42 protein-coding genes are annotated in these 57,671 nt (G+C 33.5%); 23 read left to right on the top strand and 19 right to left on the bottom strand.

Features of this window, described 5'->3' with window-relative positions; translation table 11 throughout:
- Positions 1–373: 373 nt before the first annotated feature.
- Positions 374–4,492, top strand: a complete 4,119-nt coding sequence (locus tag H8R22_RS06560) for a PAS domain S-box protein (RefSeq protein WP_187009657.1) — start codon at positions 374–376, stop codon at positions 4,490–4,492.
- A gap of 227 nt (positions 4,493–4,719) precedes the next feature.
- On the opposite strand, the gene H8R22_RS06555 is transcribed toward H8R22_RS06560, so the two are convergent.
- From H8R22_RS06555 to H8R22_RS06540, 4 genes are all read right to left on the bottom strand, one after another.
- Entirely contained in the window at positions 4,720–5,250 is a 531-nt protein-coding gene (locus H8R22_RS06555) for a hypothetical protein (RefSeq protein ID WP_187009656.1), read from the bottom strand.
- A gap of 106 nt (positions 5,251–5,356) precedes the next feature.
- Positions 5,357–6,127, bottom strand: coding sequence for a carboxypeptidase-like regulatory domain-containing protein (locus tag H8R22_RS06550; RefSeq protein ID WP_187009655.1), 771 nt, complete (start codon positions 6,125–6,127; stop codon positions 5,357–5,359).
- An 86-nt stretch (positions 6,128–6,213) separates the two neighbouring features.
- Entirely contained in the window at positions 6,214–8,133 is a 1,920-nt protein-coding gene (locus H8R22_RS06545; protein WP_187009654.1) for a DEAD/DEAH box helicase, read from the bottom strand.
- Between the two features lie 206 nt (positions 8,134–8,339).
- Positions 8,340–8,915, bottom strand: a complete 576-nt coding sequence (locus H8R22_RS06540) for a non-canonical purine NTP diphosphatase (RefSeq protein WP_187009653.1) — start codon at positions 8,913–8,915, stop codon at positions 8,340–8,342.
- 429 nt (positions 8,916–9,344) lie between these two features.
- On the opposite strand from H8R22_RS06540, the gene H8R22_RS06535 reads away from it, so the two are divergent.
- Complete coding sequence (locus H8R22_RS06535) at positions 9,345–11,723, top strand: hybrid sensor histidine kinase/response regulator (RefSeq protein ID WP_187009652.1); 2,379 nt, start codon at positions 9,345–9,347, stop codon at positions 11,721–11,723.
- Here H8R22_RS06535 and H8R22_RS06530 read toward each other — a convergent pair.
- Entirely contained in the window at positions 11,720–12,517 is a 798-nt protein-coding gene (locus H8R22_RS06530) for an NYN domain-containing protein (RefSeq protein ID WP_187009651.1), read from the bottom strand. The two genes, H8R22_RS06535 and H8R22_RS06530, sit on opposite strands and share 4 nt — an antisense overlap.
- Before the next feature lie 281 nt (positions 12,518–12,798).
- Between H8R22_RS06530 and H8R22_RS06525 the strand changes: the two genes are divergently transcribed.
- A complete protein-coding gene (locus H8R22_RS06525) occupies positions 12,799–14,061 on the top strand; it encodes an aminotransferase class I/II-fold pyridoxal phosphate-dependent enzyme (protein WP_187009650.1) in 1,263 nt (420 codons plus the stop codon).
- A gap of 234 nt (positions 14,062–14,295) precedes the next feature.
- Here H8R22_RS06525 and H8R22_RS06520 read toward each other — a convergent pair whose 3' ends face one another.
- Positions 14,296–15,414: a GTP cyclohydrolase gene (locus tag H8R22_RS06520; RefSeq protein WP_187009649.1), complete on the bottom strand. Its 1,119-nt coding sequence runs from the start codon at positions 15,412–15,414 to the stop codon at positions 14,296–14,298.
- 24 nt (positions 15,415–15,438) lie between these two features.
- Positions 15,439–16,395, bottom strand: coding sequence for a transporter (locus H8R22_RS06515; RefSeq protein WP_225875998.1), 957 nt, complete (start codon positions 16,393–16,395; stop codon positions 15,439–15,441).
- A 134-nt stretch (positions 16,396–16,529) separates the two neighbouring features.
- Between H8R22_RS06515 and H8R22_RS06510 the strand changes: the two genes are divergently transcribed.
- From H8R22_RS06510 to H8R22_RS06490, 5 genes are all read left to right on the top strand, one after another.
- The gene (locus H8R22_RS06510; protein WP_187009648.1) at positions 16,530–16,808 is read left to right on the top strand and encodes a DUF4834 family protein; all 279 of its coding nucleotides are present in this window, start codon (positions 16,530–16,532) and stop codon (positions 16,806–16,808) included.
- A 45-nt stretch (positions 16,809–16,853) separates the two neighbouring features.
- Positions 16,854–19,277: a YfhO family protein gene (locus H8R22_RS06505; RefSeq protein ID WP_187009647.1), complete on the top strand. Its 2,424-nt coding sequence runs from the start codon at positions 16,854–16,856 to the stop codon at positions 19,275–19,277.
- 72 nt (positions 19,278–19,349) lie between these two features.
- Complete coding sequence (locus H8R22_RS06500; RefSeq protein WP_187009646.1) at positions 19,350–20,642, top strand: glycosyltransferase family 4 protein; 1,293 nt, start codon at positions 19,350–19,352, stop codon at positions 20,640–20,642.
- Between the two features lie 24 nt (positions 20,643–20,666).
- A complete protein-coding gene (locus H8R22_RS06495; protein ID WP_187009645.1) occupies positions 20,667–22,133 on the top strand; it encodes a lipopolysaccharide biosynthesis protein in 1,467 nt (488 codons plus the stop codon).
- 118 nt (positions 22,134–22,251) lie between these two features.
- Complete coding sequence (locus tag H8R22_RS06490) at positions 22,252–22,545, top strand: hypothetical protein (RefSeq protein WP_187009644.1); 294 nt, start codon at positions 22,252–22,254, stop codon at positions 22,543–22,545.
- Between the two features lie 121 nt (positions 22,546–22,666).
- Here H8R22_RS06490 and uvrA read toward each other — a convergent pair whose 3' ends face one another.
- Positions 22,667–25,453 carry an excinuclease ABC subunit UvrA gene (gene uvrA, locus H8R22_RS06485; protein WP_187009643.1) on the bottom strand — a complete coding sequence of 929 codons (2,787 nt, stop codon included), beginning with the start codon at positions 25,451–25,453 and terminating at the stop codon, positions 22,667–22,669.
- Between the two features lie 198 nt (positions 25,454–25,651).
- Between uvrA and H8R22_RS06480 the strand changes: the two genes are divergently transcribed.
- From H8R22_RS06480 to H8R22_RS06440, 9 genes are all read left to right on the top strand, one after another.
- Positions 25,652–28,453 carry a triple tyrosine motif-containing protein gene (locus H8R22_RS06480; protein WP_317171736.1) on the top strand — a complete coding sequence of 934 codons (2,802 nt, stop codon included), beginning with the start codon at positions 25,652–25,654 and terminating at the stop codon, positions 28,451–28,453.
- Between the two features lie 236 nt (positions 28,454–28,689).
- Positions 28,690–31,737 carry a SusC/RagA family TonB-linked outer membrane protein gene (locus tag H8R22_RS06475; protein WP_187009642.1) on the top strand — a complete coding sequence of 1,016 codons (3,048 nt, stop codon included), beginning with the start codon at positions 28,690–28,692 and terminating at the stop codon, positions 31,735–31,737.
- A gap of 11 nt (positions 31,738–31,748) precedes the next feature.
- Positions 31,749–33,275: a RagB/SusD family nutrient uptake outer membrane protein gene (locus H8R22_RS06470; RefSeq protein ID WP_187009641.1), complete on the top strand. Its 1,527-nt coding sequence runs from the start codon at positions 31,749–31,751 to the stop codon at positions 33,273–33,275.
- Between the two features lie 15 nt (positions 33,276–33,290).
- Complete coding sequence (locus tag H8R22_RS06465; RefSeq protein ID WP_187009640.1) at positions 33,291–34,886, top strand: hypothetical protein; 1,596 nt, start codon at positions 33,291–33,293, stop codon at positions 34,884–34,886.
- Between the two features lie 75 nt (positions 34,887–34,961).
- Positions 34,962–36,611 carry a family 16 glycosylhydrolase gene (locus tag H8R22_RS06460; protein WP_187009639.1) on the top strand — a complete coding sequence of 550 codons (1,650 nt, stop codon included), beginning with the start codon at positions 34,962–34,964 and terminating at the stop codon, positions 36,609–36,611.
- Between the two features lie 76 nt (positions 36,612–36,687).
- Positions 36,688–38,988, top strand: coding sequence for a beta-glucosidase BglX (gene bglX / locus H8R22_RS06455; protein WP_394368134.1), 2,301 nt, complete (start codon positions 36,688–36,690; stop codon positions 38,986–38,988).
- 3 nt (positions 38,989–38,991) lie between these two features.
- On the top strand, positions 38,992–39,747 hold the full coding sequence (locus H8R22_RS06450; protein ID WP_187009637.1) for a glycoside hydrolase family 16 protein: 756 nt from the start codon (positions 38,992–38,994) through the stop codon (positions 39,745–39,747).
- Positions 39,748–40,019: 272 nt separating this feature from the next.
- The gene (locus H8R22_RS06445; protein WP_222616902.1) at positions 40,020–40,607 is read left to right on the top strand and encodes an RNA polymerase sigma factor; all 588 of its coding nucleotides are present in this window, start codon (positions 40,020–40,022) and stop codon (positions 40,605–40,607) included.
- Between the two features lie 50 nt (positions 40,608–40,657).
- A complete protein-coding gene (locus H8R22_RS06440) occupies positions 40,658–40,801 on the top strand; it encodes a hypothetical protein (RefSeq protein WP_187009636.1) in 144 nt (47 codons plus the stop codon).
- A 38-nt stretch (positions 40,802–40,839) separates the two neighbouring features.
- On the opposite strand, the gene H8R22_RS06435 is transcribed toward H8R22_RS06440, so the two are convergent.
- Positions 40,840–41,490 (bottom strand): endonuclease III domain-containing protein, encoded by a 651-nt coding sequence (locus H8R22_RS06435; RefSeq protein ID WP_187009635.1) that lies wholly within the window; start codon positions 41,488–41,490, stop codon positions 40,840–40,842.
- Between the two features lie 245 nt (positions 41,491–41,735).
- Between H8R22_RS06435 and bcp the strand changes: the two genes are divergently transcribed.
- Positions 41,736–42,188 (top strand): thioredoxin-dependent thiol peroxidase, encoded by a 453-nt coding sequence (bcp, locus tag H8R22_RS06430; RefSeq protein WP_187009634.1) that lies wholly within the window; start codon positions 41,736–41,738, stop codon positions 42,186–42,188.
- A 78-nt stretch (positions 42,189–42,266) separates the two neighbouring features.
- Here bcp and H8R22_RS06425 read toward each other — a convergent pair whose 3' ends face one another.
- The 3 genes from H8R22_RS06425 to H8R22_RS06415 are packed head-to-tail and all read right to left on the bottom strand — an operon-like array spanning position 42,267 to position 45,365.
- Entirely contained in the window at positions 42,267–42,887 is a 621-nt protein-coding gene (locus H8R22_RS06425) for a hypothetical protein (RefSeq protein WP_187009633.1), read from the bottom strand.
- Positions 42,884–43,858: a hypothetical protein gene (locus tag H8R22_RS06420; protein ID WP_187009632.1), complete on the bottom strand. Its 975-nt coding sequence runs from the start codon at positions 43,856–43,858 to the stop codon at positions 42,884–42,886. Before H8R22_RS06420 ends, H8R22_RS06425 begins: the two co-directional genes overlap by 4 nt.
- 46 nt (positions 43,859–43,904) lie before the next feature.
- Positions 43,905–45,365: a TonB-dependent receptor gene (locus H8R22_RS06415; protein WP_187009631.1), complete on the bottom strand. Its 1,461-nt coding sequence runs from the start codon at positions 45,363–45,365 to the stop codon at positions 43,905–43,907.
- 95 nt (positions 45,366–45,460) lie between these two features.
- Between H8R22_RS06415 and H8R22_RS06410 the strand changes: the two genes are divergently transcribed.
- Both H8R22_RS06410 and H8R22_RS06405 read left to right on the top strand, forming a co-directional pair.
- A complete protein-coding gene (locus H8R22_RS06410; protein WP_187009630.1) occupies positions 45,461–46,225 on the top strand; it encodes an MBL fold metallo-hydrolase in 765 nt (254 codons plus the stop codon).
- Positions 46,226–46,235: 10 nt separating this feature from the next.
- The gene (locus H8R22_RS06405) at positions 46,236–46,736 is read left to right on the top strand and encodes a hypothetical protein (protein WP_187009629.1); all 501 of its coding nucleotides are present in this window, start codon (positions 46,236–46,238) and stop codon (positions 46,734–46,736) included.
- 35 nt (positions 46,737–46,771) lie between these two features.
- Here H8R22_RS06405 and H8R22_RS06400 read toward each other — a convergent pair whose 3' ends face one another.
- From H8R22_RS06400 to H8R22_RS06385, 4 genes are read right to left on the bottom strand one after another with little or no spacing between them, the layout of a single operon-like run.
- Positions 46,772–47,422: an alpha/beta hydrolase gene (locus tag H8R22_RS06400; protein WP_187009628.1), complete on the bottom strand. Its 651-nt coding sequence runs from the start codon at positions 47,420–47,422 to the stop codon at positions 46,772–46,774.
- A gap of 33 nt (positions 47,423–47,455) precedes the next feature.
- Positions 47,456–47,785 carry a hypothetical protein gene (locus tag H8R22_RS06395; RefSeq protein ID WP_187009627.1) on the bottom strand — a complete coding sequence of 110 codons (330 nt, stop codon included), beginning with the start codon at positions 47,783–47,785 and terminating at the stop codon, positions 47,456–47,458.
- Between the two features lie 2 nt (positions 47,786–47,787).
- The gene (locus H8R22_RS06390) at positions 47,788–49,041 is read right to left on the bottom strand and encodes a dihydroorotase (protein WP_187009626.1); all 1,254 of its coding nucleotides are present in this window, start codon (positions 49,039–49,041) and stop codon (positions 47,788–47,790) included.
- A gap of 14 nt (positions 49,042–49,055) precedes the next feature.
- Positions 49,056–50,984 carry a vWA domain-containing protein gene (locus H8R22_RS06385; RefSeq protein ID WP_187009625.1) on the bottom strand — a complete coding sequence of 643 codons (1,929 nt, stop codon included), beginning with the start codon at positions 50,982–50,984 and terminating at the stop codon, positions 49,056–49,058.
- Between the two features lie 220 nt (positions 50,985–51,204).
- On the opposite strand from H8R22_RS06385, the gene H8R22_RS06380 reads away from it, so the two are divergent.
- Positions 51,205–52,320, top strand: a complete 1,116-nt coding sequence (locus tag H8R22_RS06380; RefSeq protein WP_187009624.1) for a lactonase family protein — start codon at positions 51,205–51,207, stop codon at positions 52,318–52,320.
- Between the two features lie 54 nt (positions 52,321–52,374).
- Here the strand turns inward: H8R22_RS06380 and H8R22_RS06375 are convergent, their stop codons facing one another.
- The 3 genes from H8R22_RS06375 to H8R22_RS06365 form a co-directional block, all read right to left on the bottom strand.
- The gene (locus H8R22_RS06375) at positions 52,375–53,727 is read right to left on the bottom strand and encodes a DEAD/DEAH box helicase (protein ID WP_187009623.1); all 1,353 of its coding nucleotides are present in this window, start codon (positions 53,725–53,727) and stop codon (positions 52,375–52,377) included.
- A 90-nt stretch (positions 53,728–53,817) separates the two neighbouring features.
- Entirely contained in the window at positions 53,818–54,582 is a 765-nt protein-coding gene (locus H8R22_RS06370) for a TIGR02757 family protein (protein ID WP_187009622.1), read from the bottom strand.
- A 154-nt stretch (positions 54,583–54,736) separates the two neighbouring features.
- Positions 54,737–55,399 carry an ABC transporter ATP-binding protein gene (locus H8R22_RS06365; RefSeq protein ID WP_187009621.1) on the bottom strand — a complete coding sequence of 221 codons (663 nt, stop codon included), beginning with the start codon at positions 55,397–55,399 and terminating at the stop codon, positions 54,737–54,739.
- Positions 55,400–55,584: 185 nt separating this feature from the next.
- Between H8R22_RS06365 and msrA the strand changes: the two genes are divergently transcribed.
- On the top strand, positions 55,585–56,130 hold the full coding sequence (gene msrA / locus H8R22_RS06360; RefSeq protein WP_187009620.1) for a peptide-methionine (S)-S-oxide reductase MsrA: 546 nt from the start codon (positions 55,585–55,587) through the stop codon (positions 56,128–56,130).
- A gap of 47 nt (positions 56,131–56,177) precedes the next feature.
- On the top strand, positions 56,178–56,474 hold the full coding sequence (locus H8R22_RS06355) for a hypothetical protein (RefSeq protein ID WP_187009619.1): 297 nt from the start codon (positions 56,178–56,180) through the stop codon (positions 56,472–56,474).
- The last annotated feature ends 1,197 nt before the right edge of the window (positions 56,475–57,671 follow it).

Raw genomic sequence — 57,671 nt, 5'->3', positions numbered from 1 at the left:
GGATTAGATGCTATTAAGTAGATGTCGTGCATTATGGTTTTTGTTAGTTAGTATGAAAACAAAATTATCGGTTGTTTTAAAAATTTCTTTTTGTAATTTGTTCTATCATGTTGTAATCAGTTGATTTACATAATTTTGTAAATATATTTTTTTTATTTTTTGATGTGGGGATATTATTCTGCTAATTTTTATTGTGTTTTTTTGTATTTTACATGGTGAATTTTTAATCTTCAGACTTTATTTTGTCCTCTTTTTATAAAGATTTGTACTTAAATTACATAACTTTAATCTTTGTAAGTTTAAGTACAGAAATTATAAAAAATTATCGAGTACTACCTGAATTATACAAACTAAATAGTCTTACCTTTTATTTATGAATACTATTGAAGGAATGTCGTCTAGTGATGATTTGCTCAAAAAACCGCAGGATTCGGTGTTATCATCGAACCATCAATCTAGCTTAAAAAGACTGGTGTCTAATTTTGAGCTAAGTTTAAGATATTCAAAAGATTTTGCTTGCATTCTATCTTTTGATGGTTTATTTGAAGATGCAAATACTACTTTTATGTCGATTTTAGGATTTACGAAAGAGGAACTTTTAGGTACTACTTTTTTTGATTTGTTCGATCCACTTGAAAAAAGTACTTCTAAAGTTCTTTTTAATAAAATTGTTAGTGGAGAAACAAGTGATAGTATTAACAGTAAATGTGTAACAGCAAGAGCAGAAGTTCTAGAAATTGATTGGGTCGTTACAATTGTTGATGTCGAGGCCAATCTTGTTTATATCGTCGGTTATAATCGTTCAGTTTCTAAAGATTTAAATGTAATGAGTTCTCAAAATGAAGCTCGTTATCGTGCTTTACTTGAAAATGGAGATGGTATATTTACTCTTTTTAATGCAGAGACTAAGGTTTTGTTTAGAAGTCCTTCTTCCTTTCACACTAATGGTTATACTGATGAGGAATACTCTCAATTATCCGATGAAGAATATTATCATCCTGATTTTCTGCTTACGGTTAATGATAAAATTAAAGAAGCATTAGATAAACCGGGAATAGCGATTCCCATACTTTTTAGAGCTAAGCATAAAAAAGGAAATTATATTTGGTTAGAAGGTTATATAACTAATTATCTGTCAGATACCAATATTAACGGAATCGTTGCAGACTTTAGAGATGTCACAGAAAGCAAAATCGCAATTGAAACTTTGCGAAAGGAGCGGGATAAGTTTGCAAAAATAGCTGCTACATCAACTGGTATGGTTTATTCGATGCGTTTTACTGAGGAAGGCAATTTGTTTTTCTCCTATGCTAGCGATGCAATTAAAGATGTTTTCGGTTTTACTTTAAGTGAAATGAATAACAATACCGATGAGATATTTAATTTGATTCATAAAGATGATATCGATTTATTATTGACTAAGGTAAAAAAGACAAAGGAGGAATTAGTTCCTTTGAAAATGCAATATCGATACATGCACCCAATAAAAGGTATGGTTTGGCATGAGGTACATTCGTTACCGATTGTAGAGCAGGATGGAACGGTAATATGTCACGGTGTTGTAAATGATATTAGTAAATCAATTTTAGCCAGAGAAAAGATTAATAAAGCTAATCGACTTTATCTTTTTATAAGTCAGATCAATCAAATGATTGTTCGTACTAAGAATAAAGAGGAATTGTTTGAAGAGGCGTGTAGTATCGCCGTAGAATGTGGTCATTTTAAAATGGCATGGATAGGATTAGTAGATGAAGTCAAACAGCAAGTCTTGCCTGTTATGATTTCGGGTGAAGATAATAATTACCATTCAAGTATTAAAGTAATATCTACTGATCAAAGTAAGCCAGAAGGATGTGGTCCAGTTGGCAGAGCAATACGTTCTAGAGATGCTATTATTTGCAATGATATCGAAACTGATTCTAGCATGATTCCATGGAGGAAAAATGCTTTGGATAGAGGATACCTATCACTAATGACGTTGCCTATTTTTAGTTTTGGTAAGGTAATAGGTGTTTTTACTTTTTATGCAGATGAAAAAAACTTTTTTGATGCTGAGGAAATTGCATTGCTAACGGAAGCTACTGATGATGTTTCATTTGCTTTAGAATTGTTCGAAAAAGAAGAGAGAAGGAGAGCGGCAGAAGCTGCAATTTATGAGAGTGAAAAGCGATATCATACACTGACGGAGGTGTCTCCTGTAGGTATTTTTCGAACAGATGCAACAGGGTATACAACATACGTTAATTCAAGATGGTGTGAAATATCAGGCTTCACATTTCAAAAAGCGATTGGTGATGGTTGGCTAGATGCTGTACATCCTGATGACAAAATAGTGATCTTTGAAGATTGGAAAAGAGCGGCTTCAGAGCAAGAAATTTCAATTTCTGAATACCGCTTTTTACGAGAGGATGGAACAATTATCTGGGTAATGGGTCAAGCCATTATGGAAAGGAATTCAGAGAATGAGATCGTAGGTTATGTGGGTACGATAACTGATATTACCGCTCGTAAATTAGCAGAAGAGGAGTTCAAAAAAATAAATAAAAAGATGGAGGCTATAATTGAAGCTATTCCTGATCTTATGTTCGAAGTTAGTTTAGATGGCACTTTTCATAATTATTATTCTAATCGTAACGATTTACTCTTATTACCGCCTGAAAAGTTTTTAAACAAAAATATTTTAGATGTATTTCCTAAAGAGGCGGCACAAGCTTCTATGCTTGCTCTAAAAGAGGCTTCAGAAAATGGGGTCTCTACAGGAATTCAATATAAATTGAAATTGCCTACAGGTGAATTTTGGTTTGAGTTGTCTATTGCGCCTATGGAAAGTAGCGATGATGAGATAGCTCATTTTATTTGTTTAGCTAGAGATATAACCACCGCAAAAAAAGGAGATGAAGCTTTATTAAACAGCGAGAAGCGATACAAGGGTCTTCTCAATAATTTAGAGGCTGGAATAGTTGTTCATGCAAGTGATGGTAAAATCTTAAAGTACAATAAAAAAGCAACTCAACTTTTAGGTATGACTTCACAAAACCTTGTAGGTAAAGATATCCATTATGAAGAATGGCAATTTATTAATGAGGATGAATCAGTGATGGTGTCTAAGGATTACCCAATCTCAAAAATTTTAAAATATAAAAAAGCGATTAATAAATTCACCATGGGTAGGTGGCATTCAGCAACGGGAAAAATTGTATGGGTTTTAGTGAGTGGTTACCCAATGTTAAATGAATTTAATGAAATAACAGAAGTGGTAATTAGTTTCATTGATATCAGTGAACAAAAAATCATGGAAAATGAAATTATAACGGCAAAGGAGTTGGCAGAAGCAGCTAATAAAGCAAAAACAGATTTTCTAGCAAATATGAGCCACGAAATCAGGACGCCTCTAAATGGAATAATTGGTTTTACTGATTTATTGATGAAAACAGACCTTAGTGCAAATCAATTTGAGTATTTATCGACAGTGAATGAATCCGCTAATTCACTAATGCATATTGTGAACGATGTGCTAGATTTTTCCAAGATTGAATCAGGTAAATTAGAACTTAATCCAGAAAAAATAGATTTGTTTGAGCTACTTAATCAGACAAAGGATATGTTTAAGTATTTAGCTATTCAAAAAAATATTGGTTTAATCTTGGTTATAGATGATAGTACTCCACAGTATGTCGAAGCTGATTCTTTTAGACTAAAGCAAGTTTTAGTGAATTTACTGAGTAATGCTCTTAAATTCACTCTTAAAGGGGAGGTTAAATTAAGCGTTAGTGCAACTGTAAGTACAGAAGGAGATTGCTTCGATATTCTGTTTTCAGTAAAAGATACTGGAATTGGAGTAAAAGACGATAGTAGCAAGAAAATATTTAGTTCTTTTGTACAAGAGGATAACTCAACAAGCAGAAAATTTGGTGGTACAGGTTTAGGATTAGCAATTTCAAACCAGCTATTGCAACTGATGAATAGCAAGCTTCAGTTAGCAAGTGTACATGGTGAGGGCAGTGATTTTTTCTTCACTATTAAATTAAAAAAAGTAAAAGAAAGTATAGGTTTAATGAACGATAATAACAGTAAAAATACAATTGTGAATGATGTTAAGCAGCTTCAAGATTTGGAAAGCAAGAAAATTTTAATTGTAGAAGATAATAAAATAAACATGTTTTTGGCTAGGACTTTGGTGAAACGTGTTTTTCCAAATTGTATTTTGATAGAAGCCATAGATGGTGCGGTTGCGGTAGAAGCATTTAAAAATGAATCTCCGGATCTTATCTTAATGGATGTTCAGATGCCAAATATGAATGGTTACGAAGCTGCGACCGAAATAAGAGCAATAGAGAAAAACTCTAGAACTCCTATTATCGCAGTAACAGCAGGTATTTTAATTGGTGAGAAAGAAAAATGTTTTGAATCAGGAATGGATGATTACATGCCTAAACCTATCACTATTGCTGATTTAGAGAGATTATTTTGTAAATGGTTAAAAAGAGATTAGTCTCTTTTAGGGCTATTTTTTTTATCTCTTTTCTCTTCTTTTTTTTCCTTTGCAGTTTTAAGGGGTTCTTTTTTTTGTGTTTTTTTAGCGTCTTGACTTTTTGCCATGGTTTTTTAATTTATAGTTAGTTAATCGTATGTTATGCATAACATATTTGTTCTGTTAGAATAAAAGAGCAAATTGGTGTTTTATTTTTATAAAAGGTGAATTGCACTTTGGTTTTAAATTTACTGTTTTAGACTATAGAGTATTTTTTGAAAATCAGTTTTAAATTTCTCTTTATTTTCTAAATTAGTCCATGATAATATTTTGTAAAAATGTGATTTTGTTTCTGCAATTCCTACTAAGTAATATACATCAATTTTCAGTTCTTTGTCATAGTATGACACATCATACTCGGCAAAATTGATATTGTTTTTTGTTGTAAATATTGGTTTGCTACTAGTTCTCTTTTCTTCGTCTTTTATAAAGTCTGCTTCAAATTCTTCTTGGAACTCTTGAAGTGATGTATAAAAAATATCAGCGATAGTTAATTCTTCTTTACTATCTTCAATCACTATAGTATAAATATCCTTTACACTATTTTTATATTGTACTGTCGCTACATCATTTAGTCCAATGGTACGCGTCATATAGTCAGGTATGCTAATGTCAAAAATGTTTCCTGCTTTTTGTACATTAAACTTGGTTTGACTTTTAGCAGCGACTGAGAATAATGTGATGCTTATAACAGTTAAAACTGCAAATAGATTTTTCATTTTATAAATAATTAATTTTAACGAAGATATAAATAATTTTTTAAGATATTCTTTACTAATCCATACTGATTTTATAGATAGTTTTTGACTTGCAAGTAGATAAGAATTACCTTTTTTTAAGGATTTTATATTCTTCATAACAACCACTTATGGCATCCATTATTTGGAGGTCGTTAGCTGTTTTTATAAAAGACTCAGAGTAGTTACATCGTTGTAATATTTCAGGTATATCTTTTTTATCTATTCCTAATAATACTGCTAATGTTTCTCTATCAAATTTGGATTCCAATAGATTACGAACGGTGTCGTCTTTCTTCATCTCCTTCAATTTTTTTAATTCCTTAGGGTTTTTTCCAAAGAAATTATAAAGCATATCGGCGGGGTTAAAAATAGAACCTAGCACTTTGCCAAAAGCACCAGCTGAATTTTGGCCTGCTTCATATCCAGAGGTTAATCCTGAAATACTGTATCGATAATTTTCTTTAGTCGGAATTGTTTTGGAGTCTACTTCTAAGTAACCAGTTAAGTTAAAGGGACGAATGACTACTTCTTCAAGAGCTATTGCTTTTTCGGTTAGAAAAATTTTAGCAACTTTATTCTTAATCCAGTCATTTGTTACTTTCACGCGTAAGGATTGAAAACCTAGTAAGGAAAGGTGAAGAGTATCTGAAGGATGTACATCAATTTCAAAATAACCTTCAGAGTTTGTTCTTGCGCCTCTTACTTTATTTATATTAATGACATTTACATTTGCTAAAGCAGTCTTAGTATTATCGTTATATAGATAACCAGTAACTTTTTGTGAATGTAAGGCTTCCTGTGCAGTAGCGACAGAGAAGGTAAGTGTTAAAAAAAAGAAAACTACAAAATATTTCATATACTGATTTAAAACTTTAAAAGTAGTAAAACAAGATTAAATATTTTGTAGTTTCTTAGTATTATTATAAGAAAATTAACTAAATGTTAGTCTCTTCTTGGTCTTCTTGGTCTAGGTGAGTCACCATGGCTTTCTGAGCGTCTAGGTGCTCTGTCTGATGATCCTTCACTTCTAGGTGCAGAACTTCTTCCTCCAAAACCACCTTCACGTGGAGCAGAACTTCTTCCTCCAAAACCGCCCTCTCTTGGTGCGTTTCTGTCAGATCTAAATCCACCGCCAGATCCTTCTCTTCTTGGTGCGAAGTTTCCTTCTCTTCTTGGAGCTGAACTTCTTCCACCACCAAAACTTCCGCCAGAACTTCTACCATTGTGATCACGTCTTCCGCCACCATCATTTTTAGAAATTTCAACATTGATACGACGACCTTCTAATTGTACGTTGTTCAATACTTCCATTACTTTGTCAGTATGTTCTGGGTCAGTATTAAAGAAAGAGAATCCTTCTTTTACATCTACTTTAAATACGTCATCACGACCTAAGTCTAATGTTTCTTTTAAGTAATCTTTTAATGACATCCAGTCGAAATTATCTCTAGAACCAATGTTCACGAAATATCTTGTTGCGCCACCATTATTGTTTTCTCTAGGTTCTCTATCATCGCTTCTTTCACGTCTTTCACCTGATTGAGAAGATAGGTCTCTAGTTTTTTTATAGTAATTGATAAAACGATTAAATTCTACTGAAACCATTTTCTTAATCAATTCTTCTTTTGATAAATCTTCAAGAACATTGTTGATAGCTGGTAAGTAGTTGTCAATTTCATGATCAACTTCAGTATCTTTAATTTTAGTTGCTAAATGCAATAATTGAATCTCACAAATTTCAATACCTGAAGGAATTGTTTTTTCTTCAAATTTTTGCTTGATAATTCTCTCGATAGAAGAGATTTTACGCAATTCACTTTTAGTTACGATTACAATAGAGGTACCTAATCTACCAGCACGACCTGTTCGTCCTGAACGGTGATTGTAAGTTTCTATTTCGTCAGGAAGTTGGTAGTTTACTACGTGAGTAATATTATCAACATCAATTCCACGTGCAGCAACGTCAGTAGCAACAAGCATTTGAATTTGACGACCTCTAAATGACTTCATTACGCCATCACGTTGTGCTTGAGATAAATCTCCATGCAATGCAGCAGCGCTGTATCCATCTTCAACCAATTTCTCAGCAACAGCTTGTGTATCACGTTTTGTTCTACAAAAAACTACTGAGAAGATGTCTGGATTAGCATCAGCTAAACGTTTCAAAGCTTCGTAACGATCACGAGCGTTTACTAAGTAAAATTCGTGAGATACTGTTGCTGAACCTGAGTTCTTAGCTCCTACTGTAACTTCAACAGGGTCAGTCATAAATTGCTTTCCTATACGTGCTACTTCAGCAGGCATTGTTGCAGAAAACAACCATGTGTTTTTATCGTCTGGTGTTGTAGATAAAATATTAACAATGTCTTCATAGAATCCCATGTTTAACATTTCATCTGCTTCGTCAAGAATACAATAGTTGATTCCAGTAATATTTACCAGACCTCTATTAATCATGTCTTGCATTCTTCCAGGAGTTGCTACAATAATTTGTGCTCCTCTTTTAATGTCTCTTGCTTGTTCTGTAATGCTAGCCCCGCCGTAAACTGCTACCACATTAATACCTTTTTCGTATTTAGAGTAGTTTTTAAGTTCGTTAGTAATCTGCAAACATAACTCACGCGTTGGAGATAAAATCAATGCCTGAGTATTTCTGTTGTTGGCATCAATTTTTTGGATAACTGGAAAACCAAAAGCTGCCGTTTTCCCTGTCCCTGTCTGAGCCAACGCAACCATATCTGTATCTTTTTCCAATAATAGGGGAATCGCTTTCTCCTGTACTTCGCTCGGATTCTCAAATCCTAGATCTAAAATCGCTTTCAGTAACGATTCACTCAATCCTAATTGTTCAAATTTATTCATATGTATTTTTAAAATAGGGTGCAAAATTACTCTAAATTATTCATATAAACTAATGGAATGTTAAGATTTAATGTTTTGTTAGTGTTTGATTATCAAAAAGTTGTATTTTATTTTTTTGATTCTATTTTGATGATAGGTAAATTTAATTGCCAAAAGAAGTTAGGTAATTGTTTTTTTATGCAAAAAATAATGATTTTCATTACTTTTTACAATGTGTTCAAATAATTAAGTAATTGGTGTGTCGCTTTTCCTCTATGGCTTATTGTGTTTTTAACAATTGCAGATAGTTGCGCAAAAGTTTCTGTGTATTCATTTGGTTGGAAAATAGGGTCGTACCCAAAGCCTCCTGTTCCTGTTTTTTCTAATTTAATATGTCCTTTTGCTATTCCTGTAAATAGTTGTTGTGTTCCTTTATAATTAAGCGCAATTACTGTTTTAAATTGTGCGCTTCTGTCATTTTTATCAGATAGATCGCTAAGTAATTTATTCATGTTGTCGTCGGAATTTTTTTGTTCTCCTGCATATCTCGCGGAGTAAACTCCCGGTTCACCATTTAATGCTGTTACTTCCAGGCCAGTGTCATCAGCAAAACAATCGTAACCAAATTTTTCTGTAACATAATTTGCTTTCAGTATAGCATTTCCTTCTATCGTATCTGCGGTTTCTGGAATATCTTCGAAGCAACCTATACTTTCTAAGCTTAATATAGTGATATTGCTAGGTAGCATGCTTTGAAGTTCAGCTATTTTGTTTTTGTTATTGGAAGCAAAGACAAGTTTCATATTTTTTTTTTGAGTTTAATTACAAATATAGGTTTTATTACTATTTAATATCTCGATGGATATTTAGGTATTTGATAAAGCATATTTTTTTTGATTATTTAATGTAGCGTTTTTTACCATGTTACTTTATCTTATTTTAATTTTGTTTCATTTTTATTTTTTTATTCTTATTTCGACAAACTTTATAATCTTATATAACGTAGGTGCTTTATGAGTATTAAAGTTGAATATAGGGTTATAGGATTTTTTTGATTAAATAATTATATTGTCTTCAGTGTGCGTTTTATTTCAATTACTGAATGGCAAAATTTGATTATTTTTTGTTTTAAATTTTGATACCTTAACAAAAATAATTCTATCTTTCGACTCCTTGAATTCTGAGTATAGTTTTTAATGATTCTTAATGCGCCCCATTTTTAACCTATAGATATGCATAACAATACCCATATTGCCAAGATTATTCTTGGAGTTTTGTTTTTTTTATCCTTTTCAAAAACTTATTGTCAGTTTGTATTTAAGGCAGACGCTTTACCAAATAAGGTTTCTTTGCATAATCATACGTTCTTAGCAGATGTAGGAGACAAGGAGTTAGATGTTGAATATGTTGCAAATAATTTTGAAACCTTAAATCCTATAAATTTTAAATACACTACTGATTATCTTGGGTTCACTGAAAGTCATTTTTGGTCACTGACAAAGATTGTTAATAATACTAATGCTGAATTGCATTATTATCTGGAAACGGCAAGACCTATTACTAATCTAGTCGAATTATACATTGTCGATCTTGAGAGTGGAGAAATAACCAAGGAAATTAGTGGAGATGGCATCGCTTACAAAGATCGTAGTCATCCCAATCGTAGAAGTATTTTTGATTTGAGGATAAAGCCTAATGCTAATTTAAATTTATTTTTACATGTTAAAAGCGATGGCGAAGTACTAAAACTGCCACTTACTCTATATTCAGCTGATGGTTTTGTTGAGATGAATTCCATGGAGCAGTTCCTTTTTGGTATCTTCTACGGTATCTTGTCTATCGTTGCGATTATTTATTTATTTTTCTTTTTCGCTTTAAATGAATCCACATTTTTATATTACTCTTTGTATGTAATCTCTGTAGGACTTTTGCAATTTGCTTTGGATGGTTTTTTCTTTCAGTACGTTACACCTTCTGGAGGTTGGTTTTCGAATCATGCGGTATTGTTTTTTGCTATAATTGGTGCTTTTTTATCAGGGAAATACAGTGAAGTTTTTTTGAATATCAAAACACACAGTAAAGCGCTTTACCGTTTGTTTAATGTGAGTTATATTTTGTTAGCTGTTTTGCTGTTTTTCTCTGCACTTGTCCCGGCCGCTTTGCCCTATTGTTACAAGATTGTTAATTTGCTCGTTCTCGTTTTTTTACTTCTGATTATTTTTTCAATTGTATATTTGTATGTTAAAAAGAAGCCAATTGATACTTTTTTTACAATAGGAATCTTTTTTTTAATATTTGGCTTTGGCGTTTTTATTCTCAATAATCTTGGATTAATAGAGAACACCTTTACCACTCAAAATAGTTCAAAAATTGGAACCGGTTTAGAACTTATTTTCCTGTCTCTTTCCATGTCCAACTTAATTCGGAATTTAAAAAACGAAAAAAACGAGTTGTATAGATTAGCTTTAGTTCGATCTCAAGAGATGAATGATTTAAAATCTTATTTTTTATCAAATATTAGTCATGAGCTAAGAACTCCTCTTAACGCGATTATGAATCTAATTGATTCCATTTCGACAGAGGTCAAAGATGATAACATTAAGAATAATTGCAGGGTTATTAAATATTCGTCGCAAACTTTGCTTAGTTCGGTTAATGATATTCTAGATTTTTCTAAAATTGAGAAAAATGAATTACAGCTTGATAGAATTCCCTTTAATGTAGCTTCGCTTTTAGATGACATTGTAATTAGTGCACAAAATAGAGCTTCAGAAAAAGGTTTGGATTTTGTATTTTCTAAACCTGATCTGCTTCCGGAACTTCTTGTAGGTGACGAGATGAGATTGTCTCAAATTATTAATAATTTAATTAACAATGCGATAAAATTCACATCTGAAGGTTTTGTTTTATTTAAAGTCGAAAATAAAAAGCTTTTAGGTACTAAAGTTAGCCTTATGCTTACCGTTGAGGATTCAGGTGTGGGTATTGCAGAAGATAAGATTGCTAGAATTTACGATTCTTTCTCCCAGAACTCAATAGATAATTCACGGAAATTTGGGGGTTTAGGTTTGGGACTATACATAGTAAAAACTTTGGTTGATAAGCAGTCAGGTAGTATCGAGGTAAAAAGTAATCTTGAGAAGGGTACTACTTTTTCTGTTTGCCTTGAATTTGATACCGCTAAGAAAAAGCAAGAACCCATAATCGCAGTAGAGGTCGCAGAGGTATGTGATTTGGGTGGTAAAACTATTTTAGTGGTCGAGGATAATTCCGTTAATCAAATGGTTATTAAAATGATCACCAAAAAATGGTTAAATACAACTATGATATACGTAATGAATGGTCAAGAAGGCCTTGATGCATTTAAAGATCACGAAATTGACTTAGTTCTAATGGATTTGCAAATGCCAGTAATGGATGGATACGAAGCAACAATAGCTATAAGAAATGGTGCTGTAGGTGCTAATAACGCCTCTATTCCAATCATTGCAGTTACAGCTGATGTAATGGAAGGGACCAAATTGCGAACTAAGGAAATAGGGATGAACAATTATATCTCTAAACCTCTTAAAAAAGAGCTTTTGTATAAAATTGTAAAGGAGTTGATTTAACTGTAGCGCAAGCGTACAAAAACGTGTTTGATACCTTTTTTGTCTGATTCTCTTTCATCAATTTCAAGAATATCAGTTAGCGTTTTTAACATTGGCGTAAGTTTTACGAAACCATAATTTCGAGGGTCAAACTCTGGTTTTTTCTTTACAATATAATTTCCTACATCGCCAAGAAATGCCCAGCCATCGTCATCACCAATATCTTCAATAGTTGATTCTATCAATTCAATAGTCGGCTCGTCTATTTTGTTTAACGGCTTTTGAGTAGGCTTCTCTGTTGTTTTAACAGTTGTTTTTTCGACTGTCTTCTTCGGATCGGTATTTTGCTTAGGGGTTTTTTTCTTGATGGCACCGTCTAAGACCTCTATAAATATGAAACGATCACAGGCGCTTATAAAAGGTTTTGGTGTTTTTTGTTCACCTATTCCTATTACTTTCATACCCGCTTCTCTTAAACGAATAGCTAAACGCGTGAAATCACTGTCGCTTGAAACAATACAAAACCCATCTAATTTTCCGGTATATAATAAATCCATCGCATCAATAATCAATGCTGAATCTGATGAGTTTTTACCAGATGTATAACTGTACTGTTGTATTGGAGTAATAGCATGCTCTAATAAAACGCCTTTCCAACCACTGGCATTCGGACGGGTCCAATCAGCATAAATACGCTTTGTTGTGGGTGTTCCAAATTTAGTTATTTCTTCCATCATCCCTTTCACGTTACTGTAAGGAACATTATCGGCATCAATCAGTACGGCAAGTTTAAGTTCTTTAGTTATTTGAGGCATAAAGTACAGTGTATATTTTTTTCAAAGATACAAAGTTTAATCGAAAATATTTTGACTGCCATAAAGTAGATTTGTCTAAGGGTAAATAAGAGGATGTATGGCAACACTTTTTTTCATCGACTATAATTCCTTTATATTTTAGGAAATGATTTAATGATATATTGCTTTAATCTAAAAGCTAACGGCCGTTAATGAAAAATAATTAAACTTTAGGTACTTTTATAAAATTTAAATAATTATTTTTGCGACTTCTTAAAATTAAAATTATTACATAATATATTATGGTAAAGGATTTATTCGAAAGAATTCAAAACAATAAAGGGCCATTAGGAAAATGGGCTTCACAAGCTGAAGGTTATTTTGTGTTTCCTAAATTAGAAGGAGAACTAGGGCCAAGAATGAAGTTTCATGGAAAGGATATTTTGAATTGGAGTATAAATGATTATTTAGGTCTTGCTAATCACCCAGAAGTTCGTAAAGCTGATGCTGATGCCGCTTTAGAGTATGGAGCAGCTTATCCTATGGGTGCTCGTATGATGAGTGGTCACACATCTTATCACGAGCAATTAGAAAATGAATTAGCAGCATTCGTCAAAAAAGAGTCAGCTTATTTATTGAATTTTGGATACCAAGGAATCATGTCTTGTATTGATGCTTTAGTAACTAAAAACGACATCATTGTATATGATGTTGATGCTCATGCCTGTATCATTGATGGTGTTCGTTTGCACATGGGAAAACGTTTTACATATAAGCATAACGATCTTGAAAGTATGGAAAAAAACCTGCAACGTGCTACAAAAATGGCTACGGAAACAGGAGGAGGGATACTCTTTATTACAGAAGGTGTTTTTGGAATGCGTGGACAACAAGGTAAGTTAACTGAAATCGTTGCTTTGAAAGAAAAGTATAATTTCCGTTTATTAGTTGATGATGCTCACGGATTTGGAACTCTTGGTAAAACAGGAGCTGGGGCAGGAGAAGAGCAAGGATGTCAGGACGGAATAGATGTTTACTTTTCTACATTTGCAAAATCGATGGCTAGTATTGGTGCTTTTTTAGCCGCTGATAAAGATATAATTGATTACCTAAAATACAACTTGCGTTCACAAATGTTTGCAAAAGCTTTACCAATGATTCAAACTATTGGAGCATTGAAGAGATTGCAATTGTTAAGAGATAATCCAGGTTTAAAAGATAAACTTTGGGAAAATGTAGATGCATTACAAAGTGGATTAAGAGAAAAAGGGTTTAATATTGGTGATACAAACACTTGCGTAACGCCTGTTTATCTTGAAGGATCTATACCAGAGGCAATGATTATGGTAAATGATCTAAGAGAGAATTATAATATTTTCCTATCGATTGTTGTTTACCCAGTTATTCCTAAAGGAATTATTTTGCTTAGAATGATCCCTACTGCTTCTCATACATTATCTGATATTGATGAAACACTTACTGCTTTTGAAGCAATACGTGAAAAATTAATTGGAGGAACTTATAAAGAGATAGCCGCTAGAACTAAGGTAGACTTAGACGCATAGCTAAATTTTACTCTAAATATAAAAAACCATTTACATCCGTAAATGGTTTTTTTTTGTTTTTTATTAATTTGAAGCTCACGAATTAAAACTTAAAAATAGTATAATAATATAATATTTTCTACACATTCAAATTTAATTTCGCAATTCTATTTTAATTTTTTTTAAGAATAAGCCTTAAAAAGCAATTCGCTTTTTAAGGTATGATCCCTAGTTTAGGGTTTTGTAGTTCTTTAATTACAACTTTAATTTAAAAGTTTTCCTTCTACAAATGATTTTTGGATCAAAATTTTTCCAGATCGCATGTATGGCATGATTGTCTGCAAGTTCAGGTGTTCTAATGCAATTTTCAATTCCTTTCTCTGTAAAAGTAGTGTGGTATTCCTTAAAGATAATAGCATGCGCTCCTTTACTTTGATAATCAGGATGAACACCAATTAAGTAAAAACATACATCTTTACTGTTACTGCGAGCGTTTAATAGGTGATAAAACCCAAAAGGGAATAATTTACCATTTGCCTTTTGTAATGCTTTAGAAAAGCTTGGCATTACAATGGCAAAAGCTACTAAGTTATGCTCTTTGTCTTCAACAAATTTAATGTACTCAGGATTGATGAAACTAATATATTTTTTCTTGAAATACTCTTTTTGGATATCTGTAATAGGTACAAAAGAAGATAAACTCGCATAAGAGGCGTTAAATAGATCAAACATTTTATCTACATAAGGCAAAACATCTTTAGTTTTTTTAAAGTTCAACTCTTTTAAACTATACCGTCTTTTTATTAACTCTTGCGCTTTGTCAAAATGCTCTAATTTTACATTTTCGAAAGGAAATTTACTTTCGATATATTCTTTCTCGGTTACATAGCCTAATTTTTCAAAATGAGTAGCGTAATATGGATGATTGTACCAAGTAATCATTGTACCAAGTTGGTCGAAGCCTTCGGTTAATACTCCAACCTTATCAAGGTTAGAGAAGCCCATAGGACCTTCTACATATTCTAAATTATTTTTTCGTCCTAATTCATATACTTTCTCTAAAAGAGCTTTAGTCACTTCAATGTCATTGATCACATCAAACCAACCAAAACGGACTTTCCTTTTTTGTTGGTCATTAACTTCGCTCCAATTTACTATAGCTGTTATTCTACCAGCTATTTCATTGTTTTTATAGGCAATATAAAAGTAAGCTTCGGCATTTTCAAAGGCTGGATTTTTGGTTTTATCAAATGACTCTAATTCATCAGCAATAATAGGTGGTACCCAAAATTCATTGTTTTTATACAACGAAAATGGAAATTTAATATATTCTGTTAGTTCCTTTTTAGTTTTTGCTTCTTTTATCGTAATCATTATATATTTTTAAGATGTATTTTGTTATTCGATTGCGTCTTTGCGTTTTTTGTCTCTCTTTTCAACTTTTTTTTCAGATTTAGATTTTTTTCTCCCGCCTTTATCTAAGCTCATTCTTACCTCCTTGTAGTTGGCATCATAGCGCCATGAAAAACCAATTCCTCCATAAAGCACAGTAGGAGTGTCTTTAAAGTTTCGGCTGATTGAAGCATCTATTTGCATGTCTTTACTCAATAAGAATGCGGCTCCACCACGAACTATAGCATCGCTATAAAAATCACTTTTGTAGCCTTGGTTTTCAATAAATCCAGACCATTTTTCATTTATTCCTTTTGTTAGCGTTATAGCGTATCCATAACTAGGAAAGTCTGTAGTTATGTAATCAGCGATAATGTTAGTTACGAATACCCATGATCCATCGCCTAAATGGTTTTGAGTAATCAACATTACTTTTGGTGAAATATTTGCGTCCGTAGAAAAGGAATAAGGATTGTTTTTCATGGTAAAATTTGCTCCAGCATAAATTGAAACAGCAGGCACTAATTGTCGCCAATTAAATTTTTGGTTGGCCTTCCAACTGTATATGTTAATCTTCTTTTCATAATTTTTAAAGGGATCGTAAATCAAATATTTTGCACCTAAAACGGTTTGCTTTAGTCCAGCTTTTGTGGTAGTGCTAAAGTCGGTGATGTAGTCCGCATTTTGATATTGTATATTACCTACAAGCTCCAAGCGTTCCATAAAAGCACCATATCGCAAAGTTAAATCGGCACCAAAGCCTTTTGCATCATAGCCCAGTAATGAATGATTTTCATGTATTGCAAATAATCCCGTTTCTACTTGAATTACTGATTTTCCCACAGCAAACGCTGACATTGTTACTCCTGGTCTATTGGAATTTATTTGATCTGTATGTTGTGCGTTGCTTAAACTAGTAAACATAACAAGTACACAAATGGATATAAAATTTAATTTTGACATATATTTTATTTCAGTTTAAAAGGTTTTGCACATATCAAATGTACTATAATTTATCATTTATTTAAGAATCATATTTTAATTTTGTCCTTAAGATTCGAGTTTGATTTCTTAATTTTGTTCAAAATTATTTGATTATGGAAACAGCTTCATTTACTGGTATTGTTAAAACTATCTTTTACATTCTGATGTTTTACTACGTTTTTAAATTTTTAGCAAAATTGTTTTTGCCATTACTTGTAAAGAAAGTGGTTCAAAAAGCGGGAGAAAATTTTCAGCAGCAGCAATATGCACAAAATAATTCTTGGGAAAAGACAAATACAAAAGACGAGATAATTTATACTACGGCTAACACTAAGAATCCAAAAGAAACGAAAAAAGTGGGAGATTACGTTGATTACGAAGAAATAGATTAATTTTGGCACTAGAAGTAACACGTTTTATAAATTAAAAGTTAGCAATTGAAAATAATAAATAAGTTTTATCCGCATATTTTAGCCGTTCTAGGTTTTGTTGTTGTTTCATTAATTTATTTTTATCCTGTACTACAAGGGAAACAAATTTTTCAGTCCGATATCGCCCAATATACAGGGATGGCTAAGGAACAAAATGATTTTAGAGCTACTGATCATGTTGAGCCTTACTGGACTAACAGTGCTTTTGGAGGGATGCCAACGTATCAGCTTGGGGCTAAATATCCGTATGATTTTATTGGTGGCTTAGATGATGTTTTACGTTTTTTACCACGTCCTGCGGATTATTTATTTTTATATTTTTTAGGCTTTTATGGATTATTACTAGTATTAAAAGTTGATCCTTTAAAGGCTTTCTTTGGAGCAGTAGCTTTTGGTTTTTCAACTTATCTTATTATAATTTTAGGCGTTGGACACAATGCTAAAGCACATGCGATAGCTTATATGCCCATGGTCATTGCTGGTTTTGTTTTGGTTTATAGAAATAAATATGTACTTGGAGGTTTGCTAACGATGTTTGCGACCGCATTAGAAATCAATGCGAATCACTTTCAGATGACCTATTATTTGTTGATCTTCTTGTTGATTCTATCCGTATACTTTACAATTATAGCGATCAAGTCTAAAGTATATAAATCTTTATTAACCTCTTTTGGCGTTTTAGCTATTGCAGGTGTTTTTGCAATTGGCGCAAATGCAACTAACCTTTTAGCAACAGCAGAATATGCAAATTTTAGCACTAGAGGTAAAAGCGAGTTAACCTTTAATCCTGATGGTTCTAAAAGTACCACTAGTACTGCAATGACTAGAGACTACATTACTGAATATAGCTATGGAATTGCAGAAAGTCTCAATTTAATTGCTCCACGACTTTTTGGAGGATCTAATCGAGAGGCAGTAGGAACTGATAGTAGTATGTATAAATTTATGGTAGGACAAGGCGTGCCTGAGGGTCAGGCAGCAGATTTTGCGTCAGGTTTACCTACTTATTGGGGTGACCAACCTATAGTGGCAGCTCCTGCTTATATTGGAGCCGTAGTATTCTTTTTAGCGGTATTGGGATTGTTTGTCGATGATCGAAAAATCAAGTACGTATTCTTATCTGGAGCCTTCGTTTCCTTAGTGCTATCTTGGGGTAAAAACTTCCCTGTCTTAACAGATTTTTTTATTGACTATGTTCCGATGTATAATAAATTTAGAGCGGTTTCTTCTATTCAAGTTATTCTCGAACTTTGTTTCCCTGTATTAGCAATTATGGGTTTGCAATCTTTTTTTAAGACAGAAAAAGAATTACAATGGAAATCGTTATGGCAGCCCGCTGCAGCTTCATTAGGGCTTATAGTATTGTTGTTCTTGAGTAAAAGCATGTTTGATTTTGATGGTCCTAATGATAATTATTACACGGAGAGTTATGGCCCTGGATTTGTAGATGCTCTTAAAGCAGATAGAAAAAGTTTATATAGTGCTGACTTGTTACGATCTGGTTTTTTTATCTTAATTGTTGCTGGAGTATTATGGCTTTTTATTAAAAATAAATTAGCTCAAAAAACGGCGATAATTTTGGTAGGTTTATTAATGATCTCCGATCTGTTTTTTGTAGATAAAAATTATGTTTCATCAAAAGACTTTGTGAGTAGTAGAGAGGTAGAAGTACCTTTTGTAGAAACAGAAGCTGATGGTTTAATATTGCAAGACACAACGCAATATCGAGTGTTTGAAGTGAACGGTAACTTTTCTAGTGCACGTGCATCTTATTTTCATAAATCGATAGGAGGTTATCATGCCGCTAAACCACGACGTGTTCAGCAATTATTTGATTATCAAATTGCAAAGAATAACCTAGAGGTACTAAACATGTTAAATGTAAAATATGTTATTCAGACCGATAAGGAAGGTAAAGAGTTTCCAACTATTAATCCTGATGCAAATGGTAATGCTTGGTTCGTAAACGATGTCAAAATTGTTAATAAGGCCAATGACGAAATGAAATTATTGGATCGCATCGACACTAAAAAAGCAGCTATTTTCAATATTCACCTATACGGCGACAAATTCAAAAATGCGCGTTTAAAAAGAAATTTAGATACATCAGGGACCATTTTCATAACAGTATATAAACCTAATTATATCGAATACAGTTCCGATAGTAAGAAAGAAGGTTTGGCAGTTTTTTCTGAAATTTATTATGAGAACGGATGGAACGCTTATGTTGATGGAGAGAAAACCTCACATTTTCCGGTAGACTATGTTTTGAGAGCTATGATGGTGCCGGCAGGTAAGCATACTATTGAGTTTAAGTTTGAACCCGAGGTGATTCAAACAGGAAGTATCATCACGATTATTAGCGGTCTAGGAATGTTGTTGCTTTTAGCGGGAGGTATTTATTTTGAAAGAAAAAATAAAGTGAATTAATTTTGATTTGGACTAATACCAAGTTCTTTAGAGAAATGTTTACATATTTCTCAACCCTAAAAATTATCCTGATTGAAAGCTGAAAACAAAAAAGTCTTAATTATTACCTATTATTGGCCACCAGCTGGAGGTCCGGGTGTGCAACGTTGGCTCAAATTCGCAAAATACTTACCTGAATACGGCATTCAACCCATTGTTTATATTCCTGAGAACCCAACATATCCTATCGTGGATGTAAACTTGGTAAAAGAAGTATCTGATAAAGTAATAGTATTAAAACGTCCAATTTTTGAGCCCTATCAATTAGCGTCTTTTTTGTCTAAAAACAAAACAAAAAAGATGAATTCCGGGATTATTCCAAATAAGAAAAAGCAACAATTTTTAGATAAGGTACTACTTTGGATTCGTGGAAATTTGTTTATTCCTGATGCCCGCTGTTTTTGGGTAAAGCCCTCGATATCATATTTAGAAAAATATATAGTTGACAATAAAATTGATACTATTATAACCTCAGGCCCACCACATAGCTTACATCTTATTGGCTTGGGGTTAAAAAAGAAATTAGATCTAAAGTGGTTTGCTGATTTTCGCGATCCTTGGACCACCATTGGATACCACAAAACATTGAGATTATCGCGTTTTGCTGAAAAAAAACACAAGAAATTAGAGCGTCAGGTTTTGAATACTGCTGATACAATAATTGTCACTAGTGCGACTACAAAAGTAGAATTCCAAGCTCTTACTACAAAACCTATTTCGGTTATTACAAATGGTTATGATGTCGAAAGTGTTGATGTACAAGCTTTAGATGTTAAATTCAGCTTGGCACATATAGGATCGTTTTTGTCTGATCGAAATCCGCTTGCTCTTTGGGAAAGTTTAGCAGAACTTATTAATGAGCTTCCAAGTTTTAAAAGCGATTTAGAAATAAAATTGATCGGAGCAGTTAGTCAAGAAGTTTTGGATACTATTAATCGTTTTGAGCTAGTAGCATATACTAATAATATGGGTTATGTTTCGCATGCTGAGGCAATTGCTCATCAAAGAAAGTCTCAAGTGCTTTTATTGATTGAAATTGATTCTGTGGATACTAAAAGTATCATTCCAGGAAAATTGTTTGAGTATATGGTATCTAATAGGCCTATAATAGGTATTGGTCCAAAAGATTCTGATTTTGCTGAAATAATAAAGACCACAAATACAGGAGTATTTTTTGAATATGAAGAAAAGGAGCGGTTAAAAAGTGTAATTTTGACATTTTATAATCAATTTTTGAATGGTACATTACAATCTAATGGCTTAGGATTACAAAAATATTCAAGAAAAAATTTAACCAAGGAATTAGTTGATCTACTAATAAAATAGAATAAAAATAATAGTAAGCTTAAAATGGGAATAGTATTAAATCAATCTTTAAAGAATACAATAATTACTTATGTTGGTTTTGGGATTGGTGCAATAAATACAATTTTTTTATATCCTTACTTTCTTGGAGCTACATATTATGCTTTAACTAATTATATATTATCTGCAAGTAGTATTGTGATGCCCTTACTTGCTTTTGGGATGCAAAACACTTTGGTCAAATTCTATTCGCAATGTAAAACTGAAGAGGAAGAAGATCGCTTTTTATCCCTTTCTGTTTTTTTTCCATTAGTATTATCAGTCCCTCTTTTATTGCTCGGATGGTTGTTTTTTGATGAGATAGCTGCTTATTTATCAAAAGAAAATCCTATTGTAAAAGATTATTTATGGCTCATTCCTTTTACGGGCTTGTGCATGGCTTATTTTGAAATATTTTATGCTTGGGCGCGCGTTCACATGCATTCAGTTTTTGGTAATTTTATAAAGGAAGTAGGCTTACGTGCGTTTTCATTACTTGCTTTGGTGGGTATTTACTATGATTTGATTACTATTATTCAGTTTGTTTATGTTACTGCAGCAATCTACTTTTTAGCGTTGATAGTAACCATACTTTATGCATTTTATCTTAAAAAGCCTCGTTTTCAACTAGAACTTCCACACAACTTTAAAGATATTATTGTCTATACCTTTTTTATAATTTTATCCGGTAGTGTAGCCACCCTATTACTTGATATTGATAAGATAATGCTTAATCAATACATTAAAATAGAGAATATAGCGTATTACTCGATTGCGACCTATATTGCTTTAGTTATTTCAGTACCTAGTAGAGCGATGCACCAAATTGTATATCCTATTACTGCTAAGTTAATGCATGAGGACAAGCAAGAGGAATTAAATGATTTGTACAAAAAGACATCAATCAATCTTCAAATTGTTGGTGGTTTTGTGATGTTGTGCATCTTTGTTAATATCAATCAATTGTATGATATGATTCCTAAGGAGTATGGCGGAGGTGTTTGGGTTGTTTTTATGATTGGGTTGTCAAAGTATTTTGACCTCATTTTAGGAAATAATAATGCCATCATTTTTAATACTAAATATTATCGTGCAGTATTGTTTTTAGGAGTAATATTGGTTTTTTTGACGGTTGTTTTAAATATGATATTTATTCCGCTTTATGGGATATTAGGATCTGCTTTTGCAACCTTACTTTCCATTACTTTATATAGCTTAGCTAAATTAATGTTTGTGGTAAAGCGTTTGCATTTATTTCCTTTTACGATGCAAACTATTTATTCTATAGTTCTTACGTTTGCTTTATTCCTCGTATTTTATTTTTGGGAGTTCCCATTTAATCCTATAATTGCAATTGGGCTAAAGTCCATATTGGTTGCCTTAACCTATGTTTATCTGAACTATAAGTTTGTATTGTCCTCTCAGATTAATCAAGCTATTGATGATTTGCTAGTAAAAATTAAACGCAATTAAGATTTACACGTACTTTATTCTATCTTAAAAATCACTAATTCTGGGTATTGACTTCCCTAATACGTAGTAGTATCTTCGTGCTATAAAATTAACTAATTTTTTACGATTCTAAAACGCTATGAAAAGTGAACAGTTTATTAATGAGGACGATTGGAATAATTACCTATCAGTTTTGTCTTTAAAACTAAAAAATGGTTTTATTATAGAAGAGAAAAATGATAAATTACCATTCACTGTTTTATCTAAGAAAAACAAAAAACTGAACTATAATCGCAATTTGTTACTTTGTTGTATCACTTTTGGTTTATGGTTATTTGCTTGGTTTTATTTGCTATTAAGGGCAAGCAAAAAGAAGAAAATATTAATAGCTATTGACGAGGATGGAAAAACGTTTGTAGAAAGTTGCTACTAATTATTTTTAATGTAAAGTACTATCTCGGTAGGGAGATAAAATATACGGCCTACCAAAAATAATTTGAACCTAGTTTTTTGAAGAAAGCAGAAAAATAGCATCTATTTTTCTGCTTCTTTTTTTATAGTACAGCTTTTAAGTATGCTCCTGTAATTGATTTTTTATTTTTAGCGATTTCTTCTGGAGTTCCTACTGCTAGTAATTGTCCGCCATTTTCTCCTCCCTCCGGCCCTAAGTCAATAATCCAATCCCCACACTTTATTAAATCAAGATTATGCTCTATTACCAAGATAGAGTGTCCTTTCTCAATTAATGCATCAAATGAAGCCAATAGTTTTTTAATGTCATGAAAATGTAAACCCGTGGTAGGTTCATCAAACACAAAAAGTGCTTTATCCTTAGTAGCGCCTTTCACTAAGAAAGAGGCAAGTTTAATACGTTGTGCTTCTCCACCAGATAAGGTAGAAGAAGACTGTCCCAATTGTACATATCCTAAACCAACATCTTGTAACGGTTTTAGTTTTTGGGTTATTTTGGCTTGTTTATTAGTTTCAAAAAAAGATACTGCGTCATCAATCGTCATTGTAAGGACGTCATGTATGCTTTTGTCGTGAAAGGTAACCTCTAATACTTCTTTTTTAAATCGTTTCCCATGGCAAGTTTCGCAAGGCAATTGTACATCTGCCATGAAAACCATCTCTACGTTAATAGAACCCTCTCCTTTGCATGTTTCGCAGCGGCCACCATCAACATTAAAAGAAAAGTGCTTGGCTTGGTATCCTCTTATTTGCGATAATTTTTCTTTGGAAAATAAGTCTCTTATATCGTCGTAGGCTTTTATATAAGTAACTGGGTTTGAACGTGAGCTACGCCCAATAGGATTTTGATCTACATACTCAATATGTTTTATTTGCGAATAAGATCCTGATATTTCAGTAAACTGACCTGCTTTTTCTCCAACGTTCTCAAGCTTTTTTTGCATGGCAGGAAAAAGAATTTTCTTTATAAGCGTACTCTTCCCACTACCAGATACTCCGGTGATTACAGTTAAAACATCCAGCGGGAAAAGAACATCTATATTTTGAAGGTTGTTTTCTCGAGCTCCTTTTATTTCAACAAAGTTCTTATACTTTCTGCGTTTTTTAGGTACAGCGATTTTTTCTTCGCCATTAAGGTATTTTGCAGTTAGTGAATCACATTTTAAAATTTCTTCGTAAGTGCCTTGAGCAACTAAATTACCACCAAAAGTTCCTGCTTCTGGTCCAATATCGATAATCATGTCTGCAGCTTTCATAATATCCTCATCATGTTCAACTACGATTACCGTATTTCCTAAGTCACGAAGAGATAACAATACTTTGATTAAACGTTCCGTATCCTTAGGGTGCAAACCAATACTGGGTTCATCAAGGATGTACATCGATCCTACTAAACTACTCCCTAAAGAGGTTGCTAAATTAATACGTTGCGATTCACCTCCAGACAAGGATGCAGAATTCCTATTTAAAGTCAAGTAGTCCAAACCAACCTCAGTCAAGAAGGATAACCGGTTGTTTATTTCAACTAATAAACGTTTTGCGATTTGATTTTCATATTCGTCTAATTCTAAATTCTTAAAAAAAGTAACTAGATGTTTAATAGGTAAATCGACAAGTTCTGAAACTGTTTTTGAATTTATTTTCACATACGATGCTTCTACTCGTAAACGTTTTCCTTTGCAAGAATGGCATTTTGTTTTACCGCGATAACGAGAAAGCATAACTCGGTTTTGTATTTTATAATTTTTTTCTTCAAGTTCCTTAAAAAAGTCATTTAATCCTTGAAAGTAGCTGTTTCCTGTCCAAATGAGTTCTTTTTGAGTATCAGATAGCTCATAGAATGGTTTGTGAATAGGGAAGTCAAACTTGTAAGCATTATTTACTAATTCGTCTCTAAACCACCCCATGCTGTCGCCTCGCCACGGAAAAATTGCATTTTCATATATTGATAAGGTAGTGTTGGGGATCACAAGTTCGCTGTCAATACCAATGATATTACCATAACCTTCACAAACGGGGCAGGCTCCATAAGGATTGTTAAAACTAAACAAATGAACATTGGGTTCTAAAAAAGCAATACCATCTAATTCAAAATTATTAGAATATTCAAATCGTTTTACTGAATTCAATTCTTGCAAGTAACAAATACCTTTTCCTTCATAAAATGCGGTTTGTACTGCATCAGCTAGTCTATTGTAAAACTCCTCCTCTTCTTTAACAACAATTCGATCGATGATTAATGTCGTTTTTTTAGGATCTAGTTTGTGCTGTTCAATTTCATCTAAACGAATCATTTTGTCTCCCACAAGAATCCTTGAAAAACCTTGTTGTAATAATACTTTTAGCTTGTCTTCGAACTTGCGCCCTTTCTCTAAGTGAATAGGAGCAAGTAAAAGCCATTTGCTTTCTAATTCTAAATTTTTTACATCAGCGACAACATCAGTAACGGTGTTTTTCTTTACTTCTTTTCCTGAAATCGGAGAAAACGTTCTTCCAACTCGGGCGAATAGAAGTTTCATATAATCATAAATCTCTGTAGAAGTTCCTACAGTTGATCTCGCGTTAGTCGTATTTACTTTTTGCTCAATAGCAATGGCAGGAGCTATACCTTTAATGTATTCTACTTTGGGTTTGTCTAAACGACCAAGAAATTGTCGAGCATACGAGGATAGGCTTTCTACATAACGACGTTGACCCTCTGCATAGAGCGTATCAAACGCTAAACTCGATTTTCCTGAGCCCGAAAGTCCAGTTATTACTACAAGTTTATTTCTTGGAATAACAACATCAACATTCTTTAAATTGTGGACTTGAGCCCCTTTTATAATTATATTTTTTTTTGGATCTATTTTTGAAAAGTCGCTTTGCATAAAAAATAATGGATTTTTACAAAAGTAATCATTTTTGAGCAGAGAAGTAAGGATGAACAAATCATAAAACTGTTAAGGTGAAGCTTTTTAATTTGAAAAACGTATCACTCCTTTAGACATAGTATTCTTTATTATTATTTTTTCGCTACACAATTTAAGCTTAAATTTGTGGGAGGAACCACTTTTAAACAGCTCAACTTGAAAGCAAAATTAATCGTACTATTTTTTATTTTTTTTGTTAACGGTTTTTCACAAGATTTACCACCGATAGTTAACTATACGCCAATTACCTACGGTGCTGGTAATCAGAATTGGATGATTGGACAAGATCAAAATCAGTTTCTCTACTTTGCAAATAACGACGGTTTATTGGAATTCAATGGCTCCTACTGGAAGTTGTATCCCTCACCCAATGAAACAATCCTTCGTTCTGTAAAAGTTATTGGTGACCGGATCTATACTGGAAGCTACATGGAGTTTGGATACTGGAATCGTAAAAGCAACGGCTTATTACAGTATCATTCTTTGAGTAATGCGATACGTTCTACTTTATTAGATGATGAACAGTTTTGGAATATTATTGCTTATGATAGTTGGATTGTTTTTCAGTCCTTAAACAGAATTTACATTTACGATACAAAAAAAAGAACTTTTAAAATTATAACTCCTTCGGCACCTATTGTGAAATCATTCAGTACCAGCAATGGTATCTACTATCAAGTAATTAATCAAGGATTGTATGAGATAGAAGGGGGTAGGAGTAAACTAGTATCTGCACATCCGGTTTTGCGAAAAAGTCATATCGTTAATATGTTTTTTAGAGACGAAGGTTTAATAATCTCCACCCAAACAGCCGGGTTTTACCAGATAAACGGTCCAACGTTATCTAAATTTAATACTGAAATTGATTCGGAATTAGAAGACGGGAGTGTATATAGTTGTGAAGCACTATCAAATGACCACTACGCTGTAGGAACGGTTTCCAATGGTATCTACGTCTTAACCAAAGAGGGAAATAAAAAATATCATATAACCCAACGTAAAGGTTTAAGTAATAATACTGCTTTGTCTTTATTTGAGGATTTTGAGAAAAATCTATGGGTAGGACTCGATAATGGAATCACTTGTATTAATATGCAATCTCCTATTCAAAGTTTTGTTGATAATTCGGGAGATTTAGGAACGGTTTATACTTCTAAACTGTTTGAAGGTAATTTGTATGTTGGAACTAATCAAGGTTTATTCTACAAAAAGTACAAGAGTAATGAGCCATTTCAGTTCATTAAAGGCACAAAGGGTCAAGTTTGGTCTATTTTTAGCTATGATGGTATTCTTTTTTGTGGTCACGATAAAGGAACCTTTGTTATCTCAAAAGGACTTGCATTGAATATTTTCTCTGATTCTGGTACTTGGAAATTTACTTCGGTGCCAGGTAACAGCAACTTACTTCTGCAGGGGAATTATTATGGTATTTCAGTCCTCGAAAAAGTAGGTAATCAATGGCGGTTTAGAAATAAAATTAAGGGGTTTGATTATTCATCCAGGTACATAGAAATAACTAATAATTCTGAAATTTTTGTAAGTCATGAATACAAGGGAGTGTTTAGGGTTCCAGTAGATAAATCATTACAAAGAGCTTTAAAATATAGTACCTATGAAAATCCTACAAAAGGAAAAAATGCAAGTTTAGTCAAATTTAATAATTCAATTTACTATGCCTTTAAAGGAGGTGTTTTTAAATTGAACGAAAAGTCAAAGCTTTTTGAAAAAGATGTTGTACTAAGTTCCGTTTTCGAAAAAGATCAATACACATCTGGCAAAATGATTGTTGATGACTCCAATAAAATATGGTTATTTTCAAAAAACTATATTAACTATTATTCAGCAACTAAATTTAGTGATCAGCTCAAAAAAAACAGTATTCCTATTCCCGTATCTCTGACTAATTCTATGCTAGGGTATGAAAATATTACGCAATTATCGCCATTTACTTATTTTTTTGGTACTACTGATGGGTATTATTTAATGAATATCAATGATTTAGTATTCAAGAATTATAAGGTTTTAATCAATAGTGTAACTTCCAATTTCTTGGATGGGGAAAGTAGTAGTAATGCCATAAATGAAAAAGGGAGCTTTAACTATCAAGAAAATAATATAAATATATTTTACAGTGTGCCAGAATACAATAAGTATATCACAGTCGAATATCAATATATTTTGGAAGGTTTTCAAAATCAGTGGACAGATTGGAATAGCAAGGCATCAGTAAGTTTTAAAAATTTACCATCAGGCGATTACGTTTTTAGAGTAAAAGCCAAGTTTGCTAATTCTAATCTAGATAGCAACGCAGTTTATGAATTTTCAATTCTTAAACCATGGTATTTTACTACTTTGGCCATGGTAATTTATTTTGTGATAGCGGTATTTCTAATCCGATTTGGTCATGGTTATTATAACAGATATTATCAAAGACAAAAAGAAAAGCTTATTGAAGAAAATAATTTGCTACTTGAAATTAAAGAGTTAGAAAATGAGCAGCAGATGATGCGAATGAGAAACGAACAGCTATCTCAAGATGTTGATACGATTAATAAAGAGCTTGCTGCTTCGACGATGAGTTTACATGGTAAGAATGAATTGCTAGAGTTCATTAAAGCCGATTTGAAAAAGACTAATGCCGATGATAACCGAAGTATCAAAACAGTAATAAGCACAATCAATAAAAACATAACTGGTAAAGATTCTTGGACTATTTTTAAAGAAGCTTTTGAAAATACGGATAAAGAGTTTTTTAAGAAAATAAAGAGTCTTCACCCTACGTTAACCTCTAATGATTTACGTTTATGTGCCTACCTCAGATTAAATTTAACTTCAAAAGAAATTGCTCCGCTTCTAAATATTTCAGTACGTAGTGTAGAAATAAAAAGATACCGATTGAGGAAAAAAATGGAATTATCGCATGAACAAGGACTTACAGAATACATTTTAGCTGTATAGTTACACCTAAAATCAGCTTTAAAAACTATACATTACCACAACATTAACGTTATTGTTGTGGTTTTCTCTTTTAATTAAGTAGTCATAACTACTGATTAAGTTGTGATTTATACTGATTCTTTAAGGTATCTTTAATAATTATAATTTTTTTTTGCATTGTATGTTTTTTGTTGAGGTTATTTTTAAGTTATATTCATTTGTCTCTTTTAAATTTACAATTCACTAAAAACAAAATTATGAAGACAAACTATCTATTGATTCTGTTCCTCTTTCTTTCCTCTTTGAGTTTCGCGCAAGGAGTAGAGGTAGGAGGAGTTGTTAAAGAAACAGGTTCTGGTTTACCTATACCAGGAGTAAATATTCAAGTTAAAAATGGAACTGCTAATACAGCGTCAGATATTGATGGTCGTTTTTCTTTGAAAAACGTTTCAACTGGGGCTACGTTGGTGTTTTCTTATATAGGTTATAAAAATCTTGAATATAAAGTAGTATCTGCAAATAGTTCATTGTCTATTGTTTTGATTGAGGATTCAAAATTGCTAGATGAAGTAGTTGTGATTGGATATGGTAGTCAAAAAAAGAAAGAAGTTACCGGTGCTGTTTCTATCGTAGATAGCAAAACACTAGAAGTTTTAAAGCCTGTTAGAATCGAGCAAGCTTTACAAGGAACTGTCTCAGGTGTCAATGTAACATCGCAGTCAGGTTCCCCTGGAGCAGCTCTTGATATTCGTATTAGAGGTATAGCAACTAATGGTGATGCAAAACCGCTGACTATTATAGACGGATATATTGGCGAGTTGGGATTACTAAATCCTAATGACGTCGAAACTATTACCGTTTTGAAAGATGCACAAGCTGCCATTTATGGTTCGGCAGCTGCAAATGGAGTGATCTTGGTAACTACTAAAACAGGTAAGAAGAACTCTAAGGGCAAAATTGCATATAATTCGTATGTTGGTTTTCAAGAAACTTCTCGCACTTTACCAACGTTAAATGCAACTGAATACGCTTTACTATTAAATGAAAGCTACGCTAATAGCGGTAGCGCTATTCCTTATCCAAATGTAAGTGGATTAGGGAAAGGAACAAACTGGCAGGATCAAACCTTAAGTACAGGTGTTCCAATTATTAGTCATGATCTAACTTTTTCAGGAGGTTCAGATAAAATAACCTATTCTGTTAGTGGTTCTCACCTTGATCAAGAAGGTATTGTAGGGAAAGCAAAATCAGGGTTTTTAAGAAATACAGCAAGAGTATCATTAGGTGCTGACGTTACTGATAAATTAAAGTTAAAAACAAATGTTATCTACACCTATTTTGATAGAAAGACTTTACCAGAAAATGGTAATGCATCGGTACTATTAAATGCGGTAAATGCTCCTTCTAATATTGCTCCGTATGATACAGCAGGTAACTTTACGCAATTTCCTGGAGGTTCATTAGGAAATGAAATGATCAATCCATTAGCTCAAATTGCAAATACGTATAATGAATTTAACTTCAAGCAAATAAGTGGGAATTTTGGACTTGATTACAAGTTTACGCCCGCCTTTGTCTTAAGTAGCTCGATTGGTTTTAAAACAGCAAATAGTGAGGGTAAATCTTTTTCTGCCTTACTTGATTACGGTAGTGGTAAAGTATTTAATACTACAAGAAGCTCTGTTTCTCAAAATGCTGTAAACGATAATAATTATTCATTTGACTTATTTGCAACATACACTAAAACGGTTGCAGAAAACCACAAATTTGTTGGTGTAATTGGTAACACAATCTTTAAAGAATACGGAAATGGTTTATTTGCTACAGGTTTTGATGTACCAAACAATTCATGGGACTTTGCTGATATAGCATTGGCAAATGGAGCGCCTGCAGTAGGAACGATACCTGTAGGATCGTATGTATATGATGAAAGAAGACTTTCCTATTTTGGAAGATTGCAATACGACTATAAAGGTAAATATTTATTATCGGGAATGATACGTCGTGACGGTTCTACTAAATTTGGTCCAGGTAATAAATTTGGCTATTTTCCATCAGTTACTGCTGGTTGGATTATATCTGATGAAGGATTTTTTGGAGAATCATCTGTTGTGAATTTCTTGAAATTAAGAGGTAGTTATGGTATTGTTGGTAATGATGCTATTCCTAATAACGGATACATCTCACAATTAACTGGCGAAGCTACTTATGTATTTGATGGAACGCTAGTAAACGGTAGAGCAAGTGGTCAAATACCCAATCCAAATCTTAAATGGGAAGAGGCTAAGAAATTTGATATTGGTTTAGATATGAATTTGTTCAACAATAAGCTAACACTAGTTGCCGATTATTTTATCGATACTCGTACTGATTTATTAATTCCAGGTATTCCAGTTTCAGGTATATCAGGAGGACAAGCTCCTGGTGCATCTAATCCAACTATAAATGCAGGAACTGTTAGAAATGAAGGTATCGAGTTTTCAGCTAATTTCAGCAACAAGTTTTCTGAAGATTTTAATATGACATTGGGGTACAATGTTACATTATTGCGAAACGAAGTGACACAAATGGGAACTCCTTTTATCGAGGGTGGATCATTTGGAATAGGGCAATTAGCCCCATCTAGAATGCAAGTAGGCCATTCGATAGGATATTTTTATGGTTTGAAAACCGATGGTGTTTTTCAGAATCAACAAGAAGTAAATGATGCTCCATCTCAATTAGCGTTGGGTGTAGCTGCATCTCCGGGAGATATTAGATTCGTCGATGTAAATGAGGATGGAAAAATTGACTTTGATGACAGAACAGATATTGGAGATCCAATTCCTACCGCCACCATGGGTTTTAATATGCAGTTTAATTACAAAGCTCTAGATTTCTCTATGTACACGTTTGCCTCTTTAGGAAATAATATGGTTCGTAATTACGAAAGTATTGCTCCCGATGCTAATAGGTTGAATTATGTTTTAGGAAGATGGACGGGAGAAGGTACTAGTACTAGTGTACCGCGTGTAACTACAGCCGCTACTAGCAATAAATTGTTTTCGGATTATTTTGTTGAAGATGCATCTTATGTAAGAATTCAAAATATTCAATTAGGATATACTTTAAACCCAAGGTATATTGAAAAAATGGGAATTAGTAAAGTACGCCTTTATGCGGGAGTGAATAACCTTTACACTTTTACAAAGTACAAAGGTTTTGACCCAGGTGCTTCTAATGGAGCTCCAATTGGTGGAGGAATTGATTATGGTTTCTACCCTATTCCAAGAACATATATGTTAGGTCTAAACATTAATTTTTAATTCAAACAAAAATGAAAAAATATTTATTAATTACCCTATTGATGATTACGGTATTTTCTACTGTGATGATTTCTTGTAGTGACGATTTCATTGATCGTCCAGTTGAATATTCGATTGATTCAGAGAATTACTTTAACTCAAAATCAGATTATGATAGTGCATTAATTGCAGCTTACGATATGTTGCAATCAACTTTTATTAATGTCCTAATGGGAGAAATTGCTTCTGACAATACGTTTGCTGGAGGTAATAGCCCAACGGATGTTCCCGGTTACCAACAAATTGATCAGATGACGCACAGCCCCGTAAATGCAAATTTGAAACAGCTTTGGGATTGGATGTTTGCAGGAGTTCAAAGAGCTAATTATATTTTGGAGTTCAAAGATAAAACTGATTTTCAAGGAAAAAACCAAATAATTGCCGAAGCACGTTTTCTACGAGCTTATTATCACTTTGAATTAGTGAAATGGTTTGGTGGAATCCCAATTAAAGGTGATGTTCGTTTCACTCCAGGAGACGAAAAATCGATTCCTCGCTCTTCAATAGCTGAGGTTTACACTTCAATTCAAAATGATTTAATTTACGCTTCTGCAAATTTATCTCCAATTGCTTCTCAAAAGGGTAGAGCAACAAGTGGTGCAGCTCTAGCTCTGTTAGGGAAAGCCTATTTATACGATAAAAAATATGATTTAGCGGCTGCGACTTTTGATAAATTAATCGCAACGGGTAACTACCGTTTAGTAACAACGGCTAATTTGACACCACAACAAATTAGCAGTGGATTAACTCCTTTTGGAAGTATTTTTGAAGACGCTGGTGAAAACGGACCTGAGTCTGTTTTTGAAGTACAATATACTGATGTTGAAGGAGCTAGTTATGGCGCTTTACAAGCAAGTGAAGGGAATGTAGCTGTTGGTTTTGCAGGTCCTTTTGGATATGTAGGTCCTACCTTTGCAGATGGGAATAACTTTAACTTGCCTACGCCTAAAATTGTTAGCGCATTTGAAGCTGGGGATTCTAGAAAAGCAGTAACTATATTAGATATGGTAGCTTGGATTGCTCAAAATCCAGGTACAAGTTACACGAAACAAAATCAAGATACTGGTTTTTTTAATAGAAAGTATATACCTAGAACAAGAAGGCCAGAAGCAGCGGGTGATGTAAAATTAACTAGCCCTAACAACTATAGAGCGATTCGCTATGCAGATGTACTATTGATGGCTGCTGAGGCACACAATAAAAGTACAGCGGTTAATGACGCTTTAGCACGAAGATATTTGAATGAAGTTAGAGCGAGAGCTTTTGGAGATAATGATCACAATATTACAGCTTCAGGAGCTGCTTTAGCTGATTTTATCCAAGCTGAAAGACGAGTTGAATTAGCAGGTGAAGGTTTCCGTTTCTTTGACTTAGTTCGAACAGGAAAAGCATTGCAAGAAATTCCAAATTTTAAGGCTAACAGAAACGAGTTATTCCCAATTCCTATCGAAGAAATTCAATTCGCAGCTGGAAATTGGACTCAAAACCCTGGATATTAATATAACCATACTATTATGAAAAATATAAAATATATAGCAATCCTTCTATTTGTAGCAGTTCTATCTAGCTGCTCAGCAGAGAATGATTTACTTGATGTAGATGCTTTAGGAGCGCCTACGAATATATCTGCCTTAACAACTGTTACGCAAGATAATACTGGTAATGTTACTTTCTTGCCTAGAGGTGAGGGAGTTTCTCAATATGAAATTACTTTTGGTGATGGTACTGCTGCTCCTGCTTTCGTTAGTCCGGGAAGCACAGTTACACATAAATATAAAGAAGGTGTGTATCAAGCAAAAATTGTTGCAACTACTTTAAACGGTAAAAAAACAGAGAGTACTCAAGTGGTTACTGTTTCATTTTTAGCGCCTATTAATTTTGTTCCTACAATTACAATTGGAAGCAATCTTTCTATTGAAGTTAGTGCAAAAGCAGATTTGGAAACATTTTTTCAAGTTTATTATGGTGATGTGGTAAATGAAGTTCCTGTAGACTTCATGGAAGGTGAAGTGAAAACACATACCTATGCTATACCGGGAACATACCAAGTTCGAATAGTGGCTTTGAGTGGTGGTGCTGCTACAGTGCAAAGTACTCAAAGTGTAGTTATCACAAATTTGTTTGCTGCTCCAGTACCAACGATACCAGCAGCTAATGTTATTTCACTTTTTAGCGATAGCTATACAAATGTTACTGTTGATACATGGAGAACATCATGGTCACAAGCTGATTTAGCTGATATTGATATTACTGGAAATAACGCTAAAAAGTATAGCAATTTGAATTTTGTTGGTATCGAAGCTACCACAACTCCTATCAATGCTTCAACAATGACATTTTTCCATGCCGATATTTGGTCATCAAATTTGACTGAGTTCAAGGTGAAATTAGTAGATTTCGGTGCAGACGGTAGTTTTGGCGGAGGAGATGACAAAGAACATGAAATAACTATTTCTAATCCTGAGAAAGAGGAGTGGGTAAGTTTAGATATTCCTTTAAGCAGTTTTACAGGCTTAACAACGCGCTCACATATTGCACAAATCATATTTGTAGGAGCACCATCAGGAGCTACAACAGTGTATGTCGATAATGTTTTCTTTTATAATCTAGCGGGATCAGTAACAGCGGCACCTGTTCCGACATTGGCGGCGTCAAGAGTTATTTCCATGTTTAGTGATAGCTATACAAACGTTCCTGTAGATACTTGGAGAACGTCTTGGTCTAGTGCAGTTCTGACAGATGTTACTATTAGCGGAAATGCTACTAAAAAATATAGTGCTCTGGATTTTGTTGGTATAGAAACAGTAACAAATCAAATTAACGCCACTACTATGACGCATTTTCATCTTGACGTATGGTCAGCTGACTTTACAGAATTTAAAGTAAAACTAGTAGATTTTGGTCCAGATGGAAATTTTGGAGGAGGAGATGATGCAGAGCATGAAATAACGATACCATCGCCAGCAAAAGGTTCTTGGGTAAGTTTAGATTTACCGCTTAGTTCATTTACAGGCTTAACTACAAAAGCTCATATGTCTCAATTTATATTGGTAGGAGCACCTTCTGGAGCTAATACTGTGTATGTTGATAATGTTTATTTCCACAATTAATAATTGTAATAAAGGAATCCAAAAATAGCTAGGACACTATAATCGACTAGACTTAATTTTTAAAAAAAGATAAAGATGAAAAGAATAATAATAAAATTAGTATCTGTTTTTGCCCTTCTTTTGATGGTCAATTGTCAGGATGATAATTTAAGTTTTGGTACTTTAAGTGCCCCGACGAACTTAAGTGTTTCAGTTGAAATAACGGGTAAAACAGCTGCTCTACCTAACGGAGATGGTTCAGGTATTGTTAAATTCACTAGTACAGCTAATGATGCTATTTCGTATAAATACATTTACGGTGATGGTGTTACTGAAAATTCACCTGGAGGAATTGCAGAGCATGGTTTTACAACCGTTGGGGTAAATACGTATACAGTAACAGTGGTTGCTTATGGTAAGGGTGGTATTGCTACAAACCAAACCATTAATGTTACTGTATTTAGCGATTTTAGTGACGAAAAATCTACGCAGTTGCTTACAGGTGGTAGTGCAACAGGTAAAAAATGGTATATAGCCGCATCTGAAAAAGGACACCTTGGTGTTGGTCAAAATGATGGTGATGCTACTAAAAATTATTTCGCAAATTACTATCAAGCAGATCCTTTTGAAAAAGCTACTTCTTGTTTCTATGATGGAGATTATACATTTTCATTAGTTAATGATAGAATAGAATACAAACAAGATAACAAAGGAAATACATTTTTTCACAACTCTTATAAAAGTGTTGCTGGCGGAGTAAATGGCGGAGATGATGCTTGTTTACCATACAGCACAACAGGAACAAAAATTGTTGCATTAAGCCCTTCTACATCTGTGGTTTCTAAAAATCCTGCAGAAACAAGAATTACTACAGGAACAATAATGAATTTTTCTGATGGAGGTTTTATGGGTTATTATGCGGGAGCGACACAATTTGAAATTTTATCTATCACAGATAATAGAATGGTAGCGCGCTTAGTGCAAGCTAACAATGTTGCATTGGCGTGGTATTTAGTTTTTACCACAACTCGTCCCACTCAAGCTGCCACTGCAACAGACTATACTGTTTTAAAATTCTCAGATGAGTTTAACGTAGATGGAGCACCAGACGCAACTAAATGGAGTTATGATCTTGGAACTGGTGATAATGGTTGGGGAAACAGTGAGTCTCAAAGTTATACAAGTGCTGCCGATAACGTAATTGTTTCAGGTGGGAACTTAAAAATAACAGCCAAAAAAGTGGGTTCAAGCTACACTTCAGCAAGGTTAAAAACCGAGAATAAATATGAATTCACCTATGGTAAAGTAGAGGTTAGAGCAAAGCTAACAACTGGAGCCGGTACTTGGCCAGCAATATGGATGTTAGGTGAGAATTACGCAACAAATGCATGGCCAAATTGCGGAGAGATTGATATAATGGAATACAAAGGAAGTCAGCCAACAACTATTTATGGTTCGCTACACTATCCTGGTAACTTTGGAGGGAATGCTAACACTGCTACAACTACAATAGCTAATGCTGCATCTCAGTTCCATATCTACAAAACAATATGGAGTCCAGCATCAGTAAAAATCTATGTAGATGATGTTTTGTTTCATACCGTAGCAAATACCGCTTCTTTGCCTTTCAATAAAGATTTCTTTCTTATACTAAATGTGGCAATGGGAGGAACTTTTGGAGGAGCTATTGATCCAGCTTTTACCCAATCATCAATGGAGATTGATTATGTTAGAGTGTATCAATAATTATAGTAGAATATTAATGTTTTTTTTAAAGGTCGGAATTCATTTCGACCTTTAAAATTTAAGTAAATAGATGAAGATGAAATTTATAAAACCTATCTCTTTCTTTGTTGCAACTTTGGTTGTAATTAGTTGTAGTCAAAAAATTGTTCAGCCTCGAGTTGCATTTGCACAAAAGACCACTTTAGAAAGCCGTGTAGATTCAGTAATGAAACTAATGACATTAGAAGAGAAAATTGGACAACTTAATCAATACAATGGTTTTTGGGAAATTACAGGACCATCACCTAAAGAGGGACAAGCGGCGAAAAAGTATGATGATCTAAAAAAAGGATTAGTCGGGTCGATGCTTAACGTCAAAGGCGTTAAGGATGTAAAGGCGCTACAGAAGATCGCTGTTGAAGAAACACGTTTGGGAATTCCACTACTTTTTGGATTTGATGTAATCCATGGCTATAAAACAATCAGTCCTATTCCGTTAGCCGAAGCAGCCAGTTGGGATCTTGTTGCTATTAAAAAGTCTGCAGAAATAGCTGCTGAGGAAGCTGCTGCTGTTGGTTTAAATTGGACATTTGCTCCCATGGTCGATGTGGCTCGAGACGCGAGATGGGGTCGAGTTATGGAAGGTTCTGGTGAGGATCCATATTTAGGAAGTTTAATTGCTGTAGCGCGTGTGCAAGGATTTCAAGGCACCGATTTGAAAGCCAGAAATACTATTTTGGCCTGCGCTAAGCATTTTGCAGGATATGCTTTTGCTGAATCGGGACGAGACTATAATACGGTTGATGTGGGAGAGTCTACGTTACAAAATATTATTTTCCCTCCTTTTAAAGCAGCTGCTGATGCGGGTGTACGCACCTTTATGAACTCGTTTAATGAACTAAACGGAATCCCGGCAACAGGTAATTCTTATTTGCAGCGACAAATATTAAAAGGAGATTGGGGATTTGATGGTTTCGTAGTTTCTGACTGGGGTTCGATCAATGAAATGATAGCGCATGGTTATGCTAAGGATAGTAAACAGGCTGCAGAGATTGCAATCAATGCGGGCTCAGATATGGATATGGAATCGAGTGCGTATGTAGAGTACTTGGCTACATTGGTAAAGGAAGGAAAAGTAAAAGAAGCGACTATTGATGATGCAGCAAGACGTATTTTAAGAGTGAAATTTGAATTAGGCCTTTTTGATAATCCCTACTTATATTGTGATGAAAATTATGAAAGGGAGACAGTAGGTAAGGCGGCTTTTCAGGAAGGCGTTTTAGATATAGCCAAAAAATCAATTGTTCTTCTAAAGAATGAAAAAGAATTACTTCCATTAAAAAAATCTGGTCAAAAAATCGTTGTGATAGGAGCCCTAGCTAATGATAAAACAAGCCCGCTAGGAAGCTGGAGAATTGCCGCTGATGACAATTCAGCAGTTTCACTTTTAGAAGGTTTAAAAAAATACGAAGGAAACCAAATTACCTATGTTAAAGGGGCTGATGTAGCTGTTGGTAGAACTGAGTTTGTATGGGAAACTAAAATCAATACGACAGATAAAAGTGGCTTTGCAGAAGCGATCACTGCTGCAAAAGGCGCTGATGTTGTAATTATGTCTTTAGGAGAACATGGTTTACAATCTGGAGAAGGTAGAAGTAGAACCGAAATTGGTTTACCTGGAGTGCAGCAAGAATTGTTAGAAGCAGTGTATATGGTTAATAAAAATGTGGTTTTAGTTTTAAATAACGGCCGACCATTAACTATCCCTTGGGCTGCAGACAATATTCCAGCCATAATTGAAGGATGGCAATTAGGAACACAAAGCGGAAATGCTATTGCCCAAGTTTTATATGGAGATTATAATCCAAGTGGGAAATTACCAATGACTTTTCCAAGAAATGTAGGTCAATTACCGCTCTACTACAATTATAAAAATACAGGACGACCGGTAATGAATGAACCAGAAAGTGTTTTCTGGTCTCACTATATCGACGAAAAAAATACGCCCGTTTATCCTTTTGGTTATGGATTAAGCTATACAAAATTTGAGTACTCTAATCTTAAACTAAGTAGTAACACGTTTAACGCTGAAAGTGAAATTGAAGTTTCAGTGAACGTGAAAAATATTGGAAAATATTCTGGAAAAGAGGTGGTTCAACTTTATATTAGAGATTTAATAGCATCTGTTACTCGCCCTGTAAAAGAGTTGAAGGGCTTTGAAATGATCGAATTACAACCTAACGAAGAGAAAGAGGTTGTGTTTAAAATTAATAAAAAAACAATAGAATTTTTCACCGCTAATGGTAAGTGGGAATCGGAAGATGGTGATTTTAAAGTATTCGTAGGAAGTAGTTCTGCTGATACACTCGAAAAAGATTTTACGTACCTTAATAACTAGATAATGAAGAGATATTTGATTTTTTTAATGGTAAGCTCTGCCCTTATAGCGCAACCAAAAGGTAAAAAACTAGTTTGGGAAGAACAGTTCAACCATAAGAATCTAAACGAAAACAATTGGAATTTTGAAGAAGGTGATGGTTGTCCTAATTGTGGTTGGGGTAACAATGAACCACAGCTGTATACTAAAGAGAATCACCATTTAGTTGACGGAAATCTAATCATAACTGCAAAAAATGATAATGGTAAGTATACGTCTACTAGAATTAATACTAAAGGCAAACAAGAGTTTACTTATGGCTACATTGAAGCGAGAGCTAAAATTCCAGTAGGGCAGGGAATGTGGCCTGCCTTTTGGATGCTAGGATCTAATATAGATCAAGTTGGGTGGCCAAAATGTGGTGAGATTGATATTCTTGAGTATGTTGGTAAAGAACCTAATATTATATTTACGTCGTTGCATACACAAGATAGCCATGGAAATACGATCAATACAAAAAAGACAACAATTGAAAATATAGAAGAGGGATTTCATATCTACGCTATAGATTGGACTAAAGATAAAATTGACTTTTTTGTAGATCATAAATTAGTCTATACTTTTAATCCTGCCGTGAAAAATGCGAGTACATGGCCATATGATAAGTCTTTTTTTATTTTACTTAATGTAGCTGTTGGTGGCAATTTTGGTGGACCAGAAATCAATGACGCAATATTTCCTCAAGAATTCATAGTTGATTACATCAAAGTTTATCAGTAAGATTTGTATAAATAGGTTGTGTTTTTTTAAATTGGGAGTTATATCTTTCAATTTCAGCAAGTGAGATCGAATCATAATCAGTTTTAAGATAAAAAATATTTTTTGCAACGAAAATTTGTGAAAAATATTTTTTTATTTCTGTTAAATCTTGTTTAAAATAAATATTTTATTAAATTTGATTATTGTAAAATAACAAAAAATTAAATTAGCCTATAGTAAAAAACTACTTTTTAGAAAATTACCCCATTTACATTAAACTAAAAAGTATTACTATGATAGCTAATATACAAACTCCAGATGCTTTATTGGTTCAAGATTATATAGCAGGTAATGAAGAATCATTATCCGTTTTAATCAAAAGGCATGAATCCAGAATTTATGGTTTCATCTATTCAAAAATTGCCGATAGAGACATATCCAACGATATATTTCAAGATACTTTTATAAAAGTAATAAAAACCCTTAAATCTAAATCGTACAACGAAGAAGGTAAATTTTTACCTTGGGTGATGCGCATTGCGCACAATCTAATTATCGATCATTTTAGAAAAAACAAAAAGATGCCTCTATTTCGTGAAACCGAAGAGTTCTCTATTTTCTCTATTATGTCTGATGATTCACCAACGATCGAAAACAAAATCATATCTGACCAAGTAGAAGTTGATATTAAAAGACTTATTGAGGAACTTCCTGCTGATCAAAAGGAAGTTTTAGTAATGAGAATGTATCAGGATATGAGTTTTAAGGAAATCTCTGAAATAACAGGTGTTAGTATTAATACCTCATTAGGTCGAATGCGCTACGCATTAATGAATTTAAGAAAAGTTATTGACAAACATCAAATTGTTTTAACCAACTAATACTATTTTCAAATAAGTTGCGTTCATAGTAGAAAGAAAACTATTTGAACATGGCAAAAATTTACTCAAAAAATGCATTGTCTCCTAAGTCAATGAAACCTAAAAAAGAAGTTGTTTCTTTTTTATTAAATTATTCTAAAGCGTTAAGCATTATTAAAACAGATCGAGTTAGTTTTGAAATAATTGCGAATTAGTTTAACTGAACTTCCCTAAAATTGTATTCAAGGGAAGTTTATTTTTTAACTGCGGTTGTAATCACTGATTTACGACCGATAGTTTGGGTAATAACATCTTTCTCTAAGTCCCAGCCACGAGCAGGAGAGTATTCGCGACCGTACCAAATAATTTGCAGGTGCAAGTCATTCCAAATTTCCTCTGGAAAAAGACGCTTGGCATCCTTCTCTGTTTGTACCACATTTTTACCATTAGTCAAATTCCATCGATACATCAGGCGGTGAATATGCGTATCAACAGGAAACGCTGGTACACCAAAAGCTTGCGACATTACTACGCTAGCAGTTTTATGCCCCACAGCAGGCAATTCCTCAAGGAATTCAAAACTTTGAGGTACTTTACCATCATGTTTATCAATTAAAATATGGGACAAGCCATGAATACCTTTTGATTTCATTGGTGATAATCCGCAAGGACGAATAATTTCCTTTATTTCTTCAACCGTCATTTTAATCATATCGTACGGATTATCAGCCTTCGCAAATAATAGCGGTGTAATCTGGTTTACGCGCACATCAGTGCATTGGGCTGATAGTAAAACAGCAATCAGCAGAGTATATGGGTCTTTGTGGTCTAACGGAATTGGAATAGTAGGATATAATTCTTTTAACGTATTTATAACAAACGTTACCCGTTCTTGCTTAGTCATTTTTGTAATTTTATATCTCGTAAAAATACTATAATTTTTATCATGCGCCTAATCCAGCTGTCTGTTACAAGTCCTCCTTGAAAATCTTTTTTTCTAAAGTCAAAAAAGGAGCTTCCTAGGGTTGCTCTTTTTTAACAAGAAAAAAATAGTTTTTCAAGTCCGGGCTTTTCTCGACCATCTGGGGCCGGAAATAGTCGCTAAATCATAAATCAATTGTAATAAACCATATTCCAAAATATACCACTATGACAACATTAAAAAAAGGAGATCACGCTCCAGCATTCTCAGCCTTAGATCAAGACGGCAACTCACATAATTTAGCTGATTACAAAGGGAAAAAACTAGTAGTTTTCTTTTATCCAAAGGCAAGTACGCCAGGCTGTACTGCCGAGGCTTGTGATTTAAGAGATAATTTTGAGCGTTTTGAAGCGAATAATTATGCTCTATTAGGCGTAAGTGCTGATGCTGCTGCAAAACAAGCTAAATTTAAAGAAAAATATAATTTCCCATTTCCTTTACTAGCTGATGAAGACAGATCAGTAATCGAAGCCTTTGGTGTTTGGGGGCCTAAAAAGTTTATGGGCAAGGAATATGATGGAATTCATAGAACGACTTTTGTCATAGACGAAAATGGAATCATTGATGAGGTGATCGAAAAAGTAAAAACTAAAGAGCATGCAGCTCAAATATTAAAATAACTCGCAAACTTTGCCATAAAAAAAAGTTCTAAATTATCTTTAGAACTTTTTTTTATGACTTGTATTATTGATGTTACTTTACATTTTCACAAAGATACCTTTCGTACTCAATTTATATCGAACCGTTTCTGCAGTAGTATCTTTTACTGTTTTTTCTCCCAAGATATCTCCGTCATTATTATAGTTTAAGCCATCAATCGCTATTTTTTTAATCGTAATGACACCATCTGTCGCAATCGTAAATTCACGGTAATATTCCGTTTCAAAAGTGAATCTACAATCTACTAATAACGCATCGATTTGCTTGCCCTCTAAATAACTATTTAGTTGCATATTTACTACCTTCAAGTCATTTTCACCATAGGAATGGTAAGCTATTAGTTTGTAAGCTACATCTTCAAAATCAAAACTAAAGGGTGTGTAGTATTTGAAATCTTCTGTTTTATCAAATTCAAAATCATTCTCACGAATAGGGTAGCTAAGTTCTATATCCGTAAAGGACTTGGGATTTTTTAGATTAATCAGTTCATACTCGCTCAACTCAGTATTAAATTTTAAATGTGGCGCAAACGACTTGGAACTATAAATAATAGTATTGACTTGAGTAGAGGTTGCAGTTGGTAATACAGTCGTCTTACTATCTTCTTTTTTACAAGAGCAAACAATTAGTATTAAGATAAAAAAGATAAATTTCTTCATTGCTTTATTTCTTTAAAGTCAGGTTCGTAGTTTTGCACATGCAGATGATGATGATGGTTTGTAGTCTTGTGTGTTATATGATGCAAGTGTTTGGTCGTTTTTTTTACGGTGTAGGTCCAGCCTAACATTTTTTTCCAACCAAATTTGTATAGAGCGTCATTCCATTTATTTTGTCGCGAATAATCAAGAGAATCGGGCGCTTTGCTAATATTTAAACTAGTTCCAGGTCCACATTCTAAAGTCTTGTCTGATCTAAGGTACTTAAAATCTCCATTATTGCCATTAATGTGGCTTCGACTTGGTTTTGAGGAACCATCTTTATGGCTAAAGCCATTACAACTAATATCGAGGTAATTAACTTCAAGCATTGCTCCAAAAAAACTGGCTAGCGTTTGCTCATTTACAAATGATCTACGAGAATCAATATTAAAATGATACTGATAGTTGTTTTGTTTGAAAAATTTAGGTACAACCTCTAAATTAATCAAATTCATATACTCATCTTCACTACCTCTAAAGGTCTTAGTTTTATGAATTTTAAAACTGCCTAAATTTATAGTTTTTCCTTCTTTAGCTATGTATTCGTACTTGTACTTATTTTCATTTCCTGCGGCAACTACTTTAGGAATATGTTTTTCAATACGGCCATTAAAAAAAATTCGATAAGTGATGATATCAATTTTTTGAGTTGCCTTAATTTCCCTAAGTTCCTTAAAAGAGTTGCTTATATTTTCATTATGAATTGTATCTCTTGTAGGCTCGACCAGAACTAATTTCTGATCTTTCTTTAGAAGTAGTTTATTAAGTATTTCTTTATTTTTATAAATTAGGGTAGAAGAAGCTATTTTGGTTTTGTCTGATACTAATTTAGTTTTATTTGTTAAAATTAATTCTGAATTATTACTAACTATTTTGTCTGTTTTTACTATGTTAAAAAACAGACTTACAGCGCCTAAAATATGCCAAATCATAAATGTACTGGATCTCTATTATATTACTTTATATTTGCCCTTTTGATCAATTGATCGCTTTTAATTGTTTGTTTGGGTCATAACCAAAAAGGTAATGTTCTTTGATTATCTCAGCAATACCTATAGGTAGCATTTGTTCCCATCCTGGTTTACCCTCATTGATCATCTTTAAAACTTCTCGAGAAAATACTTCTAAAGTTTCTTTATCATAATCAGTTATGTCTGTAACCTTTCCATTAAATTTAAAGAATTTGTATAATTCTTTCATTCTTGGATGTACTTTTAGATTTTCAGAAGTAATGATTTCTCCATTTTCATCTAACATTGGATACAGGAAAACTTTCATATCCCTAAAGAATAATTTCCCGAAAGCTTCTAGAATTCCTCCACTCAAATGACGGTAATACTTTTCGTCAAAAATATCCACTAGGTTATTTACACCCATGGCTAATCCCATTCTGGCTTTTGTATAATTAGAGAAGTACTCTACTACTTTATAATATTCTTGAAAATTCGATATCATGACCGTCTGCCCTAAAGAACAAAGCAATTCAGCTCTGTCCATAAAGTCGCGTTCGTCAATTTCACCATCTGATCTTAAATTCGAAAGAGTAATCTCAAAAACAACGAGTGTATTCTCTTTTTCGACCTTACTTTCTTGCAAGAACATTTCAAGTGACTTTTTATACATATCCATATTCACCTTAGTAACAGGACGAAAACTTCCCCTTAATGCAAGAATGTTTTTTTTGTATAAAATAGCAGCTGGTAGAATGTTTTTTCCGTTTGGATCAAACATGACAGCATCAGTCATTCCGTTTTTTACTAATTGCAAACTCATCAATCGATTGTCTACATCTGCAAAACGTGGGCCTGAAAAATTGATAGTATCAATTTCAAGTTGGTCCTTATCTAAGTGATCGTATAAATAACGTAATAATCGTTTAGGATCATTGTATTTATAATAAGCTCCATAAATTAAGTTCACTCCTAGGATACCTAAAGTTTCTTGCTGTAACCGGGCGTCAGTTTCCTTAAAACGGATATGTAGTATAATTTCGTTGTAATCTTCGTCTGGCTCAATTTGGTAACGAATACCAACCCAACCATGTCCTTTAAATTGTTTTGCAAAGTCGATCGTCGCTACCGTATTAGCATAACTAAAAAACATTTTATTAGGATGTTTTTCTCTGCTTAAACGTTTTTCGATCAACTGACCTTCCATAGTAATCATTTTCTTCAAACGACTTTCAGTCACATATCTACCGTCTTCTTCAATCCCATAAATAGAATCACTAAAGTCTTTGTCGTATGCTGACATCGCTTTTGCAATGGTACCAGATGAACCACCTGATCTAAAAAAATGCCTCACCGTTTCTTGTCCAGCGCCAATTTCAGCAAATGTTCCGTATATATTATCATTTAGATTGATACGGAGTGCTTTATCTTTGATCGAAGGTATTTGATTGATGACTTTGTCACCTTTTAATTTTATTTCAGTATCCATTTTTCTTTAAATATGGGTAATATGTTACAAAGTTAATTAAATAGGTTTCTAATGAAAGAGAATTAATCCTATTTTTGTAAAAAAAATAAATTGTAGTGAAGGTATATTTTTTAGGTACTGGTACATCTCAAGGTATTCCTATAATTGGGAGTAAGCATCCGGTTTGTTTGAGCACGAATTTTAAGGATAAAAGGCTTCGTGTTTCCATAATGATTTCATGGGACAACTATACTTTTGTTGTGGATTGTGGTCCTGATTTTAGACAGCAAATGTTAGCCTCTAAATGCGAGAAAGTAGATGGGATTATTTTTACTCATGAGCATGCTGATCATACTGCAGGTATTGATGATATTCGTCCGTTTAATTTTAGACAAGGAGAAATTCCCGTATATGCACATTCAAGGGTGATTGATAATTTAAAAAAACGTTTTGATTATGTTTTTGAAACCATCAACAAGTATCCTGGTGCACCATCTGTAAAAACAATTGAGGTTGTTAATAATGTGCCGTTTGAAATAGGGAGCAAAATCGCGATCCCTATTAATGTAATGCACGGTAATCTTCAGGTTTTTGGTTATCGAGTTGATAATTTTGCTTACTTAACAGATGTTAAAACAATTGATTCTGCAGAAATTAAGAAACTAATGGGATTAGATGTTTTGGTTATTAATGCCCTTAGAGAAGAACCGCACAATACCCACTTTAACCTAGAGGAGGCACTAGAATTTATTGCATTAGTAAAGCCAAAAAAAGCTTATTTAACGCATATAAGTCACCTGTTAGGATTTCACGAAGAGGTACAGAAACAACTACCGCCGAATGTTTTCCTTGCCTATGATAATTTAGAAATTTCTTTATAAAACAACAACAATGAAAAAATCGTTTTTCCTGTATGCCTTTATTTTAGTAGCTCTTATGAATGTTTTTACTTATATGTTTTTAAGTAAAGAAGTAGAATTTGAGCAAAAAAGATTCGAAAAAACTACAAAAAGGTTAAAAGACAGTTTAACCTCTATTACTGCAAAACTAAATGATGCCAATTATTTTTCCTTGGAGAACAATGAAAATGCTCAAAATTATTTTGAAACGGCAAACAGTCAAAAAGTAATTCAATATGAAAAATTGATTCCGTTTGTTACTGAAAAACTGTTAGACCTAAATGCTAACCCAAAGGGAAATCCTTTCGTAGGACAAGATCAGATAGGTGCCAACAAATTTATTATCAATAAGGTCAAAGTTTTAAACCACCGATGGATCATTGCTGATTTCAGTGATGGTGAATATTGGGGTGAAGTTTTGTTAAAGTATTTTGTCAATGATGATCAAACAATCACATTTGAAACCAACCAATCCCTATTGTATCAAAAATAAAAGAAAGGTTCCAAATTATTTTGGAACCTTTTTTTTTACTGATTTGCTAACCAATTTTTAAAGTCATAAAAAACTTGAGGGGATATACCGTGACCTATTGGGTATTCTTTGTACTCTGATTTAATTCCTATTTGTTCTAAAAAGGGTTGTGTTTTCTTAGCCCAACCAATAGGAATTACTTGATCTACAGTACCGTGTGAAGTGAAGATTTTAAGATTTGAAAAATCATTATTTTGATATCCTTCCTTCAAGATGTCTTCATTCAGATAGCCGCTTAAACCAATCACCTTTTGAACTTTTTGCGGATAGGATAGCGCTACAGCAAGACTTAAAATTGAACCTTGACTAAAACCTAATAGGTTTATGTTTCCTGCATCAATTGGATATGTTGCTATTAACTCATCTATAAACGCTACAATTGCATCTCTTGATTGAATAGCTTGATTATTGTCAGAAAATTTATTTTGATTTGCGTCAAAGTTGATAGCATACCAAGCATAGCTGCCATATTGCAAGTCGTAAGGGGCTCTTGCAGAAATCACATAATAATTATCGGGTAATTCCTCTGCGAATGAAAATAGATCGGCTTCATTACTACCGTACCCGTGTAGTAAAAGTAATAGCGGATTTTTATCTAATTTTATTTTAGGTTCTCTAATCTGGTATTCGAATGCTAAATTGCTCATGTAAGTTTTTTAAAGTAAAAATGTAGTTTATGGTTATCCAATACTAGAAAACCATCTTTGAAAGTAATTACCTAAAAGAGGCATTGGTTTTGTTGATCCATTAATGGCGCTAAAAATGCCGTAAGACCACAGTATCGATACGAAGATCCACATTGGTGCAGATATCATTAAGCTATCGAAATTACTAATTATTAATCCTAATGAAATAAAAGTGATTGTAATTCCTAGTCCTTGACGAATGTGAAAAGAAGCAAACTTATTTTTGTCATCAGCATTCATAGACATTGCTATAAATACTCCTATTCCTAATATATAACAGGTGATAGCTGCTGTTTTACCTTCGTCGATTGTTTTTTTGTCCATTTTTATGCTAAAGTTATTTTACCTTGATTAATTACACCATATACTTTTCCACTAGTTTTTTGACCTAAAAAAGCGGAGTTTTTAGATTTTGATAAAATGGATGCTTTGGTGAAAACACCACTGCCTTCCGGAGAAAATAATGTCATATTTACTTTGCTGCCTTCCTGAATAATATCTCTTTCTATTTTAAAAACTTCTTTTCCCACTGTTAATTTTTCGATTATTTTTTCAAGTGGTAAAATCGTCATCAAAACCCCAAAAGCACTTTCTAACCCGATGGTTCCATTTTTGGCCATGTCAAACTCCATTTTTTTATGTTCGATATCTATTGGGTTATGATCTGATGTTATCATGTCTATTGTGTCATCAAGAATACCTTCCAATAATGCTTGCCTGTCAACTTCTGTTCGTAAGGGAGGAGCCACTTTAAAGCGAGTGTCAAAACCTTCTAATTTTTCATCTGTAAGCGCAAGATGGTGTACAGATACGCTGCACGAAACATTTAAACCTTTTGCTTTAGCCTCTTTTATTAAGGCAACGCTTTTAGCAGTCGAGATAGTTGGAATATGTAATTTTCCTCCAGTGTACTCTAATAAAAATAAATTTCGAGCAATTTGTAATTCTTCAGCAAGATTAGGGATTCCTTTAAGACCTAATCCAGTAGAAACAATTCCTTCATTTGCTACACCATTCCCCCTTATTTTTTCATCTTGCGGAAAAGTAATAACTAGACTATCAAAATCTTGAACATACTGCAAAGCTATTTTTAAGAGGTTAGCATTAGCTATGCTTTTATTATAATCACCAAATGCTATTGCTCCCGCTTTAGTCATATCGAACAATTCTGCCATATCATGCCCTGCAGCTTCCTTTGTCAATGTGCCAATTGGGTACAATTGAGTTGCAAAGCCCAGAGACTTATTTCGAACAAAATTTACTTGCGATTGATTATCAATAACGGGGAAGGAGTTAGGCTGCAAGGCTATAGCGCTAAACCCACTTTTAGCCGCAACTAGTAAACCATTGGCAATAGTTTCTCTGTCTTCAAAACCTGGTTCACCTAGCGAAACGCTGCTATCAAACCAACCTTCGGAAACATGAAGGTTTTCTAGTGTTATTTCTTCTATTTTCTCTTCATTGGTAATCGATGCAGCTATTTTTTTTATCAAACCATTTGCAATAAGAATATCAACGGTTTTATTGTGAAAAGGACTTTGAGAACTTATTACTTTCGCGCTTCGGAGGATTATATTCATAGGATAGCTACTATTTATTTTATAAATTTTATGATTGCCATTTCTGCAAGTAACAACAACAACGCAAAGGTAACAAACCATTTCCAAAGTTGATTGTCTGATCGCTCGCTTTGTAAGTCATCGAAAACAGTTTTTACAGAGTCGATTGATTTGTAGTCAGACCAGTTTTTATTATTGGCTTCGGCCAAATTACTTTCTGTTCTACTAGTATTGAAACTAATATTGTCTATCCACTGTTGCTTGTTATAAATTTCAAAATTACCCGGCTCAGCAGGATAATCACCAAAAGTTAATTTGACTCTATTATTCATGATCTGCTGAATGGGAATAAACTGTTCTATTTTGTTTCTCACTTCTAAAATAGCATCCTTGCTAAGTTGGACATCAACAATATGTGGAATGCTTGAACCTATGGTAACTGAACTTATACCGTTTTTTCCATCATTCAATCCCATTTTATAAAAAGTAGGTACAATGAGTGGAGACTTTTGGAAATTAGAGTTAGTAAGATTCAACGGTGCGGCAAAAACGTACACATTACTACCAAAAGCAGTTAATGATGTTAAAAAATCTGATTGGTCGTCGTAATACAACGCAGCAGGATTTTTCGTTTTAATGGTAAAAGAGCCAGATGTCGAAGGGTATTGGAAATTACTTACCTTATTTTCAAATACTGACGCATATAAAGGATGACTAAAGTTTATTTTAGATACTAATTTGTCTACAATTTCAAATCTACCAATTTGAATTGAACCAAAATTATTCAAAAAGCTGGTAAGATTTGGTGTGTTAGCTGACAAAGAGGGTATTAAAACCAGGTTGCCACCCTTTTCTACAACTGATTTTAATGTAGTTTGCAATGCTTGCGGTAAAATCTCTAACTCGTTTAAAACTATCACATCTTGTTTTTCTAAAATGTTGTAGTCTAAATTAGAAATGGTGGTACTCGTGTAATTAAATTCGTCATTTGTATAAATGCGACTCAAAAAACGATTAGCTTCCGCATCGCCAATAGCTAGTACATTTATTTTTTTTATTTTTGAAATGCTAAAATATAAATTGTTGTCATAGGCCAAGCCATTATCGGTTATCGAAATGTATCCATGAAAAACTTGTTTGGGAATAGTGAATTTTAAACTTTTTTTTGCTCCTTCTACTGTTGCTATGGTTTTAGCAATAAGTTTATTATTGTTGTATATGGCTACTGGTACTGGTTTTACATCATCACCATAGCTAGATAAATCAACACCTATTTCATAAAAGTCAGTTGTAGTTTCTTTTATATAGACACTATCTACTGAAACGTTATTTTTTTGTTCCGCTTTAGGAATAATAAAATAGGCCTTATCATTTTTGCCAATAGTTTGAACTTGCTTTTTCTGTAACCCGACACCATCTGTGATGATAATAATATCTTTGTTATGAGCAGATTGGTGCGCATTGACCTTGGTGATTAAATTATCAAGTTGGAAAGGGATGGCACTATATTTAATATTCTGCAAAGCACTTTGAATTGATTTTATATCGGTATTCCAATAACTTTCAGAACTAGTAAGTAGCGAAAAACGAGTGTCCTCGGGCGTATCTTCTAGTAATTCTTGAACGGCACGGCGTAATATTTCTCCTTTTTGACCTTTGGCCTGCATACTATAAGAGTTATCTAAAATAATATACATTTCATTTGAACTAGAAACACTGTCTTTCGCCGGAAAAAAAGGTTGGGCAAACGCAATTATTATGCTTGTTAATAACAGCAAACGAGTGGCCAGTAACAACCATTTTTTCAATGTTGCACTTTTTCGAGTTTGTACGCTAAGTACTTTTAAGAATTGTACATTGGTGAAATACTCCTTTTTGAAACGGCGAAATTGAAACAAATGAACCAAAATAGGTACAATCAAAAGGAATAGAAAGTAAAGGATTTCGGGATATTTAAAATGCATTCGTTAGTTAGGTTGGCGTCACTGAATTTTATTCAATGAAGTTAATTTATTATTTCAGTCAAAAATACAAATTTGTAACAGTTGTTACTTCTCAATTTTCTATTATTTTGATACTACTTTTTTTGTACCAAACTTGATGCGTGTTACAGCATCAAATTTAGGAAAGAATTCAATTGGCTTCTTTTTATTATCTATCTTAGCTTGTATTAAATTATCACATATGAAAAAAATTGGGTTAACAATAGGAATCACCTTCCTACTCTTATCTGCGCAAGCACAAAAAACAAATTTCAATTTACTAGTGGGAACTTATACCAATAAGTGTGATAGTAGAGGAATCTATATTTATGATTTTGACTCAAAGAATGCGGATTTTGAATTTAAAAATGCTACCAATGATGTCGTTAATCCGAGCTATTTAACGGTTTCAAAAGAGAATAATTTTGTTTATTCCGTTAATGAAAACGGGAAAGAAAGTACAGTTAGTTCTTTTGCCTACTCACCTATATCAGGGTCCATAGATTTTATAAATAAAGAGACTTCGCAAGGTGCTGATCCCTGCTTTATCATTGACGACTCTAAAAATGTAATTGTTTCAAATTATTCGGGGGGCAATATCGCAGTTTTTGGAAAAAATAAAGATGGAAGTATTACATCCGCCAAACAAGTTGTTACTCATAAAGGGAGTAGCATTAATAAGAGACGACAAGAAAAGCCACATGCTCACATGGTTCACTTTTCACGTGATAAAAAATACGTTTTAGCAAATGATTTAGGAATTGATAAGATTTATATTTATAAATACAACCCTAATGCACAGGATAATATTCTCGCTAGTTCAGATAGTGTTGCTGTTAAGCCAGGGAGTGGTCCAAGACATTTAACCTTCAGTAAAAATGGGAAGTATATTTATCTCCTTCAGGAATTAGATGGTGGTTTAACTGTTTTTACTTACGCCAAAGGTAAACTAGTTAAGATCCAAGAAACTTCAATCCTTGCTCATGATTTTAAAGGAATCGTTGGCGCAGCAGATATTCACCTATCTCCTGATGGTTTATTTTTATATGCAACAAATAGGGGAGAGGCTAATACAATTACTATTTTCAAAATTCTTAAAAATGGATTACTTGAGCAAATCGGTGTTGAAAGTACATTAGGTAAAGGTCCGAGAAATTTTGTGATTGATCCAACTGGAAACTTTTTATTGGTGGGCCATCAACATTCGAATGAAATAGTCATATTTAAACGAGATAAAGTTTCAGGAGGTTTAACAGATACAGGAAAACGAATTGAACTCTGTGCACCTGTTTGTTTAATATTCACGCCTAATAAGTAAACTTTTGCGCTTAAAAAAACGCGATAAATTTTAATTTATCGCGTTTTTGCTTTTTTATTTATTCTTATCTTTTCTTTTCTTATCCCTAGTTTTTAGCATGTTTCTATTAACAGAACCATGTGTTTTTTTCTTGGTGACACCAGGTCCACCTAAATTTACTTTTTTATTCTTTTTAGACTTTTCATGGAACGCACCATCACCATCTAGTTTTTTCTTCTTCATTAAAAACTTAACAGCCTGCCTGTCTTTCTCAGGTTCTATAAGCTTATCTGAGACTTCTACCTCTGCTGGGAAAGCTTCTATTTCCAGTTCCATGTTCATTAACACTTCAACTTCAACCTTAGCTTCTTCTTCTCTAGGTGTAATAAAACTAACTGCAGTTCCAGTCGCATCGGCGCGTCCTGTTCTACCGATTCGGTGCATGTACAATTCTCCAACTTCAGGCATTTCAAAGTTAATAACGTGGGTAATGTTAGAGATGTCTAAACCCCTTGCCATAATATCTGTAGTAATCAACCCTCTAAGATTTCCTTCTTGAAAAGAAGCCATTGTACTCAATCGATAGTTTTGAGACTTGTTAGAATGTATAACTCCAAATTGATCTTCAAAATCTTCCTCAATGCGGTCATGTAGCATATCAGAGATTTTTTTATTATTCACAAAAACCAACACACGACTCATGTCCTCGTTCGTCTTTAGCAAATGTTTTAAAAGATTTACTTTGGTATTGAAATTTGGAACATTGTAAGTGATTTGCTTTATGTTTTCTAATGGTGTTCCTGATGCAGATAATGTTACTTCTTCAGGGTAATCAAAGTAATCATTTAATATAGCATCGACTTCATCTGTCATTGTTGCTGAGAAAAGAATATTTTGACGTCTTTTAGGCATCATAGCCAAAATTGATGTCAATTGGGTTCTAAAACCTAAGTTAAGCATTTCATCAAACTCATCTATAACAAGTTTTTGCATTTCTTCAAAACGAATAACATTGTCTAATGTCAAATCCATTATTCTTCCTGGCGTTCCTACTAGAATATCACAACCAGTATAGACTATTGTTTTTTGAGTATTGATATTTACTCCTCCAAAAATTCCTACCGTACGAACTGACATGTATTTGGTCAATTTTTCAACTTCTTCCACCACTTGAACAACTAGTTCACGTGTTGGGACAAGTATTACTAATTTAGGGGTGTGACCGGGAGTAAATTTATAAAGCTTTAATAGCGGCAATAAGTAAGCAAAAGTTTTTCCTGTTCCAGTTTGTGCAATACCCATCATATCTCTACCAGACATAATTACTGAAAATGATTTTTCCTGAATAGGAGTTGGAGTTGTAAATCCTAAATCATCAATTGCTTTTTGTACTGATTTGGGAAGATTAAATTGCTCGAAAGTAGCCATAAAACGTAAATTTTGTGCAAAGGTACGTTAAAATAGTTAAATCACTTAAATAGTACCTTGCTAACCTTCGTTTAACAACTAATATCAGAGCTAAAATCCTTCAAATACTCCCAGGCCAAACAATGCAAAATCATATTTTACAGGATCTTGGGGATCTAACTCCCTTAATTTTGAATCCAATTCAGCTAATGCTTTAGCGTCATTTTGCTTACGAGTTAATAAACCAAGTTTACGGGCGACATTTCCAGAGTGAACATCTAAGGGGCAGGAGAGTGCCGCAGGAGGAATACTATCCCAAATTCCTAAATCAACTCCTTTTTTATCATTCCTAACCATCCATCGGAGATACATGTTGATACGCTTGGCTGCTGAATTGTTTAAAGGATCGGATACATGTTTTTGAGTTCGCTGTAAATGCGGAACTTCAAAAAACATTTTTTTAAATTCTGATATGCTTCTTTGCATCGAATCTCGTTCTTGATTTTTTGCAAAAGCTGCTTCTAGTCCGCCGTGAACTTTATAAATGTGCTTGAGAGATTTGATAAACTGAACATAATCTACACCGTTAAAGGTTCGGTGCACAAAGTTGTCTAGTTGTTCCAGTTGAGTATCAGTATGTGACATGACAAAATCATAGGGAGCGTTTCCCATGAGGTCAATCATTTTTTTAGAGTTTCTTATAATCATCGTACGGTTTCCCCATGCTATTGTAGCGCTTAGAAATCCTGAGATTTCAACATCTTCTTTTTGAGTGAAAAGATGCGGAATTTGTACAGGATCACTTTCGATAAAATCTAAGGTATTGTATTGCTGTACTTTTTGATCTAAAAAATCTTTGAGTTCGGGTTGGGTCATCGTTAAAGGCTAAGTTTCTTTGGTTTTGTAGTAGTGTGTTCTGTACTTTATTTAGCCCAGATAGGAGCGGCATCCTTTTTTAGATTAGCCTTGTTTACGGAATCGGAAGTAGGTTAAATCTAAAAAAGATAAAGTGGATAGCTAGAAATAGCTACTAATTACTGACTAAACCATCGACCATTACCAGCTTTCTGTCGGCCATGTTTGCTAAGTCCTCGTTATGAGTCACGATAACAAAAGTTTGCCCCAACTCATCTCTCAATTTAAAAAAGAGTTGGTGTAAATTTTCAGCAGATGCCGTGTCTAGATTCCCTGATGGTTCATCAGCAAAAATAATTGCGGGTTTATTGATCAAAGCTCGAGCAACAGCCACACGCTGCTGTTCTCCGCCCGAAAGTTCATTTGGTTTGTGGTTAATACGGTGAGATAGTCCTAAATATTCTAATAACTTTTTTGCTTCCGTTTCAGTTTCCTGTTTGGGTTTGTTAGCTATGAAGGCAGGAATACATACATTTTCTAACGCCGTAAATTCGGGTAGTAGTTGGTGGAACTGAAAAATAAAACCCAAATTTAAGTTTCTAAATTTTGATAAAGTTTTATCATTCATCGATAATATGTCTTCACCGTTTATTTTTAATTCGATACCTTCAACTGTGCTAGGTTTGTCTAATGTGCCTAGAATTTGCAGTAAAGTTGTTTTTCCTGCACCCGATGCGCCAACAATCGATACAATTTCTCCTGCTTTGATATGCAGGTCAACCCCTTTTAAAACTTGAAGTTGGTCGTAAAATTTATGTATATTTTTTGCTTGAATCATTTTTACTATTTTTACAAAGAAACAAAGTTTTTACTGATTATTTATATGTTTTTCTTGTGACAACCTATAAATTTTAGTTAATGAATTCCTTTGTTAGTGACATAAAACTGTAAATTTGGTTGAGGTTTAGGATTAGTACACAGGAAGTAGAAATCTTGACCTTTAATAATGAAAACGCATATAATATGGAATTACAAGAAGGATTAGAAGTTGCAACTTTTGCAGGAGGATGTTTTTGGTGTACCGAGGCTGTTTTTTTAGAGCTAAAAGGAGTACATAGTGTAGTGTCAGGTTATATAGGCGGTGAGGTCGAAAATCCTTCCTATGCAGCAATTTGTAAAGGGGACACTGGGCACGCAGAAGCGATAAGAATCACTTTCGATTCTAATGTAATTTCATTTGGAACACTCTTAGAGTTGTTTTTCGCTACACACGATCCTACAACATTGAACCGTCAAGGCAATGACATTGGTACGCAATATCGATCTGAAATTTTTTATCATAGTCAGTTTCAAAAAGAGTTATCTCAGGCCTATATGGATTTGCTTACACAAGAAAAGGTTTTTGATAAGCCTATTGTAACCAAATTGTCAGCTGTGTCTAAATTTTATGAAGCCGAGGAGTATCATCAAAATTATTACAATCAAAACAAATTGCAAGGGTACTGTTCTTACGTCATTACCCCAAAAATAGACAAGTTGCACAAAGTCTTTCAAGAATTGTTAAAGTAGGAGCCTTTGGCATTAGATTTGTTTCTTAATGTTAAAACAGTACAATCATGATCGATCAAGTACAATCCATTGAAGCCAAAAGCAAGACACGTAATCTTATATTAGGAATTATATTCGACGCGATCGGTATGTTGTCATTTACAATTCCTTTATTGGGTGAATTCTCAGATGTAGTTTGGGCACCTATTGCTGGATATTTAATGACAACAATGTACAAGGGCAAGGTTGGTAAAATTGGAGGTGTCATCACTTTCCTAGAGGAGTTGTTCCCATTTACTGATTTTATACCCTCATTTACACTAACGTGGATTTACAATTATCTAATTAAGAGCAGTAAAATCTAAGTCAGTTACCACTGCAAGTTTTTGATTAATGTACAAAGTCAAAATAGTTATCCAAAGGCAAAGTAATTTTTTTTAGGAGCTTATTCCTGCTATTCGTTTCAATCTTTTATGGGAAAAAGAATTCCCATAAAAGGATTTCCACTACTATCAGGGCTAGGGTAGTGGTGGTTCTAGATACATCTTTTTCATAATACATAATTAAATGATTGTACCAGCGGCTAAAATTGTATTAATAAGCTACTTTAATATAGAAGACAGTTTTGTATGAGTAAATAAATAAGATAGGAGTGTGTTTGCGTATCATGAATAAATCTTCAAAAAGACTACCTTATAAATAGGAGATAACAGTATGTTATAACAATATCTTCTATTTGCTGTCTACAATATTCCAAATCAAGATTTGTTTAAAAGCGTAAACATACATTATATAGTGTAAGGTTTCGATACTGTATACAACAGAAACCAATAAGCGCAATATGAACCACTAATGTGCAAAAAATCGTTTAATCTGCGAGCCAATTTACTCCTGCTAGAAAACCTACTCGATATGTGCTAAATATATAATCACCTGCTCCGTAATCATAATCAGACAGAACAATCCAAGACAATCAATAGTTATAACACCTATATATAGGACAATGCATCGCTATTAAGCCAAAGACAGTACAATTGTATCAGCTAAAACAATAAATCTGCAAAAATCCGTTTAATTAGCGTGCCAACTTACTCAAATCACAAAACCTTCTCGAATTGTGTCCACTCCACGATTATCTGAACTACAATCACAATCAGTCAGAACAATCTACGTCAATACTTAGCTACAATATATGGATACAATAGGATAAGACATTTCGATTAACCCAAACACAGCACATACATAATCTTTAAAACCATTAATTCGTCAAAACACACATGATCTACGTGCCCATACCTATTAATAGCACCATTATCCAGGTATAACTCTAGCAAAAATCTAGATACCCTCATAACAATAAATACTTTTTTCTTACAAACGTACAAAACAGCAAATTTCGATCAACTGTAATAATATTGTTTTTCAGTCTGTTAAAACCAAGATAGAAAAAAGATTAAAAAAAGTATGTTGTAAAGTATTGATTAACGGTAAAGACTCAGTACTTTTGCACCCGCAACAACGATTACGTTCACTGACACACTGGCAAGCATTACTGATATATA

Source organism: Flavobacterium kayseriense (assembly GCF_014305095.1).
In the GTDB taxonomy this organism is placed as follows: Bacteria; Bacteroidota; Bacteroidia; order Flavobacteriales; family Flavobacteriaceae; genus Flavobacterium; species Flavobacterium kayseriense.
Note: the sequence above shows the minus strand (reverse complement) of the source record. Positions and strands in the feature narration are given on the sequence as shown.

Coding starts and splice junctions, on each gene's coding strand:
- H8R22_RS06435 (WP_187009635.1), bottom strand. CDS start 41,490: ATGACTAAGCAAGAACGGGTAACGTTTGTTATAAATACGTTAAAAGAA.
- H8R22_RS06520 (WP_187009649.1), bottom strand. CDS start 15,414: ATGATTACGATAAAAGAAGCAAAAACTAAAAAGGAACTAACAGAATAT.
- H8R22_RS06420 (WP_187009632.1), bottom strand. CDS start 43,858: ATGATTTGGCATATTTTAGGCGCTGTAAGTCTGTTTTTTAACATAGTA.
- H8R22_RS06425 (WP_187009633.1), bottom strand. CDS start 42,887: ATGAAGAAATTTATCTTTTTTATCTTAATACTAATTGTTTGCTCTTGT.
- H8R22_RS06355 (WP_187009619.1), top strand. CDS start 56,178: ATGATCGATCAAGTACAATCCATTGAAGCCAAAAGCAAGACACGTAAT.
- H8R22_RS06375 (WP_187009623.1), bottom strand. CDS start 53,727: ATGGCTACTTTCGAGCAATTTAATCTTCCCAAATCAGTACAAAAAGCA.
- bcp (WP_187009634.1), top strand. CDS start 41,736: ATGACAACATTAAAAAAAGGAGATCACGCTCCAGCATTCTCAGCCTTA.
- H8R22_RS06465 (WP_187009640.1), top strand. CDS start 33,291: ATGAAAAATATAAAATATATAGCAATCCTTCTATTTGTAGCAGTTCTA.
- H8R22_RS06540 (WP_187009653.1), bottom strand. CDS start 8,915: ATGAAACTTGTCTTTGCTTCCAATAACAAAAACAAAATAGCTGAACTT.
- H8R22_RS06365 (WP_187009621.1), bottom strand. CDS start 55,399: ATGATTCAAGCAAAAAATATACATAAATTTTACGACCAACTTCAAGTT.
- H8R22_RS06385 (WP_187009625.1), bottom strand. CDS start 50,984: ATGCATTTTAAATATCCCGAAATCCTTTACTTTCTATTCCTTTTGATT.
- msrA (WP_187009620.1), top strand. CDS start 55,585: ATGGAATTACAAGAAGGATTAGAAGTTGCAACTTTTGCAGGAGGATGT.
- H8R22_RS06370 (WP_187009622.1), bottom strand. CDS start 54,582: ATGACCCAACCCGAACTCAAAGATTTTTTAGATCAAAAAGTACAGCAA.
- H8R22_RS06470 (WP_187009641.1), top strand. CDS start 31,749: ATGAAAAAATATTTATTAATTACCCTATTGATGATTACGGTATTTTCT.
- uvrA (WP_187009643.1), bottom strand. CDS start 25,453: ATGCAAAGCGACTTTTCAAAAATAGATCCAAAAAAAAATATAATTATA.
- H8R22_RS06475 (WP_187009642.1), top strand. CDS start 28,690: ATGAAGACAAACTATCTATTGATTCTGTTCCTCTTTCTTTCCTCTTTG.
- H8R22_RS06555 (WP_187009656.1), bottom strand. CDS start 5,250: ATGAAAAATCTATTTGCAGTTTTAACTGTTATAAGCATCACATTATTC.
- H8R22_RS06395 (WP_187009627.1), bottom strand. CDS start 47,785: ATGGACAAAAAAACAATCGACGAAGGTAAAACAGCAGCTATCACCTGT.
- H8R22_RS06495 (WP_187009645.1), top strand. CDS start 20,667: ATGGGAATAGTATTAAATCAATCTTTAAAGAATACAATAATTACTTAT.
- H8R22_RS06550 (WP_187009655.1), bottom strand. CDS start 6,127: ATGAAATATTTTGTAGTTTTCTTTTTTTTAACACTTACCTTCTCTGTC.
- H8R22_RS06545 (WP_187009654.1), bottom strand. CDS start 8,133: ATGAATAAATTTGAACAATTAGGATTGAGTGAATCGTTACTGAAAGCG.
- H8R22_RS06450 (WP_187009637.1), top strand. CDS start 38,992: ATGAAGAGATATTTGATTTTTTTAATGGTAAGCTCTGCCCTTATAGCG.
- bglX (WP_394368134.1), top strand. CDS start 36,688: ATGAAATTTATAAAACCTATCTCTTTCTTTGTTGCAACTTTGGTTGTA.
- H8R22_RS06445 (WP_222616902.1), top strand. CDS start 40,020: ATGATAGCTAATATACAAACTCCAGATGCTTTATTGGTTCAAGATTAT.
- H8R22_RS06405 (WP_187009629.1), top strand. CDS start 46,236: ATGAAAAAATCGTTTTTCCTGTATGCCTTTATTTTAGTAGCTCTTATG.
- H8R22_RS06400 (WP_187009628.1), bottom strand. CDS start 47,422: ATGAGCAATTTAGCATTCGAATACCAGATTAGAGAACCTAAAATAAAA.
- H8R22_RS06515 (WP_225875998.1), bottom strand. CDS start 16,395: ATGTCAAAATTAAATTTTATATCCATTTGTGTACTTGTTATGTTTACT.
- H8R22_RS06530 (WP_187009651.1), bottom strand. CDS start 12,517: ATGCCTCAAATAACTAAAGAACTTAAACTTGCCGTACTGATTGATGCC.
- H8R22_RS06525 (WP_187009650.1), top strand. CDS start 12,799: ATGGTAAAGGATTTATTCGAAAGAATTCAAAACAATAAAGGGCCATTA.
- H8R22_RS06535 (WP_187009652.1), top strand. CDS start 9,345: ATGCATAACAATACCCATATTGCCAAGATTATTCTTGGAGTTTTGTTT.
- H8R22_RS06380 (WP_187009624.1), top strand. CDS start 51,205: ATGAAAAAAATTGGGTTAACAATAGGAATCACCTTCCTACTCTTATCT.
- H8R22_RS06440 (WP_187009636.1), top strand. CDS start 40,658: ATGGCAAAAATTTACTCAAAAAATGCATTGTCTCCTAAGTCAATGAAA.
- H8R22_RS06415 (WP_187009631.1), bottom strand. CDS start 45,365: ATGGATACTGAAATAAAATTAAAAGGTGACAAAGTCATCAATCAAATA.
- H8R22_RS06510 (WP_187009648.1), top strand. CDS start 16,530: ATGGAAACAGCTTCATTTACTGGTATTGTTAAAACTATCTTTTACATT.
- H8R22_RS06390 (WP_187009626.1), bottom strand. CDS start 49,041: ATGAATATAATCCTCCGAAGCGCGAAAGTAATAAGTTCTCAAAGTCCT.
- H8R22_RS06460 (WP_187009639.1), top strand. CDS start 34,962: ATGAAAAGAATAATAATAAAATTAGTATCTGTTTTTGCCCTTCTTTTG.
- H8R22_RS06560 (WP_187009657.1), top strand. CDS start 374: ATGAATACTATTGAAGGAATGTCGTCTAGTGATGATTTGCTCAAAAAA.
- H8R22_RS06490 (WP_187009644.1), top strand. CDS start 22,252: ATGAAAAGTGAACAGTTTATTAATGAGGACGATTGGAATAATTACCTA.